Origin of the sequence: Streptomyces sp. NPDC014676 (genome assembly GCF_043084105.1) — a bacterium.
GTDB lineage: Bacteria > Actinomycetota > Actinomycetes > Streptomycetales > Streptomycetaceae > Streptomyces.
The window spans coordinates 407,559-463,599 of record NZ_JBIBZI010000002.1 but is presented as its reverse complement, the minus strand read 5'-3'; the positions used below and the strand labels follow the sequence as shown (position 1 = coordinate 463,599).

The following is a 56,041-nucleotide window of genomic DNA, read 5'->3' as shown; positions in this document are numbered from 1 at the left end:
TTACAGGGGGATGTTGCCGTGCTTCTTCGGGGGCAGGGATTCCCGCTTCGTACGCAGCTGACGCAGACCCCGGACGATGTGCCGGCGGGTGTCCGACGGCATGATCACCGCGTCGACGTAGCCGCGCTCGGCCGCGACGTAGGGGTTGAGGAGGGCGTCCTCGTACTCCCGCATCAGCCTCGCGCGGGTCTCCTCCGGGTCGTCCGACTCGGCGATGGTACGGCGGTGCAGGATGTTGACCGCGCCCTGTGCGCCCATCACGGCGATCTGGGCGGTGGGCCAGGCGAGGTTGAGGTCGGCGCCCAGGTGCTTGGAGCCCATGACGTCGTACGCGCCGCCGAACGCCTTGCGGGTGATGACCGTGATGAGGGGGACGGTGGCCTCGGCGTAGGCGAAGATCAGTTTGGCACCGCGGCGGATGATGCCGTCGTGCTCCTGGCCGACGCCGGGCAGGAAGCCGGGGACGTCCACGAAGGTGAGCACCGGGATGTTGAAGGCGTCGCAGGTGCGCACGAAGCGGGCCGCCTTCTCGGAGGCGGTGATGTCCAGGCAGCCGGCGAACTGCATCGGCTGGTTGGCGACGATGCCGACGGGCCGGCCCTCGACGCGGCCGTAGCCGGTGAGGATGTTCGGCGCGAACAGCGGCTGGGTCTCGAAGAACTCGGCGTCGTCGAGGACGTGCTCGATGACGGTGTGCATGTCGTAGGGCTGGTTCGCCGAGTCCGGGACGAGCGTGTCGAGTTCGCGGTCCTCGTCGGTGACCGTCAGGTCCGCCTCCTCCGGGAACGCCGGGGGGTCGGAGAGGTTGTTGGAGGGGAGGTAGGACAGGAGCTGCTTGACGTACTCGATCGCGTCCTTCTCGTCGCCGGCCATGTGGTGGGCCACGCCGGACGCGGTGTTGTGGGTGCGGGCGCCGCCGAGTTCCTCGAAGCCGACGTCCTCACCGGTGACCGTCTTGATGACGTCAGGACCGGTGATGAACATGTGGGACGTCTGGTCGACCATGACCGTGAAGTCGGTGATCGCGGGGGAGTAGACCGCGCCGCCCGCGCACGGGCCGACGACCAGGCTGATCTGCGGGATCACGCCGGAGGCGTGGGTGTTGCGGCGGAAGATCTCGCCGTACGCGCCCAGCGAGGCCACGCCCTCCTGGATGCGGGCGCCGCCGGAGTCGTTGATGCCGATCACCGGGCAGCCGGTCTTCAGCGCGAAGTCCATGACCTTGCAGATCTTCTGCCCGTACGTCTCGCCCAGCGCTCCGCCGAAGACGGTGAAGTCCTGGGAGAAGACGGCGACCGGGCGGCCGTCGACGGTGCCGTAGCCGGTGACGACGCCGTCGCCGTAGGGGCGGTTGGCGTCGAGGCCGAAGTGGGTGGAGCGGTGCCGGGCGAACTCGTCGAGTTCGACGAAGGACCCCTCGTCGAGCAGGAGGTCGATCCGCTCACGGGCCGTCAGCTTGCCCTTGGCGTGCTGCTTTTCCACGGCGCGTGCGGAGCCGGCGTGCGTCGCCTCTTCGATGCGACGCCTCAGATCCGCGAGCTTGCCCGCGGTCGTGTGAATGTCGGGCTGCTGCTCTTCCGGCTCGGACATCGGGATGCGGCTCCCTGCCTGCTCAAAAGGGGGGACGGTTACTCATCCGTAGCGTAGTAGGGGGTCTTCCGATCGGCAGTGCGGTGTTTCCCACACCGCTTTCCCCTTCACAGACCCGGGAAGGAGATCCTCGGAGAGCCGGCCGCGAGCCCCGGCTCCCGGGCCGGGATCCGTCCCCTGTGCGGGGCGGAGGGTGTCAAACCTAGTGTGGGTCGTATGACACCCCATGCTGAAGGTACGCCCGAAAGGCACAGTGAGCCGGGTCCGGGACGTTGGTCCGACCTCGGCCGCCCGCCGTTGAACGCCGTCGGTCTGCGCCGGGGGCTGGTGCGCGCGGGCGGATTGTGGACGCAGGTGGACGTGGTGCAGCGCACCGGTTCCACCAATTCCGACCTCGTGGCGCGGGCCGCCGAGGGGGCGCTGGAGGAGGGGGCCGTCCTCGTCGCGGAGGAGCAGACCGCCGCGCGCGGGCGTCTCGACCGGCGGTGGACGGCGCCGGCCCGGTCGGGTCTGTTCTTCTCCGTGCTGTTGCGGCCCGCCGAGGTGCCGGTGGCCCGGTGGGGGTGGCTGCCGCTGCTCACGGGGGTGGCGGTGGCGACCGGGCTGTCGCGGGCCGCGGGCGTCGACACGGCGTTGAAGTGGCCCAACGATCTGCTGGTCACGGTGGGGGGAGAGGAGCGCAAGGCCGGGGGGATCCTGGCGGAGCGGGCCGGTGACGACGGGGTGGTGATCGGCGTCGGGATCAATGTGAGCCTCCGGGACGACGAGCTGCCGGTGCCGACGGCGGGGTCGCTGGCGTTGGCGGGGGCGGTGAGCACGGATCGGGATCCGTTGCTGCGGGGGGTGCTGCGGTCGCTGGAGGACTGGTACGGGCGGTGGCGTGCGGTGGGGGGTGACCCGGGGGAGAGCGGCCTGCAGGAGACGTACGCGGCGGGGTGCGCGACGCTGGGGCGGGTGGTGCGGGCGGAGCTGCCGGGGGACCGGGAGCTGGTGGGGGAGGCGGTCGCGGTGGACGGCGACGGGCGGCTGGTGCTGGCCACGGGGGAGGGCGTGCAGGAACCGGTGGGCGCGGGCGACATCATCCACGTGCGCGCGAGGTGAGGCCACGGCTTCGGTGGGGGTTGGCGCGACCCCACGACCTCACCCCATGGCCCAACCGAACGGAGTGAGCTGGCGCACACCTGCCGTAGAGTTGAGCCCGGTCGATACCTGGCCATGGCAGATCGGAAGGGCACGCGTGACCGTCGACGACTCGGGTTCCACGGACGGGCAGGGCGCCGGCGAGGATCCGCTTGCCCTGCGTCTCGAACAGCTCATCCTGGGCGCCGAGCGCCGTTACACACCGTTTCAGGCGGCCCGTAGCGCCGGCGTCACCATGGAGCTGGCCACCCGCTTCTGGCGGGCGATGGGTTTCGCCGACGTGGGCCAGGCCAAGGCCCTCACCGAGGCGGACGTACTCGCCCTGCGCCGGCTCGCCGGTCTGGTGGAGGCGGGCCTGCTGAGCGAGGCCATGGCGGTCCAGGTGGCACGGTCCACCGGACAGACCACCGCCCGGCTGGCCGAGTGGCAGATCGACTCCTTCCTGGAGGGGCTGACCGAGCCGCCCGAGCCGGGCATGACCCGTACCGAGGTGACGTATCCGATCGTCGAGCTGCTCCTGCCCGAACTGGAGGAGTTCCTCGTCTACGTCTGGCGGCGGCAGCTCGCCGCGTCGGCCGGGCGGGTCGTGCAGGGCGCCGACGACGAGGAGATGGTCGACCGGCGGCTCGCCGTCGCCTTCGCGGACCTCGTGGGGTTCACCCGGCTGACCCGGCGGATGGAGGAGGAGGAGCTCGGCGAGCTCGTCGAGGCCTTCGAGACCACCGCCGCCGATCTGGTCGCCGCGCGGGGCGGCCGGCTCATCAAGACGCTGGGCGACGAGGTGCTCTACGCCGCCGACGACGCCGGTGTCGCCGCGGACATCGCGATGCGGCTGATCGAGACCATGGCGAACGACGAGACCATGCCGGAGCTGCGGGTCGGCATGGCGTTCGGCACGGTGACCACCCGGATGGGTGATGTGTTCGGTACGACCGTGAACCTGGCCTCCCGGCTCACGTCCATAGCCCCGCGCGATGCCGTGCTCGTCGACAGCGCCTTCGCCGAGGAGCTGATCCGTACCGGTGACGCGCCCGCCTCCGAGGCGGCGGCGGCCGAGGCGGTGGCCGCGGCGGAGAAGGAGGGCGAGGAACCGCCGGGCTACCGGTTCGCGCTCCAGCCCATGTGGCAGCGGCCCGTGCGAGGTCTGGGCGTGGTGGAGCCCTGGCTGCTCACGCGCCGGAACGGGGATTCCGCCACCCCTTAACCCGGGCCGCCGCCCACACAGATCCCGATGACCGGTACGCACAGGCCGGGACGGGGGCTCGGGGCGGGATCGTCCGGCTGGGGTGGCGCCGGGTCGTGGGGGGCCGGTGGGGGCGGTCCCGGAGCGTCGCGTGGGGGCTGCCGGGGTGTGGGGGAGTGTGGTCGGCGGGTTGTCGGGCGCGTGGCGGTGGGAGTGGTCGTTGTGTCCGGGGCGGTCGTCCGGGCCGGGGACGGCCGCTCGGATGCCGTGAGCGGGGCCGGGTTCTTGCCGCCCAGGGCCGTGGGGGAGGACGGGCTCGCCTCGGGGACGGGGGCGGCGGTCCCGGGTGCGGCCGGGGAACCGGTGGGTGTGCCGGCGTCCGTGTGGGGGACGGGCCGGGGGCTTGTCTCCGTGCCGATGCCGGTGTGAGGGGCGGGGCGGGGGCCCGCCTCCGTGCCGATGCCCGTGCCGATGTCCGTGCCGCCGCCCTGGGTGGTGGCCAGGCGGACCAGGGTCACGGCGCTCGCGGCCACGGCCAGGCTTCCCGCGGCCAGGAGGACCTTGCGGGGACGGGGCTTGCGGTGGCGGCCCCGGAGGCGGGAGGCGCCCGCCGGTGGTTCATCGGTGGGTGCTGTCGGTGTCATCGCGATTCCCTCCCCTGCGTGCGCGCCCCCGCGCGCCGCGGTGTGCGCACGCTATGCACTCCCGTGCGGGGGCGGGTCGCAGTCGGAGGGATGTCACTCGAACGGGTGGTCGGGGGGTGACAAGGGAACCGGGCGTGCGCCCTTTTCCCCGGCGGGTGCGGGCTGCGATGATCGGGACGAGCGAAAGTTAACCCGCGTTAACCGGAGGGTGTCGATGAGTGAGGAACGGTTCGGGGAGTTCGTGCTGGTGCGTCGGCACGAGCGGGGGCATGTCGCGGAGCTCGTCCTCGACCGCCCGGGGGCCATGAACGCCGTGTCGACCGGGATGGCCCGCTCCGTCGCCGGTGCCTGTGCGGCACTGGGGGAGGACCGGAGCGTACGGGTGGTGGTGCTGAGCTCCTCGCACGAGCGGGCGTTCTGTGTGGGGGCCGATCTGAAGGAGCGCAATTCCTTCAGTGACGCCGATCTGGTGCGTCAGCGGCCCGTGGCGCGCGGGGCGTACACCGGGGTGCTCGAGCTGCCCGTGCCGACGGTGGCGGCGGTGCACGGGTACGCGCTCGGCGGCGGGTTCGAGCTGGCCCTGTCGTGTGACGTGATCGTCGCCGACCGTACGGCGGTCGTGGGGCTGCCCGAGGTGTCGGTCGGGGTGATTCCGGGCGGGGGCGGTACGCAATTGCTGCCGAGGCGGGTGGGGGCGGCCAGAGCCGCCGAGCTGATCTTCACGGCACGGCGGGTGGAGGCCGCCGAGGCCCGGGAGCTGGGGCTGGTCGACGAGCTGGTGGAAGAAGGGCGGGACCGGGAGGAGGCGCTCGCCCTGGCGTCCCGGATCGCCGGGAACTCGCCGGTGGGACTGCGGGCGGCCAAGCGGGCGCTGCGGCTCGGGCACGGGCTGGATCTGCCCGCCGGGCTGGAGGTCGAGGACGCCGCCTGGCGGTCGGTGGCGTTCTCGGGGGACCGGGCGGAAGGGGTCGCCGCCTTCAACGAGAAGCGCAGGCCGGAGTGGCCCGGGGAGTAGCGGAGCTCCCTTCACCCACTTCCTTGATGTCCCGGTTGGTGGCGAATCTCCCTAATCTGGGGTCATGGGTGAGGAGAGCCGGCTGGCGGCCGTGGTGGCGCTGGCCCAGGGCATGGCCGCCGCGCACGGTTCGCGGGACGCCTGGCGGGCCGCGGCCGGCGGGGCCTGCCGGGCGCTGGGCGGGAGCTTCGCCGCCCTGTCGGTGTGGGAGCGGGAGCTCGGGCGGCTGCGGGTCCTGGTGAACGTCGGAGAGCTGGCCGAGGACGAGGAGGAGTTCCCGGAGGACGAGTCCTACCCGGTGCATCAGTTCGCCGAGATCACCGAGTTCCTGCACGAGCGGTGGGCGGGGGGTGGTGAGCCCGACGCGTGGGTGGAGACCGCCGAGGGGCCCTCGGCGGGGCGCGCCGGGTACTGCCACCAGCGGGTGGCCGCGCTCAGGCGGCGGGGGCGCGGGTGCTGTGTGGTCGCGCCGATCGTGCTGCACGGGCGGGCCTGGGGCGAGCTGTATGTGGCCCGGCCGGCCGGTGTGCCCGTCTTCGGGCGGGGCGACGCCGACTTCGCGACGGTCCTGGCCGCCGTCGTGGCCGCCGGGCTGGCGCAGACCGAGCGGCTGGAGGAGGCCCGGCGGCTGGCGTACACGGACTCGCTGACCGGGCTGGCCAACCGGCGTGCCGTGGACGCGCGGCTCGACGAGGCCGTGGAGCGGCACCGGCGCGACGGGGCCGTGGTCAGCCTCGTGGTGTGCGATCTGAACGGGCTGAAGCGGGTCAACGACACGCTGGGGCACGCCGTGGGGGACCGGCTCCTTGAGCGGTTCGGGACCGTGCTGTCGCTGTGCGGGGCCATGCTGCCGGGGGCCCTGGCGGCTCGGCTCGGCGGGGACGAGTTCTGTCTGCTGGCGGTGGGGCCGCCGGCCGACGAGGTCGTCAAGGCGGCCGACGAGGTGTGCCGGCGGGCCGTGGAGCTGGGGATCGGGGACGGGGTCGCCTGCGGGGTGGCGTCCACCGAGGATCCCGTCGGGCCGGTGCACTCCGCCCGGCGGCTGTTCCGGCTGGCCGACGCGGCGCAGTACCGGGCCAAGGCCGAGCGCGCCGCGCATCCCGTCGTGGCCGGACGGGAGGGGCCGGACGATCCCGTCGTACGGCTGGCGGACGAGCCGTCGCGGGCGGTGGACGGGGAGCGGCGCCGGTTCCGGGGGCGGCATTCGCCGTAGCGCCTCGGTAAGGGGTGACAGCGGTTTCCAGGGGTGACATCGCTGAATTCAGTGCGTACGCTCCTGAATATGAGTATGCACACTGTGGTGGTGGGGACGTCCGGGACGACCGCGTCCGACGTGCTCGCCGTGGCGCGCGGCGGCGCCCGCGTCGAACTGTCCGCGGAGGCGGTGGCCGCCCTCACCGCGTCCCGCGAGATCGTGGACGCCCTGGCCGCCAAACCGGACCCCGTGTACGGGGTGAGCACCGGCTTCGGCGCCCTGGCGACCCGGCACATCAGCCCCGAGCTCCGTGCTCAGCTGCAGCGCAACATCGTCCGCTCGCACGCCGCCGGCATGGGGCCGCGCGTGGAGCGGGAGGTCGTGCGGGCGCTGATGTTCCTGCGGCTGAAGACCGTCTGCTCCGGACGCACCGGTGTCCGGCCCGAGGTCGCGCGGACGATGGCCGACGTGCTGAACGCGGGGATCACCCCGGTCGTGCACGAGTACGGCTCCCTCGGCTGCTCCGGCGACCTCGCCCCGCTGTCCCACTGCGCCCTCACGCTGATGGGCGAGGGGGAGGCGGAGGGCCCCGACGGCAGCGTGCGGCCGGCCGGTGAACTGCTCGCCGAGCACGGCATCCAGCCCGTCGAACTGCGCGAGAAGGAAGGGCTCGCCCTTCTCAACGGCACCGACGGCATGCTCGGCATGCTGGTCATGGCCCTCGCCGACCTGGACCTCCTGTACAAGTCCGCCGACGTCACGGCCGCCCTGAGCCTGGAGGCGCTGCTCGGCACCGACAAGGTGCTCGCCCCCGAGCTGCACGCCATCCGCCCGCACCCCGGCCAGGCCGCCAGCGCCGCCAACATGCTCGCCGTACTCGAGGGTTCGGGACTGACGGGACATCACCAGGACGACGCGCCCCGCGTCCAGGACGCCTACTCGGTGCGCTGCGCCCCGCAGGTCGCCGGCGCCGGCCGGGACACCCTGGCGCACGCCCGGCTGGTCGCCGAGCGCGAACTCGCGGCCGCCGTCGACAACCCCGTGGTGCTGCCCGACGGGCGGGTGGAGTCCAACGGCAACTTCCACGGGGCGCCGGTCGCCTACGTACTGGACTTCCTCGCCATCGCCGTCGCCGACCTCGCCTCCATCGCCGAGCGCCGCACCGACCGGCTGCTGGACAAGAACCGCAGCCACGGGCTGCCGCCCTTCCTCGCCGACGACCCCGGCGTGGACTCCGGACTGATGATCGCCCAGTACACGCAGGCCGCCCTGGTCAGCGAGCTGAAGCGGCTCGCCGTACCGGCGTCGGCGGACTCCATCCCGTCCTCCGCGATGCAGGAGGACCACGTCTCCATGGGCTGGTCGGCGGCGCGCAAACTGCGGACGGCCGTCGACAACCTCACCCGGGTCGTCGCCGTCGAGCTGTACGCCGCCACCCGGGCCGTGGAACTGCGCGAGGGGCTGACCCCGGCGCCGGCCACGCGGGCGGTCGTCACGGCCCTGCGGGAGGCGGGCGTGGGCGGACCCGGCGCGGACCGCTACCTCGCTCCCGACCTCGCGGCGGCGGACGCGTTCGTGCGGGACGGGCGGCTGGTCGCGGCCGTGGAGACGGTCACCGGCCCGCTGAGCTGAAGCGTCCGGGGCCCGGCGGCCGTTGTGCCGGGCCCCTGCGGGGACGTCACAGACCCAGGCGTTCCCGGCGCACCGAGTAGACGACGAAACCGGCGCCGAGGGCGAGGCAGGCCGTGCCGCCGGCGATGTACGGGGTGCTGTCGAAGCTGCCGGTGTCCGCGAGACGGACGTCCTCGCCGGTGCCGTCGACGGACGTCGACACGACTCTCGCCTGCTGCGTGACCTGCGGAGACGGACTCGCCGAGACCGTGTCGGCCACCGGTGTGTTCGAAGTCGCGTTCGCGGACGGGACGAACCACAGGGCACACAGCAGGGTGCCCGCGGCGGTGGCGGTCAGCAACGGACGGAGCGCGGAAGACACGGAATATCGATCCCCTTGTGGCGCTGGCGAATTGGCCGTGTGGGCAGATGTTAGTGAAAGTCGCGGGTCACAGGAAAGTCACGGGCGCCCGGGGCCGTACGCTCCGGACATGAGCACCCCAGAGACATCACGGTTTGTACGGCTCCGCGTGGAACTCGTCCTCGAGATCGACGACGAGGAGGCGGTGACCGGAGCCGCGCTGAACAGGATCGCGGACGACGAAGGCATTCCGGACGAGGAACGGGCACACGCCGAGAGCGCTGTGACGGAGGACACCGCGGAGGCCCTCGCCCAGCTCGTCGACCCGTTCGCCCTGCTCGGCGAAGTGCCGGGCGTGGAGCTGCTCCAGGCCTCCTGGAGCGGAGAGGAGATCGACTACGACCCCGACTCGCCGGAGTGGGACCTCGACGAGGACGATGACGACGAGCCCTACGACGACGAGGACGGGGCGGGACGGGCCGGCTGAGGCGTTTTGGGGAAATCGTGACCCCGGACGGCAACCGCCACCGGGGTCCTGACGTCTCAAGCGGCGGAGCACCGACCGGAAACCCTCACCGTCCGCCCTGTGGACGTGGCGAGCCCCACACCCGCGGACCGTGGGGAACGGGAGCACCCGGTCGTAGCGTTGAAGATTGTGGACGAGCTTCCTTGTCTTCGCGACGAGGCCTCGTGGGGTTGGGATTCGGCAACGATGGAGAAGCGTGTGATGACGGACGGTAAGCGGCGCAGGGGTCTGGCGGCCGCGTCCGCTCTGCTCGGCGGAGTACTGGTGCTCTCGGCGTGTTCCGGCGGCGACGACGGTGCCTCGGGCGACGGCGACAAGGGCGGCTCACAGGCCCAGGTCGACGAGGCGGCGGCGAAGAAGTCCTCCGAGGCGCAGATCAAGATCACGCCCAAGGACGGCTCCAACAACGCCTCCATCAACAACTCCGCCACCGTGACCGTGGCCAAGGGCACGCTCACCGAGGTGAAGATGACCACCGCCGACGGCACCGCCGTCGCCGGTGAGATATCCGCCGACAAGAAGAGCTGGAAGCCCAGCGCCCAGCTCGAGCGCGCCACCACCTACAAGCTGTCGGCCACCGCCGAGGACGCCGCGGGCCTCGCCGCCCACGAGAACGCCTCGTTCACCACGGTCGCCCCGGACAACAGCTTCATCGGCACCTTCACCCCGGACGACGGCGCCACCGTCGGCGTCGGCATGCCGGTGTCGATCAACTTCGACAAGGCGATCACCAACAAGGCCGAGGTGCAGAAGGGCGTCACCGTCACCAGCAGCAGCGGCCAGGAGGTCGTCTGCCACTGGTTCAACGCCAACCGCATGGACTGCCGGCCCGACGAGTACTGGCAGGAGAACTCCACCGTCACGCTGAAGCTGGCGCTCGACGGTGTCGAGGGCGCCGAGGGCGTCGTCGGCGTCCAGCAGAAGACGGTCACCTTCAAGATCGGCCGCAACCAGGTGACGTACGTCGACGCCAAGACCAAGCAGATGAAGGTCACGCAGGACGGCAAGACCGTCCGCACCATCCCGATCTCCGCCGGGGCGCCCGAGAACAAGACGTACGAGGGCCAGATGGTGATCTCCGAGAAGTTCAAGGAGACCCGGATGAACGGCGCGACGGTCGGCTTCACCGACGACGACGGCAAGGGCGAGTACGACATCAAGGACGTGCCGCACGCCATGCGTCTGAGCACCTCCGGCACCTTCGTCCACGGCAACTACTGGGGCGACAAGTCCATCTTCGGCAGCGTCAACACCAGCCACGGCTGCGTGGGCCTGTCCGACACCAAGGGCGCGAACGACCCGAGCACGCCGGGCGCCTGGTTCTACGACAACTCGATCATCGGTGACGTGGTCGTCGTCCAGAACACCGGCGACAAGACCATCGCCCCGGACAACGGCCTCAACGGCTGGAACATGAGCTGGGAGCAGTGGAAGGCGGGCTCGGCGGTCTGACGCCGGCCGCGCACGCGCGGCGCTCCACCCCACCACCCGGCCGATGCCGCCGTCCGCCCCTCACGGGGAGCGGGCGGCGGCATCGGTCTTCTTCTCATGGGGCTCTTATGGAGCGCTTACCGCTTCATCACCCGCCGTCCCTAGCTTGCCGCCATGTTCTTCACCTACCTGAGGCGCGAACTGCGCCGCCGCAGAAAGGCGGCCCTCGTCGTCGCCTCCGGGCTCGCGCTCGGCATCGCGCTGGTCATCGTGGTCGACTCCGTCTCCTCCGGCATGGGCAAGGCGCAGGAGAAGGTCCTGCAGTCCCTGTACGGACTCGGCACGGACATGACGGTCACCAAGGCCGCGGAGGCCCAGACCACCGGCGAACGCCCCCGGTTCCGGTTCGACGCCCAGGCCGACGGCTCCGGCGAGGAGCAGAGCAGCGACCGCGTCATGGTGCAGGGCTTCCAGACCCTGGCGAGCTCCACCGTGACCAAGGTCGGCGAACAGGACGGCGTCGCCGACGCGGTGGGCGGACTCAGCCTCCAGGTCATGAAGGTGAGCGGCGAGTTCACCCGGGGTCAGTTCCAGCAGGACGGCCAGGGCGCCGAGGGCGGCCAGGGCGGCGGTCCCGGTGGCGGCCAGTCCTCCCCTGAGGGCCGGGTCGAGGGCGGCGGCGCCGACTTCGACGTCAACAGCTACTCCGTCTACGGCACCGACGTCACCGAGCCCGCCCTCGGCCCGCTGACCTCCTCCGAGATCACCGACGGACGCACCTTCAAGACGACCGAGACCAATGCCGAGGTCGCCGTCGCCGACTCCGCCTACGCCAAGGAGAAGGAGCTCGAGACCGGTGACACCGTCACCGTCAAGGGCACCGAGTACAAGATCATCGGCATCGCCACCGCCACCAGCGGGGACGCCGCGGCCAACCTCTACCTGCCGCTGAAGCAGGCACAGACCCTCGCCGACGCCAAGGACAAGGTCACCACGATCTACGTCCAGGCGACCGACTCCCAGCAGATCGACAGCGTCAAGTCCGGGATCCAGAAGAACATTTCCGGTACGACCGTCACGACCTCCGCCGACCTCGCGGACACCGTCTCCGGCTCCCTGTCCACCGCTTCCTCGCTCGCCGCCGGCGTCGGCAAGTGGCTGTCGATCGTGGTCCTCGTGGCCGCGTTCCTCGTCGCCGGTCTGCTCACCTCCTCCGCCGTCTCCCGCCGGGTGCGCGAGTTCGGCACCCTGAAGGCGCTGGGCTGGAAGTCCGGCCGGGTGACCCGGCAGGTGGTCGGTGAGTCCATGGTCCAGGGCCTGATCGGCGGCGCCCTCGGCATCGCGCTCGGCCTGGCGGGCGCGTACGCCGTCACCGCCGTCAGCCCCACCCTGCAGGCCCAGCTCGGCGGCGGCAGCGGTGGCGGCGCGGGCGGACCCGGTGGCGGCGGCATGGGCGGCCCCGGACGGCAGAGTGCCGCCAGGACCCTCGACGTCGCGCTCACCGCACCGGTCAGCCTCACCACCCTCGCCCTCGCGGTCGGCCTCGCCGTGGCCGGCGGTCTCGTCGCCGGGGCCTTCGGCGGCTGGCGCGCCTCCCGGCTGCGGCCGGCCGACGCGCTCCGCCGCGTCGAGTAGCACCCGCCCGGCACCGGCAACCGGGGCCCGCCCGCAGCGGACGGGCCCCCCACCCCCGTACGCGATCCAGGAGCAGAACCATGTACGAACTCAGCGGCGTCACCCGGCGCTACACGCGCGGCAAGGAGACCGTCCACGCCCTCGACGGAATCGACCTGACCATCCCCGACGGCGACCGGCTCGTCATCCAGGGCCCCACCGGCGGCGGCAAGTCCACGCTGCTGCAGATGCTCGGCGGCCTCGACCGGCCCACCTCCGGCGAGATCGTCCTCGACGGCACCGACCTGGCCAAGCTGCCCGAGGCCCGGCTCACCCGGGTCCGCAGCGAGAACATCGGCTTCGTCTTCCAGTCGTTCAACCTGATCCCCACGCTCACCGCGCAGGAGAACGTCGAGACCGCGCTCGTCCCGCTCGGCGTGAAGGCCAAGGAGCGCCGGGAGAAGGCCGCCGAGGCACTGGCGTCGGTCGGTCTGGGCGAGCGGCTGGGCCATCTGCCCGGCGAGATGTCCGGCGGTCAGCAGCAGCGCGTGGCCATCGCGCGGGCGCTGGTGAAGGAGCCGAAGGTGCTGCTCGCCGACGAACCCACCGGAAACCTCGACGAGTCGACGCGCGACGAGATCATGGACGTACTCATCCGCATGTGGAAGGAGCTGGGGCTGACCTTCGTCATGGTCACCCACGACTCGGCCATCGCGAAGGCGGCCCCGCGCCTGGCGACGATCCGCAAGGGGCGGATCACCGTGAGGGAGAACCCGAAGGCCTGACCGGAAGGGCGTCAACCACGCGGTTGTGTAACGGAGTTCCGGCGGTGGCGTTACAGTCACCCGGCGACTTCCGCACCCTTTCCGGCTTTCCTTGAGACGCTTGATCACCCCTCGGCATACTGCGAGATCCGGGGGGTGCGCACATGCGTACGAGACCACCCCCGGCCGGGTGGCATCGAGTCCACCCGGCGATCCCGCTAGGGGGGAACCTTGCGCAGACAAGTGAAGAGAGCGTGCGCGGCCACGGTCGCCACGGCGACCGCCGTGGCGCTCGCGGCGGGCATGGCCGGCCCGGCGTCGGCGAACGGGGAGCGCACGACCGCCGCCGCCTCCTCGACGGAGACGTCCGCGGTGAAGGCCAAGCACCGGATCACGCTGATCACCGGTGACCGGGTCGCCGTGGACGCCAAGGGCCGCGTGGTCGGCCTGGAGCGGGCCGAGGGCCGGGAGCACATACCCGTGCAGGTCCGTCGCACCGACGGCCACACCCTGGTGCTGCCGGCCGACGCCGCCCGGCTGATCGCGAGCGGCAGGCTGGACCAGCGGCTGTTCGACGTCACCGAGCTGAACAAGGCCACGACCCGCGGCTCCCAGCAGCGGGGCCTGAAGGTCATCGTCGGCTACAAGGGCGGCGCCCGGACCGCCAAGGCCGACGTCCGTGACGCGGGCACGGTCCGCCGGACCCTGAAGTCCCTGAACGCGGACGCGGTACAGACCCCGCACGAGGACACGCCCGAACTGTGGGACGCCGTCACCGACGGCGACCGCACCGCCTCCGGCATCGCCCACGTCTGGCTCGACGGGGTCCGCAAGGCCTCCCTCGACACGTCGGTGGCGCAGATCGGCACCCCGAAGGCCTGGGCGGCCGGCTACGACGGCAAGGGCGTGAAGATCGCCGTCCTCGACACCGGCGTCGACGCCACCCACCCGGACCTCAAGGGCCAGGTGACCGAGTCCAAGAACTTCACCTCCGCGGCCACCGCCGGCGACAAGGTCGGCCACGGCACCCACGTCGCCTCCATCGCGGCCGGCACGGGCGCCCAGTCCAAGGGCAAGTACAAGGGCGTCGCGCCCGGCGCGAAGATCCTCAACGGCAAGGTCCTCGACGACGCCGGTTTCGGCGACGACTCCGGCATCCTCGCCGGCATGGAGTGGGCGGCCGCGCAGGGCGCCGACGTCGTCAACATGAGCCTGGGCGGCATGGACACCGCCGAGGTCGACCCGCTGGAAGCGGCCGTCAACAAGCTCTCCGCCGAGAAGGGCGTCCTGTTCGCCATCGCGGCCGGCAACGAGGGCCCGCAGTCGATCGGTTCGCCCGGCAGCGCGGACGCCGCCCTCACCGTCGGCGCCGTCGACGACAAGGACGCGCTCGCCGACTTCTCCTCCACCGGCCCGCGCGTCGGCGACGGCGCCATCAAGCCGGACGTCACCGCTCCCGGCGTCGACATCACGGCCGCCTCGGCGGAGGGCAACGCCATCGCCGAGGAGGTCGGCGAGACGCCGGCCGGGTACATGACCATCTCCGGTACGTCGATGGCGACCCCGCACGTCGCGGGCGCGGCGGCGATCCTCAAGCAGCAGCACCCCGAGTGGACCTACACGGAGCTGAAGGGCGCGCTCACCGGCTCCACCAAGGGCGGCACGTACACGCCGTTCGAGCAGGGTTCGGGCCGCGTCCAGGTCGACAAGGCCATCAAGCAGACCGTGATCGCCGACCCGGTGTCGCTGAACTTCGGCGTCCAGCAGTGGCCGCACACCGACGACAAGCCGGTCACCAAGACGCTCACCTACCGCAACCTCGGCACGACGGACGTCACGCTGAAGCTGACGTCGACGGCGACCGGCCCCCAGGGCAAGGCGGCCCCGGCCGGCTTCTTCAAGCTCGGTGCCACCACGGTCACCGTCCCGGCGGGCGGCACGGCCTCCGTGGACGCGACCGTCGACACCAGGCTGGGCGGCACGCTCGACGGCGCCTACTCCGCGTACGTGGTCGCGACGGGCGACGGGCAGACCGTGCGCACGGCCGCCGCGGTGCAGCGCGAGGTCGAGTCGTACGACGTGACGCTGAAGTTCCTCGACCGCGCGGGCAAGCCGGCCGCCAACTACGTCGCCAACCTCGCCGGCGTCTCCGGCCTGGCCACCGACCGGTGGTACCAGCCCTACGAGGCCGACGGCACCGTCACCGTCCGCGTACCCAAGGGCGGTTACGTCCTGGACACCGGCATTTACGTCAACCCCGACCCCGCCTCGGAGAAGTACGAGGGCGCCGACTGGCTCGCCCAGCCGAAGCTGAACGTCACCAAGAACACGACGATCACCCTGGACGCCCGCAAGGCCAAGCCGGTGAGGATCACCGTGCCGGACAAGGGAGTCAAGCAGGAGTTCGCCTCCGCCGACTACACCGTCGAGACCGACGACTCCGCCTACCGCTTCGGCTGGTGGCTGGACTCGTACGACAACTTCCGCTCCGCCCACCTCGGCCCGCAGATCACCGACGGCTCGCTGAGCCAGCAGTGGGACGCCCACTTCAGCAAGGGCGCCAAGGAGCAGTACAGCACCGTCACCGGCGCCAAGGTGAAGAACCTCGCCACCGGCTACACCCGGAACTACAAGGCCGGCGAGTTCGCCACGGTGAAGGTCGGCATGGGCGCCGCGGCGAGCGGCAAGAAGGGCGTCGTCAGCCCCTTCGGCACGTTGCCCGGGAGCAGCGGCGCCTCCTCGTTCGGCAACCCGCAGAGCCTGCCCGGCACCCGCACGCTGCACCTGTCCACCGTGGCCGGGGTGAAGTGGGACCTCGACTTCGAGCAGCAGGGCGGGGCCGACGCCGAGGGCTGGCCGGCCCTGGACGCCGGTTACGTCATCGGTTACGCGAAGGGCTACAAGGGCGGCAAGACGTACCAGGAGACCGTGAACACGGCCGTCTTCGGGCCGCGCCTCACCTCCGACTACGGCGTCTTCCGTGACGGCAACAGCATCTCCGGGCTGGTCCCGCTGTTCGCGGACGGCAAGGGCCACGCCGGATCCTCGGTGTTCACGTCGGTCACCACCAGCCTCTACCGCGACGGCAAGAAGGTCGGCACGCACGACGACCCGCTGTTCGGCGAGAAGGAGTTCAAGGTCCCGTCCGCGGACGCCTCCTACAGGCTGACCACCTCGGTCAAGCGCAGCGCCAAGGTCGCCGCCGCCTCCACGCGGATCGACGCGAGCTGGACCTTCCGCTCCAAGAAGACCGCCGAGCTGAAGCAGCTGCCCGTCTCCACGGCCCGCTTCCAGGCGGCCACCGGACTGGACAGCAAGGTGACGGCCGGCAAGAAGGCCACGTTCCCGGTCACCGTCGAGGGCGCCGCCCAGGGCAAGAACCTCAAGTCCCTGTCGGTGTACGTGTCCTACGACTACGGCAAGACCTGGAAGAAGACCACGGTCACGAAGGGGAAGATCACCGTCAAGAACCCGGCGAAGGGGAAGGCCGTCTCCTTCCGCGCCAAGATCGCCGACAAGAAGGGCAACACGTCGACGATCTCGGTCTACAACGCGTACTACGGCAAGTAGTCCGTGAGCGGACGGCCCGCCGGAGGACTTCCCTTCCGGCGGGCCGTTCCGTGTTCTCCGGGGCCGGGGTGGACGCCCGCTCCGGCGGAGCGGGGCGAAGGGGAGGCGAAGGGGGGCGCGTCGCCTCCGTGGCGCCGGGCCCCGGCTGCCGGTGGTGCGGAGGCCGGTGCGGGAGGATCCGGGCGTCGAGGGCTGAGAGCCGCCACCCACCCCGGGAAGCCGTGGCCGCCCGCCCCGGGAAGCCGCGGTGATCCCGGACCCGGGGAGCCGTGGCCGCCCGTCCCGGGAAGTCGCGGTGATCCCGGACCCGGGGAGCCGTGGCCGTCCGCCTCAGGGGTCGTGGCGTCCGCCTCAGGGAGCCGTGGCGTCCGCCCCGGCCCGCCGGGCGTCCGTGCCCCAGCTGCACAGCAGCCTCAGGGCCTCCGCCGACGGCGAACCCGGCTCCGCGAAGTACGTGACCAGCGACTGCCCGGTGTCGTCACCGGCCGGACGGAACGACTCCCACAGCAGCGTCAGCTCACCGGCCAGCGGATGCCGGACGCGCTTGACGCCGTGGCTCTTCTCCTTGACGTCGTGCGCCGCCCACAGCCTGCGGAACTCCTCGCTCTTCACGGACAACTCGCCCACCAGCGAGGAAAGCTGCGGGTCGTCCGGGTGGTAACCCGCGTCCATGCGGAGATAGGCGACCATGTCGTACGCCTTCTGCTCCCACTCCACGAACAGTTCGCGGTAGTCCGGGTTCAGGAACACCAGCCGCGCCCAGTTCCGCTCCTGCGCCGGAAGCCGCCCCCAGTCCCCGAAGACCGCCGCCGCCATCCGGTTCCAGGCGAGGATCTCCGAGCGCCGGCCCACCACGTACGCCGGAACCGCGTCCATCGACTCCAGCAGATGCCGCAGCGCGGGGCGGGCCTGCTGGGCGCGGGCCGTCGGCTTCCGCTTCTGCCGCTTCGGCTTCGCCAGATGCGTGAGGTGGGACCGCTCGGCGTCGGTGAGGCGCAGGGCGCGCGCGATCGAGTCCAGCACCTCCGCCGACACGTTCTGCCCGTTGCCCTGCTCCAGGCGCGTGTAGTACGCCACGGACACCCCGGCGAGCTGGGCCAGCTCCTCGCGGCGCAGGCCCGGCACCCGGCGGTGCCGTCCGAAGTCCGGCAGGCCCACGTCCTCCGGCTTCAGCCGGGCCCGCCGGGTGCGCAGGAACTCGCTGAGTTCCGCCCGTGGGTCGAGGCCGCCGCTCGCGGGGCCGGCCGGGTGGGTGTGCCGTTCGTCCATGACTCCAGTATTCCCGGTCGTACGCACACCATCCTGTCCCCGTCAGTGGTACGCACAGCCAACGTAGGCAGAACCGTGGTCTGGGTAAGCCGGGGACGTCGTCGCAGGCTGGAGGCCGTGTCCGGCCGGACAGAAGGCAGCCGGGCGCACGACCTCACGAGGAGAGCACCCGGCATGACCACTGTTGCCGCATACGCCGTACCCGCCGCCAAGGCTCCGCTGGAGCGGACGACCGTCGAGCGGCGCGCGGTCGGCGAGCACGACGTCCTGATCGACATCAAGTTCGCGGGCATCTGCCACTCCGACATCCACCAGGCCCATGAGGGCTGGGGCGAGGCGATCTTCCCGATGGTCCCCGGCCACGAGATCGCCGGCGTGGTGTCCGAGGTCGGCCCCGGCGTCACCCGGTACCGGGTGGGTGACCGCGTGGGCGTCGGCTGCATGGTCGACTCCTGCCGGGAGTGCGACAACTGCAGGGCCGGCCGGGAGCAGTACTGCACCGGCAGCGGCACGGTCGGCACGTACAACGCCGTGGACAGGAACGGCGAGCCCACCTACGGCGGCTACTCGGAGAAGATCGTCGTCGACGAGAACTACGTCGTCCGCATCCCCGACGGGCTGGCCCTCGACGTCGCCGCGCCCCTGCTGTGCGCCGGCATCACCCTGTACTCCCCGCTGAAGCGCTGGGGCGCCGGCCCCGGCAAGAAGGTCGCGGTCCTCGGCATGGGCGGCCTCGGCCACATGGGCGTCAAGATCGCGCACGCGCTGGGCGCCGAGGTGACGGTGCTGTCGCAGTCCCTGCGCAAGAAGGACGACGGCCTCAAGCTGGGCGCCGACCACTACCACGCCACCAGCGACCCGAAGACCTTCGAGGAGCTGCGGGGCACCTTCGACCTGATCGTGTCGACGGTGTCGGCCCCGCTGGACTTCAACGCCTACCTGTCCCTGCTGAAGACGGAGGGCACGCTGGCGAACGTGGGCGCTCCCGAGGAGCCGGTCGCCCTCAACCTCTTCTCGCTGATCGGGGGCGGCAAGACCCTCGCCGGTTCGATGATCGGCGGCATCGCCGAGACCCAGGAGATGCTGGACTTCTGCGCCGCGCACGGCATCGGCGCGGAGATCGAACTGATCGGCGCGGCCGAGATCAACGAGGCGTACGAGCGCGTCCTGAACAGCGACGTCCGCTACCGCTTCGTGATCGACACGGCGACGATCTGACGCCTGGCGCGCCCCCTCGTCGCCGACGAAGGGGCGCTCCGGTCACAGTGCCTCGAACGGGGGCACGATCCGGACGACGACGATGAGCGGCTCACGGGGCGCCACCAGGAAGGAGAACCAGCCGCCGGCCGCGTCCATGCGGCGCAGGCCGCCCGGTCGGGGGCCGTTGCCGATGTCGCTGACGTCGACACCCGTACCGGCCAGGTCGACGAGCTGGCCGGCGAGGCGCTCCACCTCCGCCACGACATGAGAGGGAATGCCGCCCGCCACGTGGTCGTGATCGGGGTCGTACTCCCAGCGCCGGCCCGCGCTCACCGGGTCGGGAGGCCGACGGCCGTGTGGGCCTCGTCCAGGATCCGGCCGATCTCGCGGGCGGCCTGCCGCGCCTGGTCGGCGTCGCCCGACTCGGCCGTGTCCTCCCAGTGACGGAAATCCGCCGCCAGGCCGGGGCGGCGCTGGATGTGCACGAAGACGGCCCACTGGGCGATGAACCGCTGGAGCGGAGCCAGATCCGAGCCCTGCCGGGACTGGTCGGCCGCCTGGTCCAGCTCCCGGGTGAACGCCGGCAGCGCGGCGGGCGCGATCTGCCTGACGGCCTGTCACAGTGCGGCCACCGTGGCCGGTGGCTGGGGGATGAGCGGTTGCCCGGCGGCGGAGGTGGTGGTCATTGCTGCTCCCACGGGCGCGATTCCGATCCCACGCGTCAGCGGAATGGGCACGTGTGCCTTCCCACCGCTCGAACGAGTGAGGGCGACGTGATACCGAGGGTCCCGATGACCGGCGGCCACCGGGACCCGGGATCGGGCCTCTGCTCCAGGCCGGGATCCGTACCGCGACGGTCAGTGCGGGAGTGTCGCCGGGCTGCCGCCGTTCGCCTCGTAGCCGGCCACCGCCAGGGCGCGGTAGACGGCGAACTCGGCGGCCGGGTCGGGGGAGAGGGTCCAGGGGAGGGCGCCCACGTGGCCGTCGACGTGTATGAGCTGGCTCATGGCCTCCGCCCAGCGCTCGCCGCGCACCAGGAAGAAGACCAGCAGGTGCCGTACGTGTGCCGACATCGGGTCGTCGGGGCGGGCCGAGTGCACCGCGTGCAGCGCGCCGTGCACCGCCTTGGTGACGGTCTCGCTCTGGTAGAAACCGGCGACCAGGTTCACCTCGGGCAGGTGCTCGAACACCGCGAAGAGCGGCATGGCGGCGAGGAGGGACCCCTGGGGCGCCCGCGCCGCCGCGGCCTCCGCGAACGCGTACGCCTGCCGCCGCGAGCCGTGCCACTTCTCGCACCAGTAGTGCAGCGCGGCCAGGTGCGCCCCCATGTGGGCCGGGGCGCGGTCCAGGATCTTCAGCCAGAGCTGCTCGAAGTCCTGCTGCGAGTAACCGAGCCCCCGCGCCACCGACAGCTCCACGATGTACGGGACCGGGTCACCGGGAGCCAGCAGCGCCGCCTCGCCGCACGCCGCCTTCGCCTCCTCCATGATGATCCGGAACTCGTCCGTCCCGGGCGCCGCCGTACGCCACGCCTGCTGCACCAGGAACTCGGCGTGCACCGCGGCTCCCCCGGCGTCCTTGGGCATCTCGGTCCGCCACACCCGCAGCCACTGCCCGCCCGGCGCCTCGCTCACCCCGCCGGGCCGCTGCTTCAGCTCCAGCGAGGCCGCGCCCGCGAACGCCTGGACGCGCTGCCAGCGCGACTCGCCCTCCGCGTCCGTGCCGGCCAGCAGCTGCTGCGCCGCGCGGTAGTCCTGGGTGCGCTGCACCAGGTCCAGGACGTCCAGCAGGTCCTGGTCGGGGCCGGGCATGCGGACGTCCAGCTCCTCCTCGCGGGCGAAGCCGTAGTCCGCCGGGTCCGCCGCGTCCGGGTGGCCGGCGGGGACCTGCGTGATCGCCCCGCGCCCGCGCCTTATGAACGGCACCACCACGAAGCCGAGCATGACGAGCGCGATCAGGACCCAGAGAATCTCCATGTCACCAGCGAACCAGACCACGCCGACAATTGGCCAACCCGGTACCGGACCCTGTGGAAAACCCCGGCATCCGCCCCCGCCGCCCGCCCCGCCCGCTCCGCGTCCGTCATCCGCACCGTACGCGCACTACCCTCGGTGCCCATGAGCGACAGGCACATCAGTCAGCACTTCGAGACACTCGCGATCCACGCGGGCAACACCGCCGACCCCCTGACGGGCGCGGTCGTCCCGCCGATCTACCAGGTCTCCACCTACAAGCAGGACGGCGTCGGCGGCCTGCGCGGCGGCTACGAGTACAGCCGCAGCGCCAATCCGACCAGGACCGCGCTGGAGGAGAACCTCGCCGCCCTGGAGGGCGGCCGCCGCGGCCTCGCGTTCGCGTCCGGACTGGCGGCCGAGGACTGCCTGTTGCGTACGCTGCTCAGCCCCGGCGACCACGTGGTGATCCCGAACGACGCGTACGGCGGCACGTTCCGCCTCTTTGCCAAGGTCGTCGCCCGCTGGGGCGTGGAGTGGTCGGTGGCCGACACCAGTGACCCGGCCGCCGTGCGGGCCGCCCTCACCCCGAAGACCAAGGCCGTCTGGGTGGAGACCCCCTCCAACCCGCTGCTCGGCATCACCGACATCGCCGCCGTGGCCCAGGTCGCCCGGGACGCGGGCGCCCGGCTCGTCGTCGACAACACCTTCGCCACGCCGTACCTCCAGCAGCCGCTCGCGCTCGGCGCGGACGTCGTCGTGCACTCCCTGACCAAGTACATGGGCGGCCACTCCGACGTCGTCGGCGGCGCCCTGATCACCGGCGACGCGGAACTGGGCGAGGAGCTCGCCTACCACCAGAACGCGATGGGCGCGGTCGCCGGCCCCTTCGACTCCTGGCTGGTGCTGCGCGGCACCAAGACGCTCTCGGTCCGCATGGACCGGCACAGCGAGAACGCGACGAAGGTCGCCGACATGCTCAGCCGCCACGCGCGCGTGACGAGCGTCCTGTACCCGGGGCTGCCCGACCACCCCGGTCACGAGGTCGCCGCCAAGCAGATGCGCGCCTTCGGCGGCATGATCTCCTTCCGCGTGGAGGGCGGCGAGGAGGCGGCCGTCGAGGTCTGCGACCGGGCCCGGGTGTTCACGCTCGGCGAGTCCCTGGGCGGCGTCGAGTCGCTGATCGAGCACCCCGGGCGGATGACGCACGCGTCCGCGGCCGGTTCCGCGCTCGAGGTCCCCGCCGACCTGGTGCGCCTCTCCGTGGGCATCGAGAACGTCGACGACCTGCTCGAAGACCTCCAGCAGGCGCTCGGCCGGTAGGACCCGGTCACCAGCCCGTGAGCGGTGGAGTCGTCTCCGACGGCGGCTCCACCCACGGACGGACCGTCAGCGCCCACACCACGAACGCCACGCTCCCCGCCAGCAACAGCAGCCACATCGCGCGGCGGACGAGCGTCCTGCGGCGCAGGATGCGGGCCCCGCGGCGGACCGCGTCCGCGTGGAGCTCGGGCGGTACGCGCGGCGCCGACCGCTCCAGCATCCGCCGTACGGCCGCCTCCCGCCTCATCCGGGTCACGACGGCACCGCCTCGACGCCGCCCACCGCGGGCGCCGGTCCCGGGGGCGGGCGCAGTACGGCGGTCATCGCGCGGTGGAGGACGGCCCGCACGCGCTCCGCGGACAGGCCGAGCAGAGCCGCCGTCTGTTCCTCGGCGACCCCCTCGTGCAGCCGCAGGACCAGGACCAGGCGTTCCTGCGGGGAGAGCCGGGCCAGCGACCCCTCCAGGCGGGCGCGGGGGCGGAGCAGCCCGCCGCGCCGGTGCCAGGCGCCGTTCACGAAGCGGGTCGCCAGGTACTGGCGGGTGTGGGCGTAGGGGTCCGCGCCGTGCAGCCGGTCCCAGCTCGCGTACGTGTGGGCCAGCGCCAGGGTCAGCAGGCGCCGGGCGTGCGGGTTGGCGTCCGGCGGTTCGGCGGTGAGGAGGGTCGCGGTGTGCAGCAGGCGGGCGCCGGCGCCCGCGACGTACGCCTCGAACCCGTGGGCGCGGGGGTCGTCCCGGGATGCGTGCCGTGGGTGCAACCGTGCCTCCCCTCGCCCCTGAGAGCCCTCGGTTCTCATATCAGGCCAGGGCGCGCCCCGCGGTCAAGAGATGTGCACGTGTGGACGAGTCCCGGTTTTTCTCGCCCCCGCCGCCCTTTCCCGTCCCGACCCGGGGCTCCGCCCCGGACCCCGCTCCTCAGACGCCGGACGGGCTGAAATCAGCCCGTCCGGCGTCTGAGGACGAGGCCCGTTCAGGGCCGACGGGGGTCTGGGGGCGCAGCCCCCAGGGATCAGGAGTCCGCCCGGTCAGGGGTGGACATCCGCGCAGACAGCGCTCCGTTGAAGCGCGTCAGGAGCGCGCAGAACACCTCACGCTCCTCCGGGTCCCAGTCCTGCGTCAGCTCGGCCATCAACTGGCGCCGTGAGGAGCGCACTTCCTCCAGGCGCGCCTGTCCGCGCGGGGAGAGCTGGAGCACGACCGCGCGGCCGTCCTCGGGGTGCGAGGTCCGTTTGACCAGGCCGGTGTCCACGAGCGGGGCGACCTGCCGGGTGACCGTCGAGGAGTCGATGCCCATGCTCGCGGCGAGTGCCTTGACGCCCATGGGACCTTCCTTGTCGAGGCGGTTGAGCAGCAGGTACGCGGCGCGGTCCATCGAGTTGCGCACCTGGCCGACCCCGCCCAGACGCGTCTGTTCGGCACGGCGTGCGAACAACGCCACCTCGTGCTGCAGCGTGTCGAGAAGACCGGTGTCGCCGACGGCCGTCAGGTCCGTCCTCATGTCCATCGACATATCAGGTGTTGTGGGCATGGCCGGGGGCTCACTTCGTGGAGGGCTGCTAATTGGGGGACAGGGTACGCGGCCGGACGTCGGCCCGTACCGGCGCTGTGCAAAGCCGAGTCCGCGGATTGGTCACCCCGGTCGCCGCCGGCGGCGAACTGCGATGCTGGAGTCATGAGCCACAGCACGGCCGGATCCCTGCGGGCCGTCACTCTCGACGATGTGCGCGGCGCCCGGAAGATGCTCTCGGGCGTGGCACGGACGACCGCGCTGGAGGGCAGCAGGCACCTGTCCCGGCGGGTGGGCGCACCGGTGCACCTGAAGTGCGAGAACCTGCAGCGGACGGGGTCGTTCAAGCTGCGCGGCGCGTACGTCCGGATCGCCGGGCTGCTGCCCGAGGAGCGGGCCGCCGGTGTCGTCGCGGCGAGCGCCGGCAACCACGCGCAGGGTGTCGCGCTGGCGTCGTCGCTGCTCGGGGTGCGGTCCACGGTCTTCATGCCGAAGGGCGCCCCGCTGCCGAAGATCAGCGCGACCCGGGAGTACGGCGCCGAGGTGCGCCTGGAGGGCCAGGTGGTCGACGAGACGCTGGCCGCGGCGAGGGAGTACGCGCACGGGACGGGCGCCGTGTTCATCCACCCCTTCGACCACCCCGACATCATCGCGGGGCAGGGCACGGTGGGCCTGGAGATCCTGGAGCAGTGCCCCGAGGTGCGCACGATCGTCGTCGGGGTCGGCGGGGGCGGGCTGGCCGCCGGGATCGCGGTCGCGGTGAAGGAGCTGCGGCCCGACGTGCGGATCGTCGGCGTGCAGGCGGCGGGCGCGGCGGCGTACCCGCCCTCGCTGGCGGCCGGGCGTCCGGTGGCGGTGCGCGCCCCGGTGACGATGGCCGACGGGATCAAGGTGGGGCGGCCCGGTGACGTGCCGTTCGGGATCGTCGGCGAGCTGGTGGACGAGGTGTGCACGGTCACCGAGGACGAGCTGTCGGCCGCGCTGCTGCTCTGCCTGGAGCGGGCCAAGCTGGTCGTCGAACCGGCCGGGGCGAGCCCGGTCGCGGCGCTGCTGAGCCGGCCCGGTGCCTTCGAGGGGCCGGTCGTCGCGGTGCTGTCCGGCGGCAACGTGGACCCGGTGCTGATGGAGCGGGTGCTGCGGCACGGCATGGCCGCGCAGGGCCGCTACCTGGCCGTACGGCTGAGGCTGACGGACCGGCCGGGCGCGCTCGCCTCGCTTCTGGGGGCGTTGTCAGTGGCGGACGCTAACGTCCTCGACGTGAGCCACGTACGGACCGATCCACGGCTCGGGCTCACGGAGGCGGAGGTCGAGCTGCACCTGGAGACCAAGGGCCCGGAGCACTGCGCGGAGGTCAACAGGACTCTGCGTGAGGCGGGTTACACGGTCATGGACTGACACCCGACGGGGTGTCACTCCTTCGGGCAATTCCATTGTGAGACGCGATACATCGCGTTATGGTGTGTCTCGTCGCCGGGTGGCCACCGTCCGTCCCGCCGCCCGCGCCCGACGAAAAACCTCAGCACACAGAAGCGCGCAAACCTAGGCTTTCCGAAGAATCACGATGACGTGGAGACTCATATGCCAGGCGCCATCTATGCCGAAGGTCTGGTGAAGACCTTCGGGAACGTAAGGGCACTGGACGGCGTCGACCTGGAGGTCCCCGAGGGCACCGTCCTGGGCCTGCTCGGGCCGAACGGCGCGGGGAAGACCACCACCGTCCGCTGCCTGACCACCCTGCTGCGGCCCGACAGCGGCAAGGCGGTCGTCGCCGGCCTCGACGTGCTGAAACAGCCCGACGCCGTACGCCGCTCCATCGGCCTGTCCGGCCAGTTCGCCGCCGTCGACGAGTACCTGACCGGCCGCGAGAACCTGCGGATGGTCGGACAGCTCTACCAGATGAAGGCGAAGGCGGCGAAGGCCCGCGCGGACGAACTGCTGGAGCAGTTCCACCTCGCGGACGCCGCCGACCGCACCGCCAAGACCTACTCCGGGGGCATGCGCCGCCGCCTCGACCTCGCCGCCGCCCTGGTCGTCTCGCCGCCCGTGATGTTCATGGACGAGCCGACCACCGGCCTCGACCCGCGCAACCGCCAGCAGCTCTGGGAAGTGATCAAACAGCTCGTCTCCGACGGCACGACACTGCTGCTCACCACCCAGTACCTGGAGGAGGCCGACCACCTCGCGCACGACATCGCGGTCGTCGACCACGGCAAGGTCATCGCCCAGGGCACCTCCGACCAGCTCAAGGCCCGCACCGGCGGCGAACGCGTCGAGGTCGTGGTGCACGAACGGGAGCGCATCGCGTCGGCGTCCGCCCTCCTCGACAAGTACAGCCTGCGCGGCGCCGGCCAGGGCGACACCACGGTCGAGGACCACATGCGCAAGATCACCACACCGGTCTCCGGCGGCGCGAAGCTCCTCGCCGAGATCATCCGCGACCTCGACACCAACGGCATCGAGATCGACGACATCGGCCTGCGCCGCCCCACCCTCGACGACGTCTTCCTCTCCCTCACCGGCCACGTCGCGGAGGCCAAGGACGACGAGGACACCAAGGAGACCGCGAAATGAGCGCCGTCACCGACACCGTCCGGGTCACGGCCCCCGGCAACCCCATCGGCCGGTCGATCCGGGACTCCCTGGTCGTCGCCCGCAGGAATCTGATCCGCATGGCCCGGATTCCCGAGATGCTCATTTTCGGGCTGTTCCAGCCCATCATGTTCGTGGTGCTGTTCACCTACGTGTTCGGCGGCTCGATCCAGGTCGGTTCGTCCAGCTCCACCCAGGCCTACCGCGAGTTCCTGATGGCCGGCATCTTCGCCCAGACCGTCACGTTCGCCACGGCGGGCGCGGGAGCGGGCATCGCCGACGACATGCACAAGGGCCTCATCGACCGCTTCCGCTCCCTGCCGATGTCACGGGGCGCGGTGCTGACCGGCCGCACCATGGCCGACCTGGTACAGACGGCGCTCACCCTCGTCGTGCTGGCGGTGGTCGCCGTGCTCGTCGGCTGGCGCACGCACGAGAACTTCGGCAAGGTGCTCGTCGGATTCGGCCTGCTCCTTCTGCTGGGGTACGCGTTCTCCTGGATCGGCGCGCTCATCGGCCTGTCCGTACGCACTCCTGAAGCGGCGACCTCGGGCGGCCTGATCTGGCTGTTTCCGCTGACGTTCATCTCGAACGCGTTCGTGGACGCGAACCAGATGCCGTCCTTCCTCCGGCACATCGCCGAGTGGAACCCGTTCAGCGCCACCGTGCAGGCCTGCCGTGAGATGTTCGGCAACCTTCCCCCGGGCTTCCAGACGCCCGACGCGTGGCCCATGCAGCACCCCGTCTGGGCCTCGCTGATCTGGTCGGTCCTGATCATCGCGTTCTTCCGGACGCTCGCCGTGCGCAAGTACCGCTCGGCGGCATGACGAAGCCCCCGGCACCGCAGGGGTGCCGGGGGCCCGTCGGGGACTCGCGGGGACGGGTCAGCCGTTGTACGGCTTCGCCTCCAGGATCTTCACCGAGGCCTTCTTGCCGTTCGGCAGCTCGTACTCCGCGTCCTCACCGACCTTGTGGCCGATGACGCCCGAGCCGAGCGGGGACTGCGGCGAGTAGGTCTCGATGTCGGCGCTCGCGTACTCGCGGGAGGCGAGCAGGAAGGACAGCGTGTCGTCCTCGTCGCCGTCGAAGGCGATCGTCACGACCATGCCGGGCGCCACCACGCCGTCGGCCGCCGGGGCCTCGCCGACCTTGGCGTTCTCGAGGAGCTGGGTCAGCTGGCGCACACGGAGCTCCTGCTTGCCCTGCTCCTCCTTGGCCGCGTGGTACCCGCCGTTCTCCCGCAGGTCGCCCTCCTCGCGCGCGGCGGCGATCTTCGCGGCGATCTCCGTGCGCGCGGGACCAGTAAGGTACGCAAGCTCGTCCTTGAGCTTGTTGTACGCCTCCTGGGTCAGCCAGGTGACGTTCTCGCTGGTCTGGGTCACAGGTGCTCCTCGTAGGTACTGGGGATACAAAGCATCGCCCTACCCAGAAGGATGTTCCTCCAGGGATGGGCGAAACCACGAGCCTAACAATTGAGTGCCCGCAAAGGGAGGACATAAGCCACCTGACTCGTATCAGCGCAGGTCAGTGGCCAGGTATTCCCCGCGGTGTCAGTTCGTGTGGCAGCCGACGAGCTCGGCCGAGGTGCCCTGGGAGGTGGTGCGGAGTGTGACGACCTCGTCGACGCGCGTGGCGTCCTCGCCGAAGCGGAAGTCGGCGCGGCCCACCTCGGTGCCGTCCTCGGACTGGGAGCGGACCGTGCAGTAGCCGGCGACACCCGCGTCCTTGTGCACCTCCAGGTGCACCTTCACGGAGTCCTCGGAGGTGTCGAAACCGATCACCTCGGCGCTGATCTCGTTCTGGGCGACGTAGTGGTAGCCGAACCAGCCGATCAGCCCGAGCATCAGCACCGACAGCACGGCGCCGACGATCTTGAGCGTGCGGTCGGCACGCTCGTCCGAGGAGCGGCTGTAACGGCCCTCGGGCAGCCGCGTGCTCGACGTACTCATGATCGTCTCCTCGGCAGGAAGGTACCGCTGTCCCCGGGCGGGCCCGGAGCGCGGACTCCGGAATTTTTCGTCCCCCGATTCGGTCACTATAGAAGCCTGCGACTGCGCCGCCGCACTGAGGGCGCCTACCGACTTGAGGATTGAGTCTTGACTGACCAGCTGCGACTGATGGCCGTGCACGCCCACCCCGACGACGAGTCGAGCAAGGGCGCGGCCACCATGGCGAAGTACGTGTCCGAGGGGGTGGACGTGCTGGTGGTGACCTGCACGGGCGGGGAGCGCGGCTCCATCCTCAACCCGAAACTGCAGGGCGACGCGTACATCGAGGAACACATCCACGAGGTGCGCAAGAAGGAGATGGACGAGGCCCGGGAGATCCTGGGGGTGAAGCAGGAGTGGCTCGGGTTCGTCGACTCCGGGCTGCCCGAGGGCGACCCGCTGCCGCCGCTGCCGGAGGGCTGCTTCGCCCTGGAGGACGTCGACAAGGCGGCCGGTGAGCTGGTGCGGAAGATCCGTTCCTTCCGTCCCCAGGTGATCACCACCTATGACGAGAACGGCGGCTACCCGCACCCCGACCACATCATGACTCACAAGATCACGATGGTGGCGTTCGAGGGGGCGGCGGACACCGCGAAGTACCCGGAGGGCGAGTACGGCCCGGCGTACCAGCCGCTGAAGGTGTACTACAACCAGGGGTTCAACCGTCCCCGCACCGAGGCGCTGCACCAGGCGATGTTGGACCGCGGCCTGGAGTCGCCGTACGGGGACTGGCTGAAGCGCTGGAGCGAGTTCGAGCGCAAGGAGCGCACGCTCACCACGCACGTGCCGTGCGCCGACTTCTTCGAGATCCGCGACAAGGCGCTGATCGCGCACGCGACGCAGATCGACCCCGACGGGGGCTGGTTCCGGGTGCCGATGGACCTCCAGCGGGAGGTCTGGCCGACGGAGGAGTACGAGCTGGCGAAGTCCCTCGTCGATACCTCCCTCCCCGAGGACGACCTCTTCGCGGGCATCCGGGACAATGCCTGACATGAGCGCAAGCGCAAGCCTGGCAATGACCCACCTGGTGCCTCTGGCCAAGGAGCTCGACGAGGACAAGGTGACCCCTGGTGTTCTCGGGTTCATCGTGTTCGCGGTGATGGCTCTGGCGGTGTGGGCCCTGATGAAGTCCATGAACCGCCACATGGGCCGCGTCGACTTCGCCGAGTCCGAGGAGTCCGGGGCGGAGAAGTCCGGGGTGACGGCCGCCGCCGAGAAGCGGGGCTGAGCATGTACGGCCCTCCGGATCCGCTGGAGGGCCGCACAGCCGTGTGATCCGAGTACCCGGTGTGGGCCGGGGCGGGTGACGCAGCCCGGCGCCGGCGGGGTGGGGCCGCGCCCACCCGTGCCGCCCTGGGGGCGCCTCCCAGGCCCTTGAGGCACTGGGGGAGGCACGACTGCCCGCGGAAGCGGCGGCGGTGGTGTGACTGCCCGCGGGAGCGGCGGCGGTGGTGTGGCTGCCCGCGGGAGCGGGTCACGCCTTTTCGTTCACCGGCACGCCCATCACCTCCCGTGCGTGGCGGCTGGGGACCATGCCCAGGTGCCAGGCCTGCCAGCCCGCCTCCAGGCTGACGCCCCGCTCCAGGAGGAGCTGGTACGCCTCGACGCAGTCGGCCAGTTTCCCGTCGCGCGAGGCGTGGCCGGCCCGGCCCAGCCGGGACAGCTCCTCCTGGGCCACCGCCGTACCGACCTCCGTACCGCCCGGCGCCGCGTACGGCAGCAGCGTGCAGCGCAGGAAGCGCGCCCAGTCCTCGCCGCGCCGGTCGCCGTACGACACGAACAGCGACACCGCCTCGTCGCACAGCGCCAGCGCCTGCTGCGTGCGCGCGTTGCCCGCGTCGACGACCGCCAGCTCCAGGCAGGACCACGCCTCCCCGTGCGCCACCCCGATGCGCTGGAAGTCGGCGCGCGCGTCCACCAGGAGCTGCCGGGCGAACCCGGAGTTGCGCAGCGACCCCGTCCGGGCCGCCCGCTGGTCCCGGGTCACCCGCGCCGAGTGGTGCCGGGCGCAGGCCAGGCCGTACACGTCCCGCATCCGGGAGAACATCGTGCGGGCGCGTTCCAGCTCGCGCACCGCCCGGTCCAGGTCGCCGGTCTCCTCCAGCGCCTGGCCCAGGTAGTACAGCGTCCACGCCTCGCCCCGCGCGTCCTCGTTGTCCCGGTGCCGGGCGGCGGCCCGGCGCAGGTCCTCCACCGCCGGTGAGGCGTCCCCGTCGACCAGCCGGGCCCGCGCCAGCTCGGTCAGCGCCCACGCCTCACCGCGGGCGTCGCGGGTCCGGCCGTACAGTTCCAGGGCGGTGCGCAGCTCGGCCTCGGCGCGCGGCACGTCGTCCATCCGCAGGTGCAGTTGCCCGAGCTGGAAGTGCGCCCACGCCTGCCCGTGCACCGACTCGCCCGCGCGGTGCAGCACCAGCGACTCGGTGAGCAGCTCCAGCGCCTCCGCCAGGCGGGCCCGGTCCCGCTCCACCGCCGCCAGCGCGTGCATCGTCCAGGCGCGATCGGTGGCCAGCCCGGGCGCGGCCTGCAGCTCCAGCGCCTCCCGCAGCCTCGCCGACGCCTCCGTCAGGTTGCCCTGGTGGTGCAGCGTGATGCCCAGCGAGGTCAGCGCCCGTGCCGCGCCCGCGTCGTGCCGCGACTCCCGGTACAGGTCCACCACCGACGTCAGCGTGGTCCGCGCCGTGTCCAGCTCGCCCAGCTGCCGTGCCGCGATACCGGTGCGCCACTGCACGGAGCGCACCAGCAGCCCCTCGTCCACGGCCTGCGCCAGCTCGTTGATCTCACCCAGCCGGTACAGGTCGCCGCGCAGCAGGCAGTAGTCGCACAGTGCGCCGAGCAGGTTCAGCACCGCCCGCCGGTCCACGCCCTCCGCGTGCCGCAGCGCCGCCGTGATGAAGCTCGACTCGTCGTCCAGCCAGCGCAGCGCCTCGTCCAGTGAGGTGAAGCCGTACGGGCCGAAGCGGTCGGAGCGGGTCGACATGTTGCCGTCGACCAGCCGCAGCACCGAGTCGGCCAGCTCGGCGTAGTTCACGATCAGCCGCTCCTGCGCGGCGGCGCGTTCGGCGGGGTCCTCCTCGTCGAGGAGCCGGGCGAGGGCGAAGGCGCGGACGAGGTCGTGCAGCCGGTAGCGGCTGTGCCGTACGCGGTCGATCAGACCGGCGCGGTGCAGCGCGACCAGGTGCCGGGTCGCCTCGGCCTCGTCGGTGGAGAGGAGGGCCGCCGCGGCGGCGGCACCCAGGGAGGCCCGGCCGGCCAGGGCGAGCCGCCGCAGCAGCCGCCGCAGGGTCTCCGGCTGGTCGGTGTAGCGCAGCCACAGCGCCCGCCCGACCGGCTCGACGGGCCCGTACGCGTCCAGGTCGGCGGCGAGCGCGAGGGGAGAGCGGGGGCCGAGGGCCGCACCGGCGATCCGCAGCGCCAGCGGCAGGCCCCCGCACAGCTCCCGCACCCGCTCGGCGGAATCGGCGTCGTAGGGCCCCGAGGAGTCCTGTGCGGCGACCGCGAGCAGCTCCTCCGCACCGGCCGCGTCCAGCGGCTCCACCGGGAGCTGGTGGACCCGGGCCGGCAGGTCGTCCGGCAGCCCGAGCGGCGCGCGGGAGGTGACCAGGACCAGGCTGTCGGACCGTTCCGGTATCAGCGTGCGCACCTGCTGCGGATCGGAGGCGTCGTCCAGCACCACCGTCACCGGCATCCCGGTCAGATGCTGGTGGTACAGCTCGCTCAGCCGCCTGACCTGCTGGTCGGGGGAGGACCGCTCACGGAACAGCAGCTGCTCGCGGGGCGCCCCGAGCCGGTTCAGCAGGTGCAGCAGCGCGTCCCGGGTGGACAGCGGGGGCTCGCCGGGGCTGGCGCCGCGCAGGTCGACGACGCAGGCGCCGCGGAAGTGGTCCTTCAGGTCGTGCGCGGCGCGCACCGCGAGCGTCGTACGGCCGCTGCCGGACGCCCCGTGCAGCACGACCACCGTCGGCCGGGTCTCCGTGGTCGCGCGGGCCGCCCGCACCCACTGCCGGATGCGCTCCATCTCCCGCCGCCGTCCCGCGAACGGACCCAGCGGCTCCGGGAGCTGCCCGAACGACTGCTCCAGCACGCTCCGCCCGCGGGCCGCCGCGCTCTTGTCGGTGCCGCGCAGCCGGGGCCCCGCCTGCTTCGGCCCGGTGGACGCGGCCAGCACCCGCTGCTGGTCCAGGAACGGACGGATCCCCCGTACCTCCAGTGCCGTCAGCCACTGCAGCCGCAACTGCTGCGGCCCGCCCGGCTGGCCCACCGCGCCGGCCCGGTGGTGCGCGGCGGGCACATGCGTGCCGGCCACCTTCACCACCGTCGCCGCCGCGCCGGCGACCCCGACGGTCACACCCGCGCCCAGCGCCGTCCCGGTGCCCGTCCCGAGCACCATGTCGGCGATGACGGCCGCGACCCCCGCGACCCCGGCCACCAGCAGCGGGGTCCCGGCGCCCTCGCGGGCGTAACGCTGCCGGAAGGTGAGCTGTCCGGCCTCCGCCTCGTCCAGGGCGCGCGTGTACGCCTCGTACTCCTCGGCCGCCGCCTGCGCCATCGTGTCCAGTGCCCCGCGCGCCCGCGCGAGCAGCACCTTGCCGTCGGTGCGCCCGCCCGACCGGCGCACCTCCTCCTCCACGGCCCGCGCCAACAGCCGCTCGGCGTCCGCCCGCTGACCGTCCCGCATCTGCTGTCCCCCTCCGGTGGCGTCGGCCGGTCCCGGCCGCGTTCCCCGGCCACAAGTGTGGCGTGCGGGGGCCGTCGTGGGGAGAGGGCCGGATCCTCCCGGCTGTGTGCTGCCGGGCTCCGGGGCGGGTACTGCGGCAGGATGGACACCATGCCGAACCGACTGGCCCATGAGACCTCCCCGTACCTGCTGCAGCACGCCGACAACCCGGTCGACTGGTGGCCGTGGTCCCCGGAGGCGTTCGAGGAGGCGCGGCGACGGCAGGTGCCGGTGCTGCTGAGCGTCGGCTACTCGAGCTGCCACTGGTGCCATGTGATGGCCCACGAGTCCTTCGAGGACCGGGCCACCGCCGACGACATGAACGCGCACTTCGTCAGCGTCAAGGTGGACCGCGAGGAGCGCCCGGACGTCGACGCCGTCTACATGGAGGCGGTGCAGGCGGCGACCGGGCAGGGCGGCTGGCCCATGACCGTGTTCCTCACCCCGGACGCGGAGCCGTTCTACTTCGGTACGTACTTCCCGCCCGCCCCCCGGCACGGCATGCCCTCCTTCCGGCAGGTGCTCCAGGGCGTCCACCAGGCGTGGGACGAGCGGCGCGGCGAGGTCGACGAGGTGGCCGGGAAGATCGCCCGGGATCTGGCGGGGCGGGAGCTGTCCTACGGCGACGACCAGGTGCCCGGCGAGCAGGAGCTCGCCCAGGCGCTGCTCGGGCTGACCAGGGAGTACGACCCGCAGCGGGGCGGGTTCGGCGGGGCACCGAAGTTCCCGCCGTCCATGGTGCTGGAGTTCCTGCTGCGCCACCACGCCCGCACCGGCGCCGAGGGCGCGCTGCAGATGGCGGCGGACACCTGCGAGCGCATGGCGCGCGGCGGGATCTACGACCAGCTCGGCGGCGGCTTCGCCCGGTACTCCGTCGACCGCGACTGGATCGTGCCGCACTTCGAGAAGATGCTCTACGACAACGCCCTGCTGTGCCGGGTCTACGCCCATCTGTGGCGGGCCACCGGTTCGGAGCTCGCCCGCCGGGTGGCGCTGGAGACCGCCGACTTCATGGTCCGGGAACTGCGCACCGGTGAGGGCGGTTTCGCGTCCGCGCTGGACGCCGACAGCGACGACGGTACGGGCCGGCACGTCGAGGGCGCGTACTACGTCTGGACGCCCGCGCGACTGCGCGAGGTCCTCGGGGACGACGACGCGGAACTCGCCGCACGGTACTTCGGCGTGACCGTGGAGGGCACCTTCGAGGAGGGCGCCTCGGTGCTGCAACTCCCGCAGCAGGAGGAGGTGTTCGACGCCGGGCGGATCGACGGCATCAGGGAGCGGCTGCTCGTGGCGCGCTCCGCCCGGCCCGCGCCCGGCCGGGACGACAAGGTGGTCGCCGCCTGGAACGGCCTCGCGATCGCCGCGCTCGCCGAGACCGGCGCCTACTTCGACCGGCCGGACCTCGTCGAGGCCGCCGTCGCCGCCGGTGACCTGCTGGTCCGGCTGCACCTGGACGACCAGGCCCGCATCGCCCGCACCAGCAAGGACGGCCGCGCCGGGGCCAACGCGGGGGTGCTGGAGGACTACGCCGATGTCGCCGAGGGCTTCCTGGCGCTCGCCTCGGTGACCGGTGAGGGCGTCTGGCTGGAGTTCGCCGGGCTGCTCCTCGACCATGTCCTGGCCCGCTTCGCCGACCCCGGATCGGGCGCCCTGTACGACACGGCGTCCGACGCGGAGCGCCTCATCCGGCGTCCGCAGGACCCGACCGACAACGCCGCCCCGTCCGGCTGGACCGCCGCCGCGGGCGCCCTGCTCGGCTATGCCGCGCACACCGGTTCCGAGCCGCACCGCACCGCCGCCGAACGGGCGCTGGGCGTGGTGAAGGCGCTCGGCCCGCGCGTCCCGCGGTTCATCGGGTGGGGGCTCGCGGTCGCCGAGGCCGTACTGGACGGACCGCGGGAGGTCGCGGTGGTCGGCCCGGCGCTCGACGACCCGGCCACGGCCGCCCTGCACCGCACGGCACTCCTGGGTTCCGCGCCCGGCGCGGTGGTCGCCGCCGGCACCCCGGAGAGCGACGAGTTCCCGCTGCTCGCCGACCGTCCGCTGGTCCAGGGCGCACCGGCCGCCTACGTCTGCCGCAACTTCACCTGTGACGCGCCGACGACCGATGCCGACCGGCTGCGGGCGGCGCTGGGCGGCTGAACCGGCGGCCGTACCGGCCGTCGGTACGGCCGCCACGCCCGGACGAGAACCGCGACGGCCCGGCCCGCGGCAGGACAAGAACGGTCCGACGGCGCACCGGGCACCCCCGCGAGGATGCCCGGCCGCGCCGGGCCTGCGGTTCTCCCCGCTTTCGGGCCTGTGGTTCTCCGCCTCGGGCCTGTGGTTCTCCGCCTCGGGCCTGTGGTTCTCCGTGCCTCGGGCCTGTGGTTCTCCGCCTCGGGCCTGTGGTTCTCCGCCTCGGGCCTGTGGTTCTCCGCCTCGGGCCTGTGGTTCTCCGTGCCTCGGGCCTGTGGTTCCCCGCCTCGGGCCTGTGGTTCCCCGCCCGGGCCCGCGGTCCCCGCGGCGTTACCGCGTCAGCCCCGCTCGGCCCGCGACGCGACCGCCCGCTCCACGATCGCGACCAGTTGCTCGTGATGCGCGCCCTTCCAGTACGCGCGGCCGCACTCCGCGCACTGGGCGAACACGTCGTACGTGCGGTGCGTTCCGCCCCTCAACTGGTCGGCGACCTCGTCCTTGGTGACCTGCCGCAGCAGCCCGTTGCAGGCGGTGCACCGGCTCCACGGCCGCAGTTCGGGCTGGAACCGGTCGAGCACGTAGGTGAGTTGCTCCTCGGGCCGGGTGCTGTAGATGAACGCCCCCGCCCACAGCTCCCGCCGCCGCAGCAGCCCCCGGTCCCGGCTGAGCATCACCCGCCGCTCCGCCGCCGACCGCGCGGCCAGCGCCGGATCGCCGATGTCCGTCGACTCGTACGCCGTGTCCACGCCCAGCAGCCGCAGCCGGCGCGCCAGCGTGCCGAGGTGCACGTCGAGCAGGAAGCGCAGGGGAGCGCCCGGCACCCGCTGGGGGTGTTCGACGGCCCGCACCGTCACCGACTCGCCCGCGGTCGGCACGTGGCCGGCCGGCACCTCGCGGCCGTCCACGAGCAGCGCGCCGACCTCGGTCAGCGGGACTCCGAGGGACTCGACGACGTGGCCGAGGCTGGAGACACCGTCGGTGGCGGCCTTCGTGGCACCGGTGGGCCGTGCCCTGGGGACGAAGAGCAGCAGCTCGGGGGCGAACTCGACGTGGATCTCGGGACCGTTCACCCGCCCAAGGATGTCATGTCCGGTGTCCGCCGCTCCGGGATTTCGCGGTGGGCAGGCCGTGCTCGACCACGTCGAGGGCCCGGTCGACGAGGGCGGCGAGATCGTCGGTGTGGCCGTGTTCGGCCCAGTACGTCGTGGCCTCCAGCAGGCCGCCGAGCAGGGACGTCGTGGCGACCCGCACCTCCAGGCCGTCCGGGTCGAGCCCGGTGCGCGCGGCGATCGCGTCGGCGAGGAGCCGCCCGGTGGCCGACAGGCTCTCCCGCGTCCGGGAGCGCACCGCCGGGATCTCGGCCAGCAGCCTGGCCCGCACCCGTGTCACCTCGGGCTGTTCGGCCATCGCGCGGCGCACGGCCCCGCGCAGCACGTGCCGGACGGAGGCGGGCCAGGGTTCGCCGGCGGGCCGCTCGGCGAGTGCCGCGGCCATCGGCCGGTCGTACTCGTCCGTGAGGACGATGTCCTCCTTGGCCGGGAAGTAGCGGATGACGGTCGACGGCGACACCTCGGCGCGCTCGGCGATCCGCTCGATCGTCATGGCGTCGTAGCCCCGCTCCCCGATCAGGGCGAAGGCCGCACCGCGGATCGCCTCACGGGTCTTGATCTTCTTCCGCTCGCGCAGCCCCGGTCGGGGCGGGTCGGCGGGGGTGAGGGGGGAGGGTGCGGCCTTCATGACGGCCATTGTCGGCGATCGCCGGCCACCACGGCCGGTACCGGTCCTGCGGCCGGTACCGGTTCCTACGCGTGCTGGTACGCCGCCAGGGAGATGCCGATGTAGTGGGCGATGAAGGCGGCCAGGGTGAGGGAGTGGAAGACCTCGTGGAAGCCGAACCAGCGTGGTGACGGGTTGGGCTTCTTGAGGCCGTAGATCACCCCGCCCGCGCTGTAGAGCAGCCCGCCGGCCACCACCAGGACGAGTACGGTGATGCCGCCCGAGCGCATGAAGTCCGGCAGGAAGAAGACGGCCGCCCAGCCCATCGCGATGTAGCAGGGCGTGTAGAGCCAGCGGGGCGCGCCGACCCAGAACACCCGGAAGACGATCCCGGCGGCCGCCGCCGCCCAGATGCCCCACAGCAGCCACTGCCCCTTGGACTCCGGCAGCAGCAGGATGGTCAGCGGGGTGTAGGTGCCCGCGATGATCAGGAAGATGTTGGCGTGGTCGAGCCGGCGCAGCACCCCGTCCATCCGCGGGCTCCAGTCGCCCCGGTGGTAGAGCGCGCTCACGCCGAACAGCAGACAGGCGGTCAGGGCGTAGACCGCGCAGGCGAGGCGTGCCCGGCTCGAGCCGGCGAAGGCGGTCAGCACCAGTCCGGCGACCAGGGCGGCGGGGAACATGCCCAGGTGCAGCCAGCCGCGGAGCTTGGGCTTGACCGGATGCGGGAGGGAAGTCGCCACCGGACCGCGGCCGTCGGCCGGCGGGTCCGTGGGCGCGTCGGGGGCGAACGCAGTCATGTCTCGCATCGTACCTACGGGACCGTAAGTTATGCCTCCCGGCGGCCGATTGGGTCCGTCGAGTGGCCATCATCTCACGCCGTTCGGCCGGGACGTCACGCAAAGAAATCGTCAGGTGTACCCAACGTGCGCGTAAAAGCCCACGAAAACCGTGGTCATCGTCACGTTGCTCACCTGTGCGGCCCTCTGGACAGATGGGCGCTCTCATCGGATGATCAAATGAGTGCGGTCGACACCGGATGAGCGCGCAGCGCACCACCGCGCAGCATCCGGGTCGCAGCCCCCACGGGGCCTCCCAACAAAAAACCCTCATTTAGGAGCAATCGTGGCGCGCGACATCGCGGAACCCGGCGTCCCCACCACCCACCAGGGACTGATCTCCTGGGTCGACGAGATCGCAGACCTGACGCAGCCGGACCGGGTGGTCTGGTGCGACGGCTCGGAGGCCGAGTACGAACGCCTGTGCGAAGAGCTCGTCGCCAAGGGCACCTTCCGCCCACTCGACCCGGTCAAGCGCCCCAACTCCTACTACGCGGCCTCCGACCCCACCGACGTCGCCCGCGTCGAGGACCGGACCTTCATCTGCTCCGAGAAGGAGGAGGACGCCGGTCCGACCAACCACTGGAAGGCCCCCGCCGAGATGCGGGAGATCTTCCGGGGCGACAAGGGCGTCTTCCGCGGCTCGATGAGGGGCCGCACCCTGTACGTCGTGCCCTTCTGCATGGGCCCGCTCGGCTCGCCGCTGTCCGCCATCGGCGTCGAGATCACCGACTCCGCGTACGTCGCCGTCTCCATGCGCACCATGACCCGGATGGGTCAGCCGGTCCTGGACGAGCTCGGCTCCGACGGCTTCTTCGTCAAGGCCGTGCACTCCGTCGGCGCCCCGCTGGAGCCCGGCCAGGAGGACGTCCCCTGGCCCTGCAACAGCACCAAGTACATCTCCCACTTCCCCGAGGACCGCGAGATCTGGTCCTACGGCTCCGGCTACGGCGGCAACGCCCTGCTCGGCAAGAAGTGCTACGCCCTGCGCATCGCCTCCGTCATGGCCCGCGACGAGGGCTGGCTGGCCGAGCACATGCTCATCCTGAAGCTCACCCCGCCCACCGGTGAGTCGAAGTACGTCGCCGCCGCCTTCCCGTCCGCCTGCGGCAAGACCAACCTCGCCATGCTGGAGCCCACGATCTCCGGCTGGACGGTCGAGACGATCGGCGACGACATCGCCTGGATGCGCTTCGGCGAGGACGGCCGCCTGTACGCCATCAACCCCGAGGCCGGCTTCTTCGGCGTCGCCCCCGGTACGGGTGAGCACACCAACGCCAACGCCATGAAGACCCTGTGGGGCAACTCGGTCTTCACCAACGTCGCCCTCACCGACGACGGCGACGTGTGGTGGGAGGGCATGACCGAGGAGACCCCCGCCCACCTCACCGACTGGAAGGGCAACGACTGGACCCCCGAGTCCGGCACGCCCGCCGCGCACCCCAACGCCCGCTTCACCACCCCGGCCGCCCAGTGCCCGATCATCGCGCCGGAGTGGGAGGACCCCAAGGGTGTGCCGATCTCCGCGATCCTCTTCGGCGGGCGCCGCGCCAGCGCCGTACCGCTGGTGACGGAGTCCTTCGACTGGAACCACGGCGTCTTCCTCGGCGCCAACGTGGCCTCCGAGAAGACCGCCGCCGCCGAGGGCAAGGTCGGCGAGCTGCGCCGCGACCCGTTCGCCATGCTGCCGTTCTGCGGCTACAACATGGGCGACTACATGGCGCACTGGATCGACGTGGCCAAGGACAAGGACCAGTCCAAGCTGCCGAAGATCTACTACGTCAACTGGTTCCGCAAGAACGACGACGGCAAGTTCGTCTGGCCCGGCTTCGGTGAGAACTCCCGCGTCCTGAAGTGGATCGTCGAACGCCTGGACGGCAAGGCGGAGGGCGTCGAGACCCCGATCGGCGTGCTGCCGGCCAAGGGCGCGCTGGACACCGAAGGCCTGGACCTCTCCGACGCCGACCTGGACTTCCTGCTCACCGTCGACAAGGACGTGTGGCGCGAGGAGGCCGCCCTGGTCCCCGACCACCTGAACACCTTCGGCGACCACACGCCCAAGGAGCTGTGGGACCAGTACCACGCGCTGGTGAAGCGCCTGGGCTGACGCCCGCACAGACCCCGCGGCCGGTCGCCACTCGGTTTGAGGATGCCCTGACCAGCGATCGTCACGCCACGACCGGCCGCGGAACACACCGGCGAGGCCCGCACAACGGCGTGCGGGCCATGGGGCCTGTCGTCCCCTCCCCGCCCGCCCCGGCGGTGAGACCGACGACAGGCCCTCGCCCATGCCGGTCTCACGGGGACCGGTCCTCCAGGTACCGGGTGTGCGACTCCTGCCGCCGCGCCTCCGTCTCCCGCAGGCCCTGCGCCAGCCGCTCCGCCTCCGCGTGCAGCAGTTCCAGCTGACGCACCAGGTGCTCCTCCGGAGGCACCTGCCCGGGTGCCAGCCGCGTCCACCAGCGGGTCCGTGCGTAGACGTCGACGGCCTCCGGCACGTCCTGCCGCACGGCCCGGGACAGGGTGTGCACGGCGTCCGGGTCCTGGGCGAGGACCTCGGTCACCCACCCCGGGTCCAGCAGCGCGGCCAGCATGTCCGTCAGTTCGGTGAGCCGGTCCGCCGCGGTGGGCGGCAGGTCGACGTCCGCCAGATACTCCCGCAGCCGCCCGAAGTCGGCCCGCACCTCGTCGAGCCGCGCGGACGGGTCCGGGAAGGCGGGCGGCGCGGGCCGCTCGGGCGGGGCGATCAGCGCGCCCACCCCGTACAGCCCGGCCACCACGACCGGCCAGTACGGTCCCGCCACGCCCGTGAACGTCAGCACCAGCCCCGCCAGCCCGCCCACGCACCCGGCGATGTTCTTGCGGGACTCCACGTACCTACTGATAGCCACGGATCTCCTCGAACGCCCCGTCCAGCGAACCCTGCCCGTCGAACAGCCGGCCGCCGGTCAGCTCCGCGATGTGCTCCAGCTCGGCCCGGTCGGAGTCGCCGAACAGGATGGGGAAGACGGGGATGTCCTGCCGCTCGCGGGACAGCCCCGCATAGAAGGCGTCGAAGTCACCGGCGCCGTCGCCCGCCGTGTTCTCGCCGTCCGTCATCAGCACGATCGACGTGAACGTGTCCTCACCGCCGCCCAGATGGTCGTACGCCTTCCGCAGGGACGTGTAGATCGCGGTGTCGCCCTCGGCCCGCAGCTCCCGCGTGTCCCGGCGGATCGCGGCGATCCCCCGCCGCGGATCGTCGGGGCGCACGACATGGGTGCGCACGCTCTTCACGTCCGTGCCGAACGGCATCAGGGTGACCTCCTCCCGGTCGCGGAAGTCGTCGGTGAGGCCGGTGAGGGCCTGCTTCAGCCGGTCGATCCGCTCGCCCTCCATCGAGCCGGAGGTGTCGAGGACGTACACCGTCCGGGAGGGGCGGCGCAGCTGGTTCTCGTACGCGTCGAGCAGCCCGTCGGCGACCGAACGGCTGCCGGGGAAGGGCAGTTCGCGCCTGCGGCCGGTGTCCAGTCCGGCCGCGGGTTCCACCGAGGCGACGACCGGGCGGCGCAGTGTGCGGTCGGTGATCAGCCGCTGCACGGCGTCCGAGCGCAGCGCCTCGGTCACCCGGCGCACGTCGTCGCGGGTGGCCGCGCCGGTGGAGGCGAGGGAGGAGAGCGGATAGTCGGCGGTGACCACCCCGTCCTTCGGGCGGATCACCGTCAGGCCCTTGAAGCCCTTGAGGACGGACTCGTAGTTGAGGAGCGCGTCGACGTCACCGCGGCGGTTGTACGCGCCGGCCAGCCAGCCCGACGAACCCGAGGTGAGCTTCTGCCCCGCGAAGAACCCCTTCAGCCGCGGCGTCGCCTTCGTCACGTCGGCGTCGGTGAGCGCGGACTGCGCGCCGGAGAGCGCCGAGGCGACGGAGATCAGCGTGGAGAAACCGGAGTTGGAGCGGGTCGGGTCGGTCATGCCGTAGGTGAGCCCGTCGTCCCGGACGGCCCGCTCGATCGCGGACCAGGTGACGTCCTCGGGGTTCCAGCCCAGCTCCTCGACGACGGCGGACCGCACGCCGATGGCGACCGGGCTGGACATCACGGGCGTCTCCGAGACGATCTTCTCCGCCGCCTCCGGGCGCAGCCGCAGATAGTCGTTGGAGGACAGCCACACGGCGTCGTACCGGCCGTCCGTCTTCCCCGTGGCCAGCATGTCCACGGCGTCGAGCGTGCCCATGTAGGTCGGCCGGACGGTGACGCCGGTGTCCTTCTCGACCCGTTCGAGGACCGGGGTCATGTCGCTGAGTTCGCTGGAGGCCAGCACCCGCAGCGTGCCCGGCGCTGCGGCCTGCGGGTCGGCCTCCTTCTCTTGCCCGGCGGTGCACGCGCTCAGCAGGACCGTGCCGGCGGCGAGCAGCGCGGCCAGGGACCGTCGTCTCATCCGAGGCCCCCTTCCAGCGCACCCTGTGACCGGCTGCGCTCCAAGTAGGTACTCGCGTGCTGGAGTTCGGAGGTCAGGTTCTCCACCGTCGCCGCCATCGCCTCGGTCGCCCGCACCTTGTAGGTGTCGATGGCGTCGAGGGTGCGGTAGATCTGCTGGAACGCGGTGCGCAGGGTCTCGGCCCCGACCGCCGGGTCGGCGGCGATGCGCTGGATCTCCCCGCTCTGCGTCGCCAGCATCTCCGCGTTGCCCCGGATCAGCTCCTCGGTGGTCCCGCGCAACGCGTCGACCTGCTCGACGACCTTCTTCTGGTGGTCGAGCGCGGACGCCAGCATCACGGAGATCCGCAGCGCCGACACGGTCGTCGTGGCCGCCCGGTCCACGCCCTTGATCAGCTCGTCGTTGTTGCGCCGTACGACGTCCATGGCGAGGTAGCCCTGCGCGCACACGGCGAGCTGGGTGAGCAGGTCCTGGTGCTTCTGCCGGACGGGGAAGAGGACGTCGGCACGGAGCGAGTCGGCCTGTGCGGGATCGGTGGTCTCCACGCCCGCGATGTGCCGCTCCACGGCCGTGTCCAGGGCCTCGGTCAGGACGACGTACTCCTGGAGCTTGCCCATGGTCTCCCACAGGTGGACCCGCTCCGTCTGCAACGCGGCGTTGTCGCGACGCAGTTCGTCCTGCCCGCCGCGCAGCGCGCCCACGATGCCGTTCAGGGTGCCCTGCGCGGAGGCGTACTTGGCGACGTGGTCGCGCAGCTTGTTGCCGCCGGGCAGCCGGGAGAGGAACTTGCGGCCCTTGCCCGTGGGCAGGTCCCGGGGGTCCAGGTCCTCGACCACGCGCCGCAGCTCCACGAGCGACCCGGCGACCTTGGACTGGGCGTCGCCGCCCTTGTCGGGCAGGCTCCGGACCGTGCGTTCCAGCATGCGGTTGGACTGCGCGGTGGCGGCGCGCATCTCGCCGGCGCCCAGAGCGGTGATCTCCCCGACCTTGCCCGCGAACTCGGGCGAGCGGGCGTCCAGGGCGGCCAGCCCCTCGACGTACGCGGCGGCCTTGGCCGCCATGCCGGCGCGTACGCCGTCGTCGACGGGCACGAGCCCGCCGGCCTTCTCCCGGGGCACGGGCGTGACGGCCTCGGGCGGTGTGAGGAAGAAGTCGCCTTCAGTGGTGCTCACTTGCTGTCGTCCCCCTTATCCGCGCGCCCGTCGCGCCAGCTCGTGCAGCACCGCGGAGGTGGGCACGGGCGCCTGGCGGACGCCGGTCAGTCGTTGCTTGAGGTAGGCGGTGCGCCCCACGGCGGCCGCCGCGAACTCGGCGGCGTCGCCCTGCGGGCGGAAACCGTGCCGGATGGCCAGCGTGCGCAACGCCGGGTCGGTGCCCAGGAGTCCGGCGATCTTCCGGCCGTTCTCGGTGAACGGGACGACGGTGTGGTCGCTGTTGACCGTGGTGTCCGGGTAGAGGACGGAGAGGTCGTCCGCGTTCTGCTGCTCGTTGAGGAACGCGGACACCTGGGACTCGTAGACGAGGACGAGCGGGTTGCCGGCCCCGCTGACGAAGTCCCGGAACGCCGCGTCCGTGCCGGTCTGCTGGGCGCCCTGGACGCCGATCAGCTTGCGCAGCAGGGGAGCGGTGCGCCCGATCTCGGCGTCGCTCGCGACCACCTTGCCGCCGTTGGCGACGTAGGAGGCGGCGGCCAGGTACAGCGCGCCGGAGTTGGAGCTCTCCGGGTCGGTGCTGGAGATGTAGAGGGTGCCGGTCAGCTCCCCGTACTTCCCGGCCCCCTCGAGCTGCTGCCAGGTGCGGTCGTGCTCGGCCGCGTCGAGGTAGGCGGCCATCTTCAGAGTGCCCGGGTTCTCCTCGTCGAGCACGGCCAGCCCGTTGGCGGCCAGCACCTCGGCGGCCCCGCGACGGGCCACGACGACGAGGGGCGAGTAGAACGGGCGCGGGAGCATTCCCCGCACCTCGTACTTCTCGGCCAGTTCGGCGGCGGGCGCCCGGCTGGACGGGAAGGCGAGGTCGTACCCCTCCAGATCCAGCCCTTCCATGGCCCAGGACCCGGAGGTCTCGGCCTCGACGGTGTAGCCCTTGGCGGCGAGGGCCTCCACCACGTCCGGATCGGCGAAGAACTCGGCCTTCTCCGATCCGATCACCATGCGCACGGTCTTCGTTGCCGTGCCCGTCTCCTCGCTGTCCCGGCCCGCGACGACGGCGGCCGCCACGCCGGCCGTCAGCAGTACCGCGAGGACGATTCCCATAATCCGTCTCACGCCCGGAGCATCCCTGCGGAATCCAACGTTCCCGAGCGGCCCAGGTGAACGAAGGGTGTCCGAGCCATACCGGTATGCAACGGGAACCGGCCACTCCGGGCGGCTCGGGCAGCGCACGCGCGACGGCGACGGCGGCAACTGCGCCGAGGTCTTGCGCCGCCCGCACCGCCGTAGTCCCCGCCCGCGACTCCAAGGTCCCCCACGGCCCGGTCCTCACCATCACGGCAGGGGCCTGGACGTCGTTCGTCACGTCCCTCAAGCAGGTGCCGAGCGTGCCTTCCCTCCCCGTCACGTCCCTCAAGCAGCCCAGGATCAGTGCTGGTTCATCGGGCGGACGGCCGCCGGATCGCAACGCTTCGGACAGGCCGGTCGGCCGGTTGAAGGAGGGTCTCGACAACGGCGGCCAATGACAGCGCCGTTCCCGCGTGCGGCCGACGCGGCGCCACGCCGCCGGAAACCTGCCGCGATGCGCGATGTGCCGGTGTACGCTCCCGATCTTGTACGACCCGAACGGCTGTTCCCCGTTCCATGGTTGGGGGGTGGCTTTCCCGTACGGGTCGCCGACACAGCCTGTGGGGGGCACAGTTGAATACAGCACACCGTCCCGGACGCCTCGCGGCCACCGTTCTCGCCGCCGCACTCGCCGGGACCGGACTCACCGTCGCCGTCGCGCCCGCGGCGCACGCGGCCACCGCCGACGCCGTCGCCAAACTGCCGTTCACCACGTACTCGGCGCTGGCCGTCGACAACGTCCACCAGCGCGTCTTCCTCGCCGACGCCGCCGTGGGCTCCAGCTCCAACTACGGCCGGATCGCCGTCTACACCTTCCAGGGCGAGCGGATCTCCACCATCAACACCGATTACCACGTCTCCGGCCTGGCGCTCAGTGCCGACGCGAGCACGCTCTACGTCGGTGAGCGCTACCGGATCTCCGCGTACGACACCACCACGCTGACCCTCAAGAGCGTGCCCAACGCGCCCTCCGACAACTGCGGCCGCGAGGTCGTCGTCGCCGGCGGCAAGCCGTACTACACCTCGCAGTACACCGACTACCTGTCCCAGTGCGCCACGGCCACGTCGACCGTGGACACGATCGTCAACGGCGGCTGGCAGCGCACCGGCTGGAACGACTCCGGCAAGCTCCTGCTGGAGGGCGGCCCGAACGACACGTTCGTGATGGGTCAGGGGGTGCTCAACTCCTCGGCGCCCAACCCGTTCGTCAGTGTCTTCGACGGCAGCGGAGAGACCCCTGTACGGAACGCCACCCGCCGGTTCGCCGACAGCGCGGGCAACGGCGCCCTGAACCTGAAGGACATCGCCGTCTCCCCGGACGGCACGAAGGTCGCCCTCGCCGACGCCTCCGCCGGCACCCGGCTGCTGAACACCGGCGACCTGTCGGACGACGCGAACGGCTACCAGGCCCTGCCCGCGGGCGCCACCGCCAGCTCGGTCGCCTTCAGCGGCGACGGAAAGTACGTGGCACGCGGCGCCTCGGCCACCGGCGCCACCCCCGACCTGCTGGTCCAGCCCGCCGACCCGGCCGATTCGACCGCGCCGCTGGAGTTCGTCTTCGAGGGCAGCCAGGACGGCGACCGCGTCGTGCCGCGCGGCACGGAATGGTCCGCCGACGGCTCCCGGCTCTTCGCGGTCACCACCAACGCGGCCGGCAACCAGTTCTGGCTGCACATCATCCAGCCCCCCGCCGTCCAGTACGACGTCCGCCTCGGTGAAACGCTGACCCACAGCCCCGCCCGGGCCGTCGCGGGCGAGCCGCTGTCGGTGCGGGGCCGGCTGGAACACGACGGACCGGCGCCCGCCGAGCCGCTGAAGGTCAAGGCGACCCGCACGGACGCGGACGGCACCCACGACCTGGGCACCTTCACCGTCAAGGAGGACGGCTCCTACACCGTCCTCGACGAGCCCGGCCTGATCGGCGACGCCACCTACACCGTCTCCTACCTCGGCGACCTCACCCACCGCCCGGCCACCGACGTCACCCACACGGTGTCCGTCGGCAAGGGGGCCAGCTCGATCACGCTCACCGCCCCGGCGGAGGCGTCGATGAGCACGGGTGTCCACATCACCGGGACGTTCACCGCGCAGGGCAAGGCGCTGCCGGAGCGGGCCACGCTCAAGGTGGAGCGCACCGACCGGAAGGGGACCGGCACGCTGTCGTCGGTGACGGTCGCCGCCGACGGCACCTTCACCGTCGACGACCTGCCGCGCACCCGGCGCGAGACGACCTACACGGTGAGCTGGCCCGGCGACGACCTGCACGAGGCGTCCACGGCGTCGGCGACGGTCGACGTCACCCGCTGATCCCGTCGTTCCCGGGAGAGGTCCTCCCGGGACGTCGTCCGGCTGTGCCGGGCGACGATCCGAGTCCCCGGACGGCCCCCTCGGCACGGGCGTCGGCTTCGGTATCCCCGGCCCTCGACCGCGCGTATGCCGTGCGGGACCCCGTGAACCGGCGTCAACCGCGGATCCCGGGACGGGGCAACGGGTGGATGCGTCCTTCAAGTCACCCTTCGTGGCGGCCGGTTGTTCGCGCGCGGGTGGCCGGAGGCCGGTTCTCGATCATTCCCCGGAAGGATGCGAGGGCCGTCCGTTTCTCCTGAAGATGATCTGGATCGATCATCCGTCGGTCCCGAAGGCGATTGAAAGGACAGGAAGTTGCGCATTGCCCGACTTCTCGGAGCCATCCTGGGCACCACGTTGCTGACGACCACCGTCGTCCTCACCCAACCGGCCGTCGCCGGCCCCGGAGGCTCCACGTCCCTGGACGGAACCGCGTTGCGCGACGCGCTGGACGCCGTCCACGAGGCGGGCATGTACGGCGTCTTCTCGTCCGTCCGGGACGGTGGCGAGCGGTGGACCGGGGCGGCGGGTGTCGCGGACGTGGACACCGGCCGCCCGGTCACGCCGGGCATGCGGCAGCGGGTGGGCAGCATCAGCAAGACCTTCACCGCCGTGGGCCTGCTCCAGCAGGCGGAGCGCGGCCGGATCCGGCTCGACGCGCCCGTCTCCGACTACCTGCCGGACCTGATACCCGGGGAGCGCGGACGGCGGATCACCGTACGCATGCTCCTCAACCACACCAGCGGGATCGGCGACTACGTCGCGGGCGCCTTCCCCTCCCTCACCCGGGGCTCGGCGGCCAGCCTCGACGAGGAGCGCTTCCGCTCCGTCAGCCCGCGGGAACTGGTCCGGCTGGGCCTCACGGCCCCCGCGACCGGAAGCCCCGGTTCGGTGCCGGGCACGTACTCCAACACCAACTACGTCATCGCCGGGCTCCTTCTGGAGAAGGTCACCGGCCAGAAGGCCTCCACGTACCTCACCCGCCACGTCATCGACCGGGCCGGGCTGCGTCACACGTACCTGCCGCACACCCCGTACATCAAGGGCCCGCACCCGCGGATGTACGAGTCGTTCTACGGTCTGATCGACCCGCCCCGCGACTACAGCGTCTACGACATGTCGTGGGCGTACACGGCGGGATCGGTCGTCTCCACCACCGACGACCTCAACCGCTTCTACCGCGCCCTGCTCGGCGGGAAGCTGGTCGGCGCGGCGCCCCTCGACGAGATGACGCGCACGGTCCCCGTCTCGGGCATGGACTACGGCCTCGGCATCTACGCCCTGGACCTGCCCTGCGGACGCTTCTGGGGTCACGACGGCGCGGTGTTCGGGGCCGGCACGATCGCGCTGTCCAGCCGGGACGGCAAGCGCCAGATGGCCGTCGCGCAGACCCTGATGAAGTACCAGGAGCTCGACGAGAACGGTGTACCGCAGGTACACCCGATCGACAACGCCCTCGGCGCGTACGTCGTCGGCGCGCTCTGTCCGGCCGACTCCGGGACCGGGGCCGGGAGCCCGGAGGCCCGCCGGGAGCGGCTCGCACGGTTGCCCCGCATCGACGACTCCCCTCTGACCGGCGGTGTCCCGGCCGGCCGTCCGTCCGTCTAGTCCCGCTCGCGAGCCGGCCGGCGTGTCACGGCGGTGGTATGCCCCGCACCGGGCCGCCCGGCCGGGTGGCCCGGCGGAGAGGAAGCGTGGCGCCCGGTCCGCGCGTCGCTGCGGGTGCACGCGGACCGGGGCCGTTCGAGGGGAGCCCGGGAAGAGGGCTCAGTGGGAGGACGTGAGGGTGCGCGGCTGCAGGGCCGCAGTGTGCGCGTCCATCCGCTCGGCGGCGAGGATCGCCGCCGCCGTGTCGGCGCGGGAGGCGGCGACGACCAGGGCGCGGCCGGCGAGCGTGTGCGCCCGCCGGTGCAGGGCCGCCGCGTTCGGCTCGCGGCCCCTCGTGGTCGCCGACGCGCGGGCCGGCGTACGTCCTCCCCGCAGGCGGGTGATCTGCTCGGCGAGCCGCTCGGCCGCGGTGTCCAGATCGGCCGAGGGGGCCGCCACGCGCAGTTCGTCGGTGACGGCGAGCAGTGCGGCGAGATGCCCCGCGAGCTGGATGTCCAGCTCTTCCTCACGGGAGCGGTGGGGGAAGTCGTGGGGGGTGCCGGCCATCGTGCTGTGGACCGACTTGGCACGGATCGGTTCGTACATGGATGGCCTCCTGTGGTGCAGCAGGAAACCATCCTAGCTTAGATTCAGTCTAAAGTTGAGTCGTTCGTAAAAAGGACGTTCGTGAGGATGCCTCAGGGCTGGCCGTAACCGTCCAGGAAGCGGGCGATCCGCCCGACCGCGTCCCGCAGGTCGGTGACCGACGGCAGGGTCACCACCCGGAAGTGGTCCGGCTCCGGCCAGTTGAAGCCGGTGCCCTGGACGACCATGATCTTCTCGCGGCGCAGCAGGTCCAGGACCATCCGCCGGTCGTCCTTGATCTTGAAGACGTCGGGGTCGAGCCGTGGGAAGAGGTACAGCGCCCCCTTCGGCTTCACACAGCTCACGCCCGGGATCTGGGTCAGCAGCTCGTACGCCACATCCCGCTGCTCGCGCAGCCGCCCGCCCGGCAGTACCAGGTCGTTGATCGTCTGGCGTCCGCTGAGCGCCGCGACGACCCCGTGCTGGCCCGGCATGTTCGCGCACAGGCGCATGTTCGCCAGGATCGTCAGGCCCTCGATGTAGGAGTCGGCGTGGGCGCGCGGGCCCGAGATCGACATCCAGCCCACCCGGTAGCCGGCCACCCGGTACGCCTTCGACATGCCGTTGAAGGTGAGGGTGAGCAGGTCGGGGGCGACGGAGGCGGTCGGGATGTGCCGTGCGTCGTCGTAGAGGATCTTGTCGTAGATCTCGTCCGAGCAGACCAGCAGGTTGTGGCGGCGGGCGATGTCCGTCAGACCCTTGATGACCGCCTCGTCGTAGACCGCGCCGGTCGGGTTGTTCGGGTTGATGATCACGATCGCCTTGGTGCGGTCGGTGACCTTGCGCTCCACGTCGGCGAGGTCCGGCATCCAGTCGGACTGCTCGTCGCAGCGGTAGTGCACCGCCGTGCCGCCGGAGAGGGAGACGGCCGCCGTCCACAGCGGGTAGTCGGGCGCGGGGACGAGCACCTCGTCGCCGTCGTCCAGCAGGCCCTGCATCGCCATCACGATCAGCTCGGAGACGCCGTTGCCGATGAAGACGTGTTCGACGTCGGTCTCGATGCCGAGGGTCTGGTTGTGCATGACCACCGCCCGGCGCGCGGCCAGCAGGCCCTTCGCGTCGCCGTAGCCGTGTGCCGTCGACACGTTGCGGAGGATGTCCTCCAGGATCTCGGGCGGGCACTCGAAGCCGAACGCCGCCGGGTTGCCGGTGTTCAGCTTGAGGATGCGGTGACCGGCCGCTTCCAGCCGCATCGCCTCCTCGAGCACCGGGCCCCGGATCTCGTAACAGACGTTGGCGAGCTTGGTCGACTGGATCACCTGCATGCTGGGAGCTTACGGCCCGGTATGGACCCTCGGACCGTGTTTTCCGCCACGTGGGACGCTCCGATTCGGGTGGTTCGTCCGCTCGCTGTCCTCCGAGCGCCCCGCTTCCCTACAATGCGCCGCCATGTCCATCCCTTCTCCGTACGCCGACGGGGGGAACGGCACCCCGGCGCCCCAGGGTCCGCCGAACGTGTACCTCCCGCAGACCACCCCGCCCCCGGAGTACGACGAGTACGTCGACCCGGCGAGTGCTCACGGCTGGCAGAACGCGTACGACGAGACGCGCGAGCTGCCGTCGGTGGGGGAGCGGGACGCGTCCTCCGTACGGGGGGAGGACGGGCCGCGGCCCGGCGTGCCCGGTCCCCGTGAGGGCGGCGTGGCCGCGGACGGTGCGGGACGCTCGGGCAGGCGCGGCCGGCGCAAGGCCGCCGCCCGGCGTTCCCGCCGCGTGGTGGCGGTCGCCGGAGCGGTGGGCGCGGTGTCGGCGGCGGCGCTGATCGCGGGGTTCGCCTTCTCGGGTTCGCCGTCCGGCGTTTCCGGTGGCAAGGGCGGCCGTACGGGACCGACGGCCGGGGAGGCCGGGGCGGAGCCCGGGGAGCCGGGCGTGTCCTCCCCCGCCGGGGAGCCGTCCGCACCCGGGGCCCCCTCGGCCGGCCGGGGTTCCCCGGGTACGGGCGTCCCGGACGAGGGCCGGAAGGGCGAAGAGGACCCGTCCGGCGGGGTGTCGGCCGAGCCGTCGTCCGGCGCCACCTCCGCACCGGCGGGCGGCCCGACGGTGGCTCCCCCCGTCACCACGGAGCCGGGCGACCCCGGCCCGAGCGACTCCGACGACCGGCCGGGGAGGGGCCAGGGTCCGAAGCGGTCCAGGTGATCGCCCGCTCCTTCATCCTCTCCGTCCCCTCCGTCCATCACCTTCACACGGACTCTCCCCGCTCCCGTCGCCCCCGCCCCCACCCCCTCGGGGGACCCTGATCGCGCGACGAAGCCACCGGCCGGAAACAAGTCCTTGTCCCCTCGCCGCTCACGTGCTGACAATGCGCATGACAATTCTGTGGGCGGCCGGAGGATTCCCGGCCGCCCGACGCCGCAAGAGGGGACCCCCATGAGAAAACCTCTCGTCGTCGCGCTCTGCGCCCTGGCCTTCGCCGGGGCGGGCGCGACCCCCGCGGTCGCCGCCGCGCCTTCCCCCACGGGCGCGGACACGACCACGGACGCGGCCCCGACCACCACGTTGACGGATCTCGTCAACGACACGGTCGGGGCCGCGGCGGACACCCTGTCCGGACTCACCGCGCCCCGGGAGGGCGCGGTGAACTTCGCCGGCACGGTCTCGCTCAGCAACTGCTCCGGCTCCGTCGTCCGCATGCCCGGCTCGGCGGACGACGACCCGGCGCTCGTGCTCACCAACGGCCACTGCCTGGAGAGCGGCTTCCCCGCCCCCGGACAGGTCCTCGTCGACCGGGCGTCCAGCCGCACCTTCGGACTGCTGAACTCCTCCGGCTCCAAGGTCGCCACCCTGCGCGCCGACCGGCTCGTCTACGCGACCATGACCGACACGGACGCCGCGATCTACCGGCTGGGCACGACGTACGCGCGGATCAAGAGCGCGTACGGCATCGACGCACTGCCCCTGAGCGGCACCCGCCCGGCGGCCGGGACCTCCATCAGCGTGGTGTCCGGCTACTGGAAACGCGTCTACAACTGCTCCGTCGACGGGTTCGCGTACCGCATGAAGGAGGGGAACTGGACCTGGAAGGACTCGGTCCGTTACACCTCCGCCTGCGACACCATCGGCGGCACCTCCGGTTCACCGGTCGTCGACGACGCCACCGGCCAGGTGGTCGCCGTCAACAACACCGGTAACACGAACGGCGAGCGCTGCACGGTGAACAACCCGTGCGAGGTCGACGAGAACGGGCAGGTCACGGTCCGCCAGGGCATCAACTACGCCCAGCAGACCTACCTGTTCCCCGCCTGCTTCGGCGCGGACAACAGGCTCGACCTGAGTGCGAGCGGCTGCGTGGTTCCCAAGCCGTAGAGGGCCGGTGGGGGCGGGCGGTCAGCGGGGAGTCCCGCGGACCGCCCGCCCCGCCAGCACGTCCGTGCGCCGCCCGTCCTCGATCACGAACCGTCCGTCGACCAGCACGTGCGGGATGCCCGTCGGCAGCGTCCGGGGCTCGTCGAAGGTCGACCCCGCGGCCACCGTCCGCGGGTCGAGCAGCACCAGATCCGCCTTGTAGCCCTCGCGGACCAGCCCCCGGTCCGCCAGCCGCAGCCGCGCCGCCGGGCGCGACGTCAGGTGCGCGACGCACTCCTCCAGCGACAACACCCCCAGCTCCCGCACGTAGTACCCGAGATAGTGGGGGAACGTGCCGTACGCGCGCGGATGCGGCTTCGCGCCCTGGAGGATGCCGTCCGAGCCGCCGGTGTGCACCCGGTGCCGCATGATCGCCCGTACGTTCTCCTCGTGACCGACGTGCTGGAGGATCGTCGGGGCCAGCCTGTCCTTCAGCAGCAGCTCCCGCGCCACCACCCAGGGCGACTCGCCGCGCACCCGCGCCGACTCCAGGACCGTACGGCCCACGTACTCGCCCAGCGCCGGGTCGCCGACGCCCGAGATCTCGATGGTCTCCCACTCCACCGGCACGCCGTGGCAACCGTCCGAGCCGGTGACCTCCAGGTGGTGCCGGATCCGCTCGGCCGTGTCGTCGTCCGCGAGCCGCCGCAGGATCTCCTCGGGCCCGCCCTCGCTCGCCCAGCTCGGCAGCAGTGCCACGAGGGTCGTGCAGCCCGGCGTGTAGGGGTAGGTGTCGAGCGTGATGTCGGCGCCGGCGTCGAGCGCGTCGTCGAGGAGGGACAGCAGCTCGGGCGCCCGGCCCTTGTTCACGCCGAAGTTCATCGTGGCGTGCGCGAGGTGCAGCGGGCAGTCCGCCTCCCGCGCCAGCGCCACCATCTCCTCGTACGCCTCCAGAGCCCCGGCCCCGTACGAGCGGTGGTGCGGGCAGTAGTAGCCGCCGTACGACGCCACCACCCGGCACAGTTCGGTCAGTTCGGCGTCCTTGGCGTACATGCCCGGCGTGTACGTCAGCCCCGACGACATGCCGACCGCGCCCTGCTCCATGCCCTCCGCGACCAACCGCCGCATCCGGTCCAGCTCTTCGGGCGTGGCCTCCCGGTCCTCCCAGCCGACGGCGAGCGCCCGGACCGTGCCCTGCGGGATCAGATACGCGGCGTTGACCGCGATGCCCCTATCGAGCCGGTCCAGGTACTCGCCCACCGACCGCCAGTCGAAGTCGATGTCGTCGCCCGAGCCGTTCCACCCGGCGATCGCCCGGCGCACCTCGCCGAGCGTGCGGTCGTCGACCGGCGCGTACGACAGCCCGTCCTGGCCCAGGACTTCGAGGGTGACGCCCTGCGCGGCCTTGGCGCTGTGGTCGGGGTCGCGCAGCAGCGCCAGATCGCTGTGGGCGTGCATGTCGATGAAACCGGGGGCCAGCACCAGCCCCTCGGCGTCCAGTTCACGGCGGGCCTTCGGGCGCTGACAGCCCGCGTCCGCCGCCTCCTTCACGATGGAGACGATCCTGCCGCCGTCCACGACCACGTCCGCGCGGTACGCGTGGTCGCCGGAGCCGTCCACGACGTCCGCGTCCCGGATGACGAGCTCTTCCATGCTGGCCTCCTAGAAGAACGTACGGATGTAGTCGACCACCGTGCCGTCCGCCTCCGCCACGGGGATGAGCACCCACTTGTCGAACGACGTGCACGGGTGGGACAGCCCGAGCCCCACCCAGTCCCCCACCTCCAGATCGGCCTCCCCGGTGGTGCGCAGCCACGCGTGCTGGTCGGACAGCCCGGTCACCGAGATCCCGGCGGCCGGGCGCTCGCTCCCGTCCCGGCGCACCACCTGGGCGAACGGCAGGTCGAGGTCGTAGGCCGCGTCCCGCTTGCCCGCGTTGGCGAACGCCTGCCCGTCGGACGGCCGCGACACCACCTGCGTCCACAGCCGGAACGCCGGCTCCAGCGCACCCTCCTCCGGGACCCGGTTGAAGGGGGTCAGCTCGCGGTAGTGGCCGTCGTCGTGCGAGACGTACGCCCCCGAGCGCAGCAGCTTCAGCACGGGCGCGGACAGTTCCGGGACCTCGGCGAAGACGTCCGCCACCGCGTCGAACCAGGCGCTGCCGCCCGCGCTCACCACGACCTCGTCGAGCCCCGCGAACCGCCCCGCCTTGTCGAAGTCCACGGCGAGCGACACCAGCCGCCGCAGCCAGGCCCGCACCCGCTCCGGGTCCGCCCGCGGCACCTCGCCCTCGTACCCGGCGACCCCGACCAGCCGCAGCCCGCGCGCCCCGGCCACGGCATCGGCGACGGTGGCGCACTCGGCCTCCGTCCGCACACCGGTGCGGGCGCCCTCGCCGGCGGCCAGCTCGACGACGACGTCCACGGGGCGGGAGGCACCGCTCGCGGTGAGCGCCGCGTCCATCAGCTCCACCCCGCGCACGGAGTCGACGTAGCAGACGAACCGGAAACCGGGGTCGGCGTCCAGCTCGGCGGCGATCCACTTCAGGGCCGCCGCGTCCACCAGCTCGTTGGCGAGGAAGACCCGCCGGACCCCGTAGGCCCGCGCCACCCGCACCTGGTGCGGAACGGCCAGCGTGATGCCCCACGCCCCGTGCTCGATCTGCCGCTGGAAGAGCTGCGGCGCCATGGAGGTCTTGCCGTGCGGCGCGAAGGCGAGCCCGTGCCGGGCGGCGTACGTCTCCATCAGCCTCAGGTTGTGCTCCAGGCGCTCGGCGGAGAGCGCGAGCACGGGCGTGGTGAAGCCGTCGGTGAAGAGGTTGCGGCGCTGCGCGGCCAGCTCGCCGACGGTCAGCCCCTCGGCGTCCGGCGGGAGGCCCTTGAAGCGGTGGTCGACCCGTTCCTCGGTGAGGCGGGCGAGAGCGTCGAGGACCATCGGAACCTCCCTGATCAGGTGTGTTGCATTACTTGCAACACCCATTGCGTATATCGCTTAACGCTGTCTAACATCTCGGCCACGTGCGGTCAACGGAGACCGCCCCACCCGCAGAAGAGAAGGAGTCACGCCGTGGACGTTGTCGCGCTCGGCGAGTCCATGGTGACGTTCCTGCCCTCCCGGCCGGGCCGCCTCGCCGACGTGCCGTCCTTCGACCGGGGCATCGGCGGCGCGGAGTCGAACGTGGCGTGCGTGCTCGCGGCGGCGGGCCACGCGACCCGCTGGGTCAGCAGGGTCGGCGCCGACGCCTTCGGCGACCACCTCGTCGAGGCGATCGGCGGCTACGGCGTCGACGTGTCCCACGTCCGCCGCGACCCGGACCGCCCGACCGGCATCTACTTCCGCACGGCCGGTGACCGCTCCACCGAGGCCCACGAGGTCGCCTACTACCGGGCGGGCTCGGCGGCCTCCGCGATGACGGCCACGAACCTCGACCTGGAGGCGGTACGCGCGGGCCGCATCCTGCATCTGTCCGGCATCACGGCAGCACTGTCGGCCGACTGCCTGACCCTGATGCGCGAACTCACCGCCCGTCGCCCCGGCCGCCCCCTGATCTCCTTCGACGTCAACCACCG

Annotated in this window: 48 protein-coding genes and 1 pseudogene (1 of these 49 running past the window's edge); 25 read left to right on the top strand and 24 right to left on the bottom strand. The window is 72.0% G+C overall.

What is annotated here, in order from left to right; translation table 11 throughout:
• Positions 1-1,590, bottom strand: coding sequence for an acyl-CoA carboxylase subunit beta (locus ACF1DX_RS06535; protein ID WP_391790101.1), 1,590 nt, complete (start codon positions 1,588-1,590; stop codon positions 1-3).
• 216 nt (positions 1,591-1,806) lie between these two features.
• Here ACF1DX_RS06535 and ACF1DX_RS06530 point away from each other — a divergent pair, with 216 nt between their 5' ends.
• On the top strand, positions 1,807-2,691 hold the full coding sequence (locus tag ACF1DX_RS06530; RefSeq protein ID WP_391790100.1) for a biotin--[acetyl-CoA-carboxylase] ligase: 885 nt from the start codon (positions 1,807-1,809) through the stop codon (positions 2,689-2,691).
• A gap of 136 nt (positions 2,692-2,827) precedes the next feature.
• The gene (locus tag ACF1DX_RS06525; RefSeq protein ID WP_391790099.1) at positions 2,828-3,934 is read left to right on the top strand and encodes an adenylate/guanylate cyclase domain-containing protein; all 1,107 of its coding nucleotides are present in this window, start codon (positions 2,828-2,830) and stop codon (positions 3,932-3,934) included.
• Here ACF1DX_RS06525 and ACF1DX_RS06520 read toward each other — a convergent pair.
• Positions 3,931-4,557 (bottom strand): hypothetical protein, encoded by a 627-nt coding sequence (locus ACF1DX_RS06520; protein ID WP_391790098.1) that lies wholly within the window; start codon positions 4,555-4,557, stop codon positions 3,931-3,933. The two genes, ACF1DX_RS06525 and ACF1DX_RS06520, sit on opposite strands and share 4 nt — an antisense overlap.
• A gap of 214 nt (positions 4,558-4,771) precedes the next feature.
• Between ACF1DX_RS06520 and ACF1DX_RS06515 the strand changes: the two genes are divergently transcribed.
• From ACF1DX_RS06515 to hutH, 3 genes are all read left to right on the top strand, one after another.
• A complete protein-coding gene (locus tag ACF1DX_RS06515) occupies positions 4,772-5,572 on the top strand; it encodes an enoyl-CoA hydratase/isomerase family protein (RefSeq protein ID WP_391790097.1) in 801 nt (266 codons plus the stop codon).
• Between the two features lie 64 nt (positions 5,573-5,636).
• The gene (locus ACF1DX_RS06510; RefSeq protein ID WP_391790096.1) at positions 5,637-6,785 is read left to right on the top strand and encodes a diguanylate cyclase domain-containing protein; all 1,149 of its coding nucleotides are present in this window, start codon (positions 5,637-5,639) and stop codon (positions 6,783-6,785) included.
• A gap of 75 nt (positions 6,786-6,860) precedes the next feature.
• Positions 6,861-8,399 carry a histidine ammonia-lyase gene (gene hutH / locus ACF1DX_RS06505; RefSeq protein ID WP_391790465.1) on the top strand — a complete coding sequence of 513 codons (1,539 nt, stop codon included), beginning with the start codon at positions 6,861-6,863 and terminating at the stop codon, positions 8,397-8,399.
• Positions 8,400-8,445: 46 nt separating this feature from the next.
• On the opposite strand, the gene ACF1DX_RS06500 is transcribed toward hutH, so the two are convergent.
• Positions 8,446-8,760: an LAETG motif-containing sortase-dependent surface protein gene (locus ACF1DX_RS06500; RefSeq protein WP_391790095.1), complete on the bottom strand. Its 315-nt coding sequence runs from the start codon at positions 8,758-8,760 to the stop codon at positions 8,446-8,448.
• A 109-nt stretch (positions 8,761-8,869) separates the two neighbouring features.
• Here ACF1DX_RS06500 and ACF1DX_RS06495 point away from each other — a divergent pair, with 109 nt between their 5' ends.
• From ACF1DX_RS06495 to ACF1DX_RS06475, 5 genes are all read left to right on the top strand, one after another.
• The gene (locus tag ACF1DX_RS06495) at positions 8,870-9,226 is read left to right on the top strand and encodes a hypothetical protein (RefSeq protein WP_391790094.1); all 357 of its coding nucleotides are present in this window, start codon (positions 8,870-8,872) and stop codon (positions 9,224-9,226) included.
• 240 nt (positions 9,227-9,466) lie between these two features.
• Positions 9,467-10,717, top strand: coding sequence for an Ig-like domain-containing protein (locus ACF1DX_RS06490; protein ID WP_391790093.1), 1,251 nt, complete (start codon positions 9,467-9,469; stop codon positions 10,715-10,717).
• Positions 10,718-10,870: 153 nt separating this feature from the next.
• Positions 10,871-12,331: an ABC transporter permease gene (locus ACF1DX_RS06485; RefSeq protein WP_391790092.1), complete on the top strand. Its 1,461-nt coding sequence runs from the start codon at positions 10,871-10,873 to the stop codon at positions 12,329-12,331.
• 80 nt (positions 12,332-12,411) lie between these two features.
• A complete protein-coding gene (locus tag ACF1DX_RS06480; protein WP_391790091.1) occupies positions 12,412-13,095 on the top strand; it encodes an ABC transporter ATP-binding protein in 684 nt (227 codons plus the stop codon).
• 282 nt (positions 13,096-13,377) lie between these two features.
• On the top strand, positions 13,378-16,644 hold the full coding sequence (locus tag ACF1DX_RS06475; protein WP_391790464.1) for a S8 family serine peptidase: 3,267 nt from the start codon (positions 13,378-13,380) through the stop codon (positions 16,642-16,644).
• 351 nt (positions 16,645-16,995) lie between these two features.
• On the opposite strand, the gene ACF1DX_RS06470 is transcribed toward ACF1DX_RS06475, so the two are convergent.
• Entirely contained in the window at positions 16,996-17,913 is a 918-nt protein-coding gene (locus ACF1DX_RS06470; RefSeq protein ID WP_391790090.1) for a helix-turn-helix transcriptional regulator, read from the bottom strand.
• 174 nt (positions 17,914-18,087) lie between these two features.
• On the opposite strand from ACF1DX_RS06470, the gene ACF1DX_RS06465 reads away from it, so the two are divergent.
• The gene (locus tag ACF1DX_RS06465; protein ID WP_391790089.1) at positions 18,088-19,131 is read left to right on the top strand and encodes an NAD(P)-dependent alcohol dehydrogenase; all 1,044 of its coding nucleotides are present in this window, start codon (positions 18,088-18,090) and stop codon (positions 19,129-19,131) included.
• A 42-nt stretch (positions 19,132-19,173) separates the two neighbouring features.
• Here the strand turns inward: ACF1DX_RS06465 and ACF1DX_RS06460 are convergent, their stop codons facing one another.
• The 3 genes from ACF1DX_RS06460 to ACF1DX_RS06450 form a co-directional block, all read right to left on the bottom strand.
• Entirely contained in the window at positions 19,174-19,446 is a 273-nt protein-coding gene (locus ACF1DX_RS06460) for a hypothetical protein (protein WP_391790088.1), read from the bottom strand.
• The gene (locus ACF1DX_RS06455; RefSeq protein WP_391790463.1) at positions 19,443-19,715 is read right to left on the bottom strand and encodes a DUF6247 family protein; all 273 of its coding nucleotides are present in this window, start codon (positions 19,713-19,715) and stop codon (positions 19,443-19,445) included. Before ACF1DX_RS06455 ends, ACF1DX_RS06460 begins: the two co-directional genes overlap by 4 nt.
• 255 nt (positions 19,716-19,970) lie before the next feature.
• On the bottom strand, positions 19,971-21,089 hold the full coding sequence (locus tag ACF1DX_RS06450; protein WP_391790087.1) for a hypothetical protein: 1,119 nt from the start codon (positions 21,087-21,089) through the stop codon (positions 19,971-19,973).
• Positions 21,090-21,230: 141 nt separating this feature from the next.
• Here ACF1DX_RS06450 and ACF1DX_RS06445 point away from each other — a divergent pair, with 141 nt between their 5' ends.
• The gene (locus tag ACF1DX_RS06445) at positions 21,231-22,388 is read left to right on the top strand and encodes a cystathionine gamma-synthase (protein WP_391790086.1); all 1,158 of its coding nucleotides are present in this window, start codon (positions 21,231-21,233) and stop codon (positions 22,386-22,388) included.
• A gap of 7 nt (positions 22,389-22,395) precedes the next feature.
• Here the strand turns inward: ACF1DX_RS06445 and ACF1DX_RS06440 are convergent, their stop codons facing one another.
• The 3 genes from ACF1DX_RS06440 to ACF1DX_RS06430 form a co-directional block, all read right to left on the bottom strand.
• Entirely contained in the window at positions 22,396-22,644 is a 249-nt protein-coding gene (locus ACF1DX_RS06440) for a hypothetical protein (RefSeq protein WP_391790085.1), read from the bottom strand.
• The gene (locus ACF1DX_RS06435; RefSeq protein WP_391790084.1) at positions 22,641-23,144 is read right to left on the bottom strand and encodes a sigma factor-like helix-turn-helix DNA-binding protein; all 504 of its coding nucleotides are present in this window, start codon (positions 23,142-23,144) and stop codon (positions 22,641-22,643) included. Before ACF1DX_RS06435 ends, ACF1DX_RS06440 begins: the two co-directional genes overlap by 4 nt.
• A gap of 251 nt (positions 23,145-23,395) precedes the next feature.
• Complete coding sequence (locus ACF1DX_RS06430) at positions 23,396-23,890, bottom strand: MarR family winged helix-turn-helix transcriptional regulator (RefSeq protein ID WP_391790083.1); 495 nt, start codon at positions 23,888-23,890, stop codon at positions 23,396-23,398.
• A gap of 168 nt (positions 23,891-24,058) precedes the next feature.
• Here ACF1DX_RS06430 and ilvA point away from each other — a divergent pair, with 168 nt between their 5' ends.
• From ilvA to ACF1DX_RS06415, 3 genes are all read left to right on the top strand, one after another.
• On the top strand, positions 24,059-25,288 hold the full coding sequence (gene ilvA, locus ACF1DX_RS06425; RefSeq protein ID WP_391790082.1) for a threonine ammonia-lyase: 1,230 nt from the start codon (positions 24,059-24,061) through the stop codon (positions 25,286-25,288).
• 183 nt (positions 25,289-25,471) lie between these two features.
• Positions 25,472-26,464 carry an ATP-binding cassette domain-containing protein gene (locus ACF1DX_RS06420; protein ID WP_391790081.1) on the top strand — a complete coding sequence of 331 codons (993 nt, stop codon included), beginning with the start codon at positions 25,472-25,474 and terminating at the stop codon, positions 26,462-26,464.
• Positions 26,461-27,309, top strand: a complete 849-nt coding sequence (locus ACF1DX_RS06415) for an ABC transporter permease (protein ID WP_385057502.1) — start codon at positions 26,461-26,463, stop codon at positions 27,307-27,309. Before ACF1DX_RS06420 ends, ACF1DX_RS06415 begins: the two co-directional genes overlap by 4 nt.
• A gap of 57 nt (positions 27,310-27,366) precedes the next feature.
• On the opposite strand, the gene greA is transcribed toward ACF1DX_RS06415, so the two are convergent.
• On the bottom strand, positions 27,367-27,864 hold the full coding sequence (gene greA, locus ACF1DX_RS06410) for a transcription elongation factor GreA (protein WP_030859823.1): 498 nt from the start codon (positions 27,862-27,864) through the stop codon (positions 27,367-27,369).
• 168 nt (positions 27,865-28,032) lie between these two features.
• On the bottom strand, positions 28,033-28,431 hold the full coding sequence (locus ACF1DX_RS06405) for a DUF4307 domain-containing protein (RefSeq protein ID WP_391790080.1): 399 nt from the start codon (positions 28,429-28,431) through the stop codon (positions 28,033-28,035).
• Between the two features lie 147 nt (positions 28,432-28,578).
• Here ACF1DX_RS06405 and mca point away from each other — a divergent pair, with 147 nt between their 5' ends.
• Positions 28,579-29,460: a mycothiol conjugate amidase Mca gene (gene mca / locus ACF1DX_RS06400; RefSeq protein WP_030859827.1), complete on the top strand. Its 882-nt coding sequence runs from the start codon at positions 28,579-28,581 to the stop codon at positions 29,458-29,460.
• Complete coding sequence (locus tag ACF1DX_RS06395) at positions 29,453-29,698, top strand: hypothetical protein (RefSeq protein WP_391790079.1); 246 nt, start codon at positions 29,453-29,455, stop codon at positions 29,696-29,698. The genes mca and ACF1DX_RS06395 overlap by 8 nt, the downstream gene beginning before the upstream one ends.
• A 246-nt stretch (positions 29,699-29,944) precedes the next feature.
• Here ACF1DX_RS06395 and ACF1DX_RS06390 read toward each other — a convergent pair whose 3' ends face one another.
• Positions 29,945-33,145, bottom strand: a complete 3,201-nt coding sequence (locus ACF1DX_RS06390; RefSeq protein ID WP_391790078.1) for a tetratricopeptide repeat protein — start codon at positions 33,143-33,145, stop codon at positions 29,945-29,947.
• 150 nt (positions 33,146-33,295) lie between these two features.
• On the opposite strand from ACF1DX_RS06390, the gene ACF1DX_RS06385 reads away from it, so the two are divergent.
• Complete coding sequence (locus tag ACF1DX_RS06385) at positions 33,296-35,329, top strand: thioredoxin domain-containing protein (RefSeq protein WP_391790077.1); 2,034 nt, start codon at positions 33,296-33,298, stop codon at positions 35,327-35,329.
• 374 nt (positions 35,330-35,703) lie between these two features.
• Here ACF1DX_RS06385 and ACF1DX_RS06380 read toward each other — a convergent pair whose 3' ends face one another.
• From ACF1DX_RS06380 to ACF1DX_RS06370, 3 genes are all read right to left on the bottom strand, one after another.
• Positions 35,704-36,435, bottom strand: coding sequence for a Mut7-C RNAse domain-containing protein (locus ACF1DX_RS06380; RefSeq protein ID WP_391790076.1), 732 nt, complete (start codon positions 36,433-36,435; stop codon positions 35,704-35,706).
• A gap of 13 nt (positions 36,436-36,448) precedes the next feature.
• Positions 36,449-37,102 carry a TetR/AcrR family transcriptional regulator gene (locus ACF1DX_RS06375; protein WP_391790075.1) on the bottom strand — a complete coding sequence of 218 codons (654 nt, stop codon included), beginning with the start codon at positions 37,100-37,102 and terminating at the stop codon, positions 36,449-36,451.
• A gap of 65 nt (positions 37,103-37,167) precedes the next feature.
• Positions 37,168-37,881 carry a hemolysin III family protein gene (locus tag ACF1DX_RS06370; RefSeq protein ID WP_391790074.1) on the bottom strand — a complete coding sequence of 238 codons (714 nt, stop codon included), beginning with the start codon at positions 37,879-37,881 and terminating at the stop codon, positions 37,168-37,170.
• 325 nt (positions 37,882-38,206) lie between these two features.
• On the opposite strand from ACF1DX_RS06370, the gene ACF1DX_RS06365 reads away from it, so the two are divergent.
• Positions 38,207-40,027 carry a phosphoenolpyruvate carboxykinase (GTP) gene (locus ACF1DX_RS06365; protein ID WP_391790073.1) on the top strand — a complete coding sequence of 607 codons (1,821 nt, stop codon included), beginning with the start codon at positions 38,207-38,209 and terminating at the stop codon, positions 40,025-40,027.
• Between the two features lie 190 nt (positions 40,028-40,217).
• Here the strand turns inward: ACF1DX_RS06365 and ACF1DX_RS06360 are convergent, their stop codons facing one another.
• Genes ACF1DX_RS06360 through ACF1DX_RS06345 form a run of 4 tightly spaced genes read right to left on the bottom strand, consistent with a single transcriptional unit; the run spans position 40,218 to position 44,600 of the window.
• Positions 40,218-40,811 carry a hypothetical protein gene (locus tag ACF1DX_RS06360; protein ID WP_391790072.1) on the bottom strand — a complete coding sequence of 198 codons (594 nt, stop codon included), beginning with the start codon at positions 40,809-40,811 and terminating at the stop codon, positions 40,218-40,220.
• Positions 40,798-42,336, bottom strand: a complete 1,539-nt coding sequence (locus ACF1DX_RS06355; RefSeq protein WP_391790071.1) for a substrate-binding domain-containing protein — start codon at positions 42,334-42,336, stop codon at positions 40,798-40,800. The genes ACF1DX_RS06360 and ACF1DX_RS06355 overlap by 14 nt, the downstream gene beginning before the upstream one ends.
• Positions 42,333-43,508, bottom strand: a complete 1,176-nt coding sequence (locus ACF1DX_RS06350) for a toxic anion resistance protein (protein WP_391790070.1) — start codon at positions 43,506-43,508, stop codon at positions 42,333-42,335. Before ACF1DX_RS06350 ends, ACF1DX_RS06355 begins: the two co-directional genes overlap by 4 nt.
• Positions 43,509-43,523: 15 nt before the next feature.
• On the bottom strand, positions 43,524-44,600 hold the full coding sequence (locus tag ACF1DX_RS06345; protein WP_391790069.1) for a hypothetical protein: 1,077 nt from the start codon (positions 44,598-44,600) through the stop codon (positions 43,524-43,526).
• Between the two features lie 121 nt (positions 44,601-44,721).
• Between ACF1DX_RS06345 and ACF1DX_RS06340 the strand changes: the two are divergent.
• The 3 genes and pseudogenes from ACF1DX_RS06340 to ACF1DX_RS06330 all read left to right on the top strand — a co-directional run.
• A pseudogene (locus ACF1DX_RS06340) lies at positions 44,722-44,860 on the top strand (DUF397 domain-containing protein); the annotation flags it as partial.
• A 325-nt stretch (positions 44,861-45,185) separates the two neighbouring features.
• The gene (locus tag ACF1DX_RS06335) at positions 45,186-46,919 is read left to right on the top strand and encodes an Ig-like domain repeat protein (RefSeq protein ID WP_391790068.1); all 1,734 of its coding nucleotides are present in this window, start codon (positions 45,186-45,188) and stop codon (positions 46,917-46,919) included.
• 354 nt (positions 46,920-47,273) lie between these two features.
• On the top strand, positions 47,274-48,566 hold the full coding sequence (locus ACF1DX_RS06330; RefSeq protein ID WP_391790067.1) for a serine hydrolase domain-containing protein: 1,293 nt from the start codon (positions 47,274-47,276) through the stop codon (positions 48,564-48,566).
• Positions 48,567-48,725: 159 nt separating this feature from the next.
• Here ACF1DX_RS06330 and ACF1DX_RS06325 read toward each other — a convergent pair whose 3' ends face one another.
• On the bottom strand, positions 48,726-49,151 hold the full coding sequence (locus tag ACF1DX_RS06325) for a hypothetical protein (protein ID WP_391790066.1): 426 nt from the start codon (positions 49,149-49,151) through the stop codon (positions 48,726-48,728).
• Between the two features lie 92 nt (positions 49,152-49,243).
• Positions 49,244-50,455 carry a pyridoxal phosphate-dependent aminotransferase gene (locus ACF1DX_RS06320; RefSeq protein ID WP_391790065.1) on the bottom strand — a complete coding sequence of 404 codons (1,212 nt, stop codon included), beginning with the start codon at positions 50,453-50,455 and terminating at the stop codon, positions 49,244-49,246.
• A gap of 124 nt (positions 50,456-50,579) precedes the next feature.
• Here ACF1DX_RS06320 and ACF1DX_RS06315 point away from each other — a divergent pair, with 124 nt between their 5' ends.
• The gene (locus ACF1DX_RS06315) at positions 50,580-51,326 is read left to right on the top strand and encodes a hypothetical protein (RefSeq protein ID WP_391790064.1); all 747 of its coding nucleotides are present in this window, start codon (positions 50,580-50,582) and stop codon (positions 51,324-51,326) included.
• A 231-nt stretch (positions 51,327-51,557) separates the two neighbouring features.
• The gene (locus tag ACF1DX_RS06310; protein WP_391790063.1) at positions 51,558-52,493 is read left to right on the top strand and encodes a serine protease; all 936 of its coding nucleotides are present in this window, start codon (positions 51,558-51,560) and stop codon (positions 52,491-52,493) included.
• Between the two features lie 21 nt (positions 52,494-52,514).
• Here the strand turns inward: ACF1DX_RS06310 and ACF1DX_RS06305 are convergent, their stop codons facing one another.
• Both ACF1DX_RS06305 and ACF1DX_RS06300 read right to left on the bottom strand, forming a co-directional pair.
• On the bottom strand, positions 52,515-54,125 hold the full coding sequence (locus ACF1DX_RS06305; protein WP_391790062.1) for an amidohydrolase family protein: 1,611 nt from the start codon (positions 54,123-54,125) through the stop codon (positions 52,515-52,517).
• 9 nt (positions 54,126-54,134) lie between these two features.
• Positions 54,135-55,406 (bottom strand): amino acid deaminase, encoded by a 1,272-nt coding sequence (locus ACF1DX_RS06300; RefSeq protein ID WP_391790061.1) that lies wholly within the window; start codon positions 55,404-55,406, stop codon positions 54,135-54,137.
• Between the two features lie 159 nt (positions 55,407-55,565).
• On the opposite strand from ACF1DX_RS06300, the gene ACF1DX_RS06295 reads away from it, so the two are divergent.
• Positions 55,566-56,041: the start of a sugar kinase gene (locus tag ACF1DX_RS06295; RefSeq protein ID WP_391790462.1), read on the top strand. 661 nt of this gene lie beyond the right edge of the window; the window shows 476 of its 1,137 coding nt (coding positions 1-476); the start codon lies at positions 55,566-55,568; its stop codon lies off the right edge, out of view.

Excerpts from the sequence above, each read along its gene's own strand:
- ACF1DX_RS06535 (WP_391790101.1), bottom strand. The coding sequence starts at position 1,590 with ATGTCCGAGCCGGAAGAGCAGCAGCCCGACATTCACACGACCGCGGGC.
- ACF1DX_RS06530 (WP_391790100.1), top strand. The coding sequence starts at position 1,807 with ATGACACCCCATGCTGAAGGTACGCCCGAAAGGCACAGTGAGCCGGGT.
- ACF1DX_RS06520 (WP_391790098.1), bottom strand. The coding sequence starts at position 4,557 with ATGACACCGACAGCACCCACCGATGAACCACCGGCGGGCGCCTCCCGC.
- ACF1DX_RS06515 (WP_391790097.1), top strand. The coding sequence starts at position 4,772 with ATGAGTGAGGAACGGTTCGGGGAGTTCGTGCTGGTGCGTCGGCACGAG.
- ACF1DX_RS06510 (WP_391790096.1), top strand. The coding sequence starts at position 5,637 with ATGGGTGAGGAGAGCCGGCTGGCGGCCGTGGTGGCGCTGGCCCAGGGC.
- hutH (WP_391790465.1), top strand. The coding sequence starts at position 6,861 with ATGCACACTGTGGTGGTGGGGACGTCCGGGACGACCGCGTCCGACGTG.
- ACF1DX_RS06495 (WP_391790094.1), top strand. The coding sequence starts at position 8,870 with ATGAGCACCCCAGAGACATCACGGTTTGTACGGCTCCGCGTGGAACTC.
- ACF1DX_RS06490 (WP_391790093.1), top strand. The coding sequence starts at position 9,467 with ATGACGGACGGTAAGCGGCGCAGGGGTCTGGCGGCCGCGTCCGCTCTG.
- ACF1DX_RS06485 (WP_391790092.1), top strand. The coding sequence starts at position 10,871 with ATGTTCTTCACCTACCTGAGGCGCGAACTGCGCCGCCGCAGAAAGGCG.
- ACF1DX_RS06480 (WP_391790091.1), top strand. The coding sequence starts at position 12,412 with ATGTACGAACTCAGCGGCGTCACCCGGCGCTACACGCGCGGCAAGGAG.
- ACF1DX_RS06475 (WP_391790464.1), top strand. The coding sequence starts at position 13,378 with ATGGCCGGCCCGGCGTCGGCGAACGGGGAGCGCACGACCGCCGCCGCC.
- ACF1DX_RS06470 (WP_391790090.1), bottom strand. The coding sequence starts at position 17,913 with ATGGACGAACGGCACACCCACCCGGCCGGCCCCGCGAGCGGCGGCCTC.
- ACF1DX_RS06465 (WP_391790089.1), top strand. The coding sequence starts at position 18,088 with ATGACCACTGTTGCCGCATACGCCGTACCCGCCGCCAAGGCTCCGCTG.
- ACF1DX_RS06450 (WP_391790087.1), bottom strand. The coding sequence starts at position 21,089 with ATGGAGATTCTCTGGGTCCTGATCGCGCTCGTCATGCTCGGCTTCGTG.
- ACF1DX_RS06445 (WP_391790086.1), top strand. The coding sequence starts at position 21,231 with ATGAGCGACAGGCACATCAGTCAGCACTTCGAGACACTCGCGATCCAC.
- ACF1DX_RS06430 (WP_391790083.1), bottom strand. The coding sequence starts at position 23,890 with ATGGACATGAGGACGGACCTGACGGCCGTCGGCGACACCGGTCTTCTC.
- ilvA (WP_391790082.1), top strand. The coding sequence starts at position 24,059 with ATGAGCCACAGCACGGCCGGATCCCTGCGGGCCGTCACTCTCGACGAT.
- ACF1DX_RS06420 (WP_391790081.1), top strand. The coding sequence starts at position 25,472 with ATGCCAGGCGCCATCTATGCCGAAGGTCTGGTGAAGACCTTCGGGAAC.
- ACF1DX_RS06415 (WP_385057502.1), top strand. The coding sequence starts at position 26,461 with ATGAGCGCCGTCACCGACACCGTCCGGGTCACGGCCCCCGGCAACCCC.
- ACF1DX_RS06405 (WP_391790080.1), bottom strand. The coding sequence starts at position 28,431 with ATGAGTACGTCGAGCACGCGGCTGCCCGAGGGCCGTTACAGCCGCTCC.
- ACF1DX_RS06395 (WP_391790079.1), top strand. The coding sequence starts at position 29,453 with ATGCCTGACATGAGCGCAAGCGCAAGCCTGGCAATGACCCACCTGGTG.
- ACF1DX_RS06390 (WP_391790078.1), bottom strand. The coding sequence starts at position 33,145 with ATGCGGGACGGTCAGCGGGCGGACGCCGAGCGGCTGTTGGCGCGGGCC.
- ACF1DX_RS06385 (WP_391790077.1), top strand. The coding sequence starts at position 33,296 with ATGCCGAACCGACTGGCCCATGAGACCTCCCCGTACCTGCTGCAGCAC.
- ACF1DX_RS06375 (WP_391790075.1), bottom strand. The coding sequence starts at position 37,102 with ATGAAGGCCGCACCCTCCCCCCTCACCCCCGCCGACCCGCCCCGACCG.
- ACF1DX_RS06370 (WP_391790074.1), bottom strand. The coding sequence starts at position 37,881 with ATGACTGCGTTCGCCCCCGACGCGCCCACGGACCCGCCGGCCGACGGC.
- ACF1DX_RS06355 (WP_391790071.1), bottom strand. The coding sequence starts at position 42,336 with ATGAGACGACGGTCCCTGGCCGCGCTGCTCGCCGCCGGCACGGTCCTG.
- ACF1DX_RS06325 (WP_391790066.1), bottom strand. The coding sequence starts at position 49,151 with ATGTACGAACCGATCCGTGCCAAGTCGGTCCACAGCACGATGGCCGGC.
- ACF1DX_RS06320 (WP_391790065.1), bottom strand. The coding sequence starts at position 50,455 with ATGCAGGTGATCCAGTCGACCAAGCTCGCCAACGTCTGTTACGAGATC.
- ACF1DX_RS06315 (WP_391790064.1), top strand. The coding sequence starts at position 50,580 with ATGTCCATCCCTTCTCCGTACGCCGACGGGGGGAACGGCACCCCGGCG.
- ACF1DX_RS06310 (WP_391790063.1), top strand. The coding sequence starts at position 51,558 with ATGAGAAAACCTCTCGTCGTCGCGCTCTGCGCCCTGGCCTTCGCCGGG.
- ACF1DX_RS06305 (WP_391790062.1), bottom strand. The coding sequence starts at position 54,125 with ATGGAAGAGCTCGTCATCCGGGACGCGGACGTCGTGGACGGCTCCGGC.
- ACF1DX_RS06300 (WP_391790061.1), bottom strand. The coding sequence starts at position 55,406 with ATGGTCCTCGACGCTCTCGCCCGCCTCACCGAGGAACGGGTCGACCAC.